The sequence below is a fragment of the Marixanthomonas ophiurae genome, from assembly GCF_003413745.1.
GTDB lineage: Bacteria > Bacteroidota > Bacteroidia > Flavobacteriales > Flavobacteriaceae > Marixanthomonas > Marixanthomonas ophiurae.
Map to the genome: position 1 here is coordinate 1,903,160 of NZ_QVID01000001.1, position 57,671 is coordinate 1,960,830.

The window sequence follows — 57,671 nt, forward strand, 5'->3', positions numbered from 1 at the left end:
TCAACTGCAGTACCATTTGATATTGATGGAGCAGATACTTCAACAGCAGATTGTGGTAACGCACCAAATGAAATTCCTATCACAGTAACAGATATAGGAACTATTGGTGACGGCGCAACATTGGAAAATATAACTATAGATATTGCCCATACTTTTTCAGGAGACCTTGATATTTCATTGGTTTCTCCTGCAGGTACCGAATTAGTGCTTGCGCAAGATTTAGGTGGTGGAACAGATGATGCCTACAATGGAACTATGTTCGAAGACGGCGGAGCTGATATTTCAGGAGCAACTGCTCCATTTGGTGTTGGTCCATATATGGCTGTAGGGGGTACATTTGCAGATACCTTTGATGGTGAAAGCGTTTCAGGTGATTGGATAATAAAGGTTTGTGATGATGCTGGCGGAGATACTGGTCAAGTATTACAGTTCTCTATGTCTATTTGTGTGCCACCAACCAACGATGAATGTGAAAATGCATACGCGCTTTCTTGTGGTGATACCTTTACAGGAGAAACAACAAGCGACACTGATTCAGGAGGTAACACTGCACCAGATGAGTTTTTCTCTTATACCGGAAGCGGCGATACTGAATTGGTAACTATTTCTCTTTGTGGAGGTGGTACTGATTTTGATACTGTACTAAGGGTATACGACTCTTGTGATCTAACTACTATTGTTGCTGAAAATGATGATTCATGTGGTTTACAATCTGAAGTTACATTTGTTTCCGATGGCTCTACTACCTATTTGATAATGGTAGAAGGTTTTGATGTTAATTCAGGTAACTTTACCTTAGATGTAACATGTGAAGAGCCTTTAGAAAACGATTTCTGTGAAGGTGCTTTACCAATTGCTTGTGGTGAAACTATTACTGGTTCTACAGATGGAGCTACACCAGATACTGGTGCTCCAGAATGTAGTGGAGTTTCTATCACTGCTCCAGGTGTTTGGTACACGTTTACAGATGATTCTGGATTAGTTACAGATTACACTGTATCACTTTGTGATTCAGATTATGACACTAAATTATCTGTATATTCAGGAGACTGTGGAACATTAGTCTGTGAAGCAGGTAATGATGACTCTTGTGGCTCAGACGGGTTGAAATCTGAAGCTTCATTCCAAGGTGATGGTAATACTACCTACTATATATTAGTACACGGATTTGGAGGAGCTACTGGAAACTATTCATTAAATGTAGATTGTCTTCCTGTACCACCACCAAACGATATGATTGCTAACTCAATCGATGTGGATGAAATAGGGATTCCTTATACAGATCCTGCTGTGCCAATGCCTGCAGCTACAACTGAAGGCGGTAACCCTACCGGATGTAATATTGATGGTGCCAACGGTGTTTGGTATAACTTTGTAGCTAATGAAGATGGAGAAGCTACAGCGAGTATTACATCTCCTGCAGGAGCAAGTGTAGTAACGTTCTTTGGGGCTCCAGATGAAAATGCTTCAGAAACAGATCTTACTTTGGTAAACCAAGGAACCAACCAATGTTTGCCAGGAACATCAACAACTATCAATACCACTGCAGGACAAACATATTATGTGTTTGTTGTTAACACTGGTGGTACTACAGATATAACAATTGATGGAATAGGGTTAGGTACGGAAGATAACGCTATTGAAGGGTTCTCTTACTATCCAAATCCTGCAGATGATATGATTTCTCTGAGAGCAATGGATACTATTGAAAATGTAGCCATTTACAGTATTTTAGGTCAAAAAGTTATGGGCCAAACTATTGGAAATGTATCTACAGAGTTGAATATTTCTGCTTTAAGTACAGGAACGTATATAATGAAAGTTTCTGTAAATGGAGAAATAGGAACTTATAAGGTGATTAAAAGGTAACTATTTTTTTCTTTAAGTTTTAAAAGCCATCCCGGTATACGGGATGGCTTTTTTATTCGTTACATTTGTGTGATGAATAGCAGTTTTTCATTTATAATCCCTGTTTACAACCGTCCAGAAGAAATTAAAGAGCTTTTGGAAAGCTTTGCATTACTTGATTATAGCAAGCCGTATGAAATTGTAATAGTCGAAGATGGGTCATCACTTTCTAGCGAAACTATTGTAAATCAATATTCAGAAAAATTAAACATTTCATATTATTATAAGAAAAATTCTGGTCCAGGCTTGTCCCGTAATTTTGGAATGGAGAAAGCAACGGGTAACTATTTTATAATACTAGATTCAGATTGTTTGCTACCTCCACATTATTTATCTACTGTGGAAAATTTTCTTGAAAACAATTATTACGATTGTTATGGAGGTGCTGATGCTGCTCACGAAAGCTTTACCAATTTACAAAAGGCAATTAACTATGTAATGACTTCTTTTCTTACTACTGGAGGCATACGCGGTAATAAAAAAAGCGTAACCAATTTTGAACCTAGGAGTTTTAATATGGGGATTTCAAAAAAGGCATTTTTAAAGACAGGAGGTTATGGAAAAATTCACCCAGGGGAAGATCCCGATCTTTCACACCGAATTGTTCAACATGGATTTAAAACCACTTTTATACCAAATGCCTATGTTTTTCATAAACGGCGTATCTCTTGGCAAAAATTCTATGTACAAGTAAAAAAGTTTGGTTTGGTACGTCCAATTCTTAACAAATGGCATCCGAAAGCTTCAAGAATCACATTTTGGTTTCCATTATTTTTTGTCTTTTTTGTCTTAATATCCATAGCTATATCTTTTATATTTAGTTGGATAATGTTAATACCTCTATTGTTTTATATTTTATTGATCTTTGTTGATTCTAGCATAAAAAATAAAAGTATTCTTATTGGTTTATTATCTGTTATCGCTTTATTTATTCAGTTTTTTGGTTACGGAATCGCTTTTTTAAAATCTACTTTTTATATTGGTTTGCTGAAAAGAGATCCCCAAAAACAATTCCCTGCATTGTTCTTTAATTAAACCACTTATTTAAATGACTCCAAAACCTAATCGAAAATATAATACCGGTAAGATTAAAAAATTTTTAGTCTTCCTTTTTTTGGCAATTTTATTTTGGGTACTCACAAAATTTTCAAGGGAATATACTGCAACTGTTGACGCTTCGATAGTTTATAAAAGCATTCCAAATGAAACCTTATTAGCAGAAAATAATCCCGAGGAACTTTCATTTGATCTTACTACAAATGGATTTGAATTTTTTTACTACAAAATAAAACAACCCGTAATTACAATAAACATTTCAGATTATTACACGAAAGGAAATAAAACAATAGCTATCACCGACATTCAATTAACAAGCCTGATTTCAAATCAGCTAGATAAAAATCTTTCGGTAAAAAACCTATCTTTAAATGACTTAAAAGTACATCTAGAACTTTTAGTTTCAAAAAAGATTCCTGTTTTTTCAAAGGCTAAGCTTAGTTATAAAAAGGGGTATATGAGTTTGGATACCTTAAAAATAAAACCAGATTCAGTACAATTGTCAGGTCCTTCAGAAATAATTAAAAAAATTGATTCCATTCCTACAAAATCAAAAAACTTTAATGACATTGATGAAGATTTTCAAGAAACGATAGAAGTTGCATTACCGGATATTCCTTCACTTTCTGTATCACCAAAAGAAGCAGAACTCTCAATAAAGGTTCAAGAGTTTACCCAAAAGCAAATAACCCTACCCATAGAAGTTATTAACCTGCCACAAGGGACCATTATTAAACTGATCCCTGAAGTTACCATAATAAGCTTTAATGTGCCTGTGAAAGATTTCAATAAAATTTCTAAAAATGACTTTCGCTTGTTTTGTGATTTTTCAAATAAAAACGAAAAAGAAAACTTTATGCTAACTCAATTTTCAAAAAAGCCGATAGACATTCGAGATGTTGAAATTAAAGATGAAAAAATTGACTTTTTAATATTTAAACAAGATTCCGAAGAATGAAAGCAGTAGGGTTAACAGGAGGAATTGGTAGTGGGAAAACTACTGTTGCAAAGATGTTCAATGAATTGGGGGTGCCCATTTATATTGCAGACATTGAAGCCAAAAAACTTACAAATACTTCAGAAGAAATAAAAACTGAACTTATTGGGATATTAGGCGATAAAGCCTACAACAAGAACGGCTTAAATCGAAAATTTGTAGCGAGTCAAATTTTTAATGATGAAGAATTGTTAGAAAGAGTAAACCAAACAATACACCCTCGCGTTGCAGAACACTTTAAGAAATGGATGGATAAACAAACGGGAGCTTATTGCATAAAAGAAGCAGCAATATTATTTGAAAATGGAAGCTATAAAAATTGCGATTACACCATTTTGGTTACCGCCCCTAAGCAGGTTAGAATAGCTCGTGTTTTAAAGAGAGACGACACTAATGAAGAGGAGGTAAAATCCCGAATGGATAACCAATGGCCTGATGAGAAAAAGAAAGAATTAGCAGACTTTATTATTGAAAATGAGCAACTTTCAACGACTCGCAAACAAGTGCAAAAAATACACGAATACCTTATAAAAACAGTAGGGTAAACGCTATAAAACATCTTTTGTTAACATTTGGTTAAATGAAAACTGTGCTAAATGTTAAAATCTTATTTTTGGGCTATGAATAAAAAGCTATTCGCTTTACTTATAGCCCTAATGAGTTTGTCGCTGCTAGGGATAATGTTTGTGCAGGGATATTGGATTGCAAATTCGTATCAGACAAAGGAAGAACAGTTTACCTTTAATGTACAGCAAACCCTTTTTTCAGTCACTAAAGAGATAAAAAATAGGGAAATAGAAGACTTTTATAATGTTTACAGTAACTATGTTGACAGTTTAGAAGTACCTGACAATGTAAATTTTAGTGAGTTGGTCTATAAGACAAAAAACGATAGAACCAACGAAGTTTTTATCTATACTGATGGTGTTTTGGAAGAAGATTACAAGCTCTCCTCCAGTTTCCTTGATATGGATTTTGATAGTATTCAGTTTAAAAGGTTGACCAATCGTAAAACTACAACAAGGATAAATCCTGGGGTAGATGGTGAAAACCCTTCTGAATCTAATGAAGTTTCTTTCAATAGACTGAAAGATTTTGAACGGAATCAGTTTGAAAACGCTTATTTCAATATTTCATCTAAAGCTCCCTTGCATAAGCGAGTAAATGGATCCGAAATTGAAAACTTGATTACCGAAGAGTTGAATGAAAGGGGAGTAGACTCAAAGTTTGAATATGCAGTTTACAGTAATAATTTAGCGACTAAAGTACGATCTAATAATTTTCAGTTAGATCCTGAAAGTACATATGTAGTGCCCTTGTTTAAAAATGATAAAGAAGAAAATGGGTATCAATTGTATGTAAACTTCTCAGAAAAAGAAAAAGTAGTGCTTAATTCTATTTTAGGAATGGCAGTTCTTTCATTAATTTTTACTGCGGTAATCATTTTGGCTTACGCTAGTGCCTTATCGCAAATTTTTAAACAAAGGCAGATTTCGCAAATAAAGTCTGACTTTATTAATAATATGACGCACGAGTTTAAAACCCCAATAGCAACGATTAATCTTGCTTTAGATTCTCTTAAAAATCCAAAGGTAAAGGACAATAAGGAGTTTTTACAGCGCTATTTAAAAATGATACGTGATGAAAATCGCCGCATGCATGCCCAAGTTGAAAATGTACTGCGTATTTCAAAATTAGAGAAAAACGAACTTGATTTACCTAAAGAACGACTTAAACTTCATGACATAATAAACGATGCACTTACCCACGTTGAACTTATTGTAGAAGATAGAGGCGGATATGTAGCCAGTCATTTGGGAGCTTTAAAATCTTCTGTTTTGGCTAATGAATCCCACTTAACAAATGTGGTGGTTAATATTTTAGACAATGCAATAAAATATTCTGAAGAAGCACCGAAAATTGATGTTTACACTGAAAACGTAAAAGATTACATTATTTTAAAGATACGCGATCAGGGAATGGGGATGAGCAAAATAACGCAAAAGAAAATATTTGAAAAATTTTACCGGGAACATACCGGCGATATACATAACGTTAAAGGTCACGGTCTTGGATTGGCTTACGTAAAACGAATACTTGATGATCATGATGCACAAGTATACGTGGAAAGTGAGAAAGGAAAAAGAAGTACCTTCATTATAAAAATACACTTAATATCTTAAATTATGGAAACTGAAAACAAAAAAATCTTATTGGTAGAGGACGATCCAAATTTCGGAACGGTTTTAAAAGACTACCTAGCTATGAATGATTATGAAGTAGTTCATGCCAAAAATGGTATGGAGGGCTTTGAAAAATTCAAAAAAGACGATTTCGATCTTTGCATATTAGATGTAATGATGCCTTATAAGGATGGTTTTACACTTGCAAAAGAAATACGTGAAAAAAACGAAGATATTCCTATCATTTTCTTGACTGCAAAAGCGATGAAAGAAGATGTGCTAAAAGGATATAAAGTAGGAGCAGACGACTACTTGAACAAACCATTTGATAGTGAAGTACTATTAATGAAGATAAAGGCTATTATACAACGTAAAGCCACTGATAGCATCGCAGATAGTAAGCAGTTTGAGTTTGAAGTTGGTAATTTCCATTTAAACTCTAAGCTTCGCTTTTTAACCTATAACGATGAAGATCCAACAAAACTTTCTCCTAAGGAAAACGAATTACTTCGTTTGTTGGCCTTACATAAAAACGATTTAATGCCACGTGAGTTAGCATTAACAAAAATATGGAGAGATGATAACTATTTCACCTCTAGAAGTATGGATGTTTATATTGCTAAATTACGTAAGTATTTAGGTAAAGACGATGGTGTTGAGATTATCAACATTCATGGTGAAGGCTTTCGTTTAGTGGTAAAAGACGAAGTTGATAACTAAATAAAAATAAGATATAAAACTTAAGTGTCTAAAAACGCCCTTCTTTAAAGGGTGTTTTTTGATTTTATTGTTTCAATTATTTTTGAAGCATTTACAGTATAATCAAACCAGATAATAGACTCATTTTTTTTAAACCAGGTGTTTTGACGTTTAGCAAATCTGCGGGTATTTTTCTTTATTTCTGAAACGGCTTCGTCCAAGGTTAACTTTCCTTCTAAATGATTAAAAAGCTCTCGGTATCCAACTGTTTGCAGAGCATTTAAACCTTTATGAGATTCTAATTTTTCTACTTCTTTCAGTAAACCTGTTTCCATCATTAGATCTACGCGTTTGTTGATGCGCTCGTAAACTTTTTCACGATCGGCAGTTAACCCTACATAAACAGTTTTAAAAGGACGCTCTTTTTTTTCTTGATTTAAAAAAGAGGAATAGGGTTTCCCTGAAGTTCGAATCACTTCTAAAGCGCGGATAACGCGGTGTGGATTTTGAATGTCTACTTTTTTGTAATAAGAAGCATCTTTTTCCTCTAATTCTTTCTGAAGTGATTCTAATCCGTTTTCTTCTAATTCAAAATTTAGTTGCTCTCGAATTTGCAGAGGTATTTTAGGAAAGTTATCCAATCCCTTGGTAACCGCATCTAGATACAATCCTGAACCGCCAACCATTATAACTGTATTCTTTCTAGCAAATAATTTGTCTAATAACTGAAGTGCTTCCGTTTCAAAATCACCTACACTATACGGTTCAAAAATTGTTTTATTCTGAATAAAATGATGTGGTGCGGCTGTTAATTCTTCAGCAGAAGGAACAGCTGTACCAATGTTCATTTCTTTAAAAAACTGCCGCGAATCTGCCGAAATTATTTCAGTATTAAAAGCATTGGCAAGCTCAATGGCTAATTTAGTTTTTCCAATGGCAGTAGGGCCCACGACACAAATAAGAGTTGGTTGATGAAAAGGCATTAACTTTCTTTTGTGTTTTCAACGTGAAGGTCTTCTCCACATTTATGACAAAACTTTGCATCGTCACGGTGTCTTTGGGCGCCACAATTTCTACAAGATTGTGTGTTTACGTGAACATAGTCCTTTTTAGCAGCATATTCGGCGCTCACAATGCCTGTAGGGACAGCGATTATTCCATACCCTAAAATCATAATTACAGTAGCTAAAAACTGCCCTAAAGGTGTAACTGGGGCAATATCGCCAAAACCAACCGTGGTAAGGGTTACTATACACCAATAGACACTTACAGGTATGCTGTTAAAACCACTTTCTTCCCCTTCAATTAAATACATAAGAGTACCAGAAATAACGGCTACAATCAATACGGCGAAAAGAAAAACCAAGATTTTTGGACGACTGTCGTTGAGTGCTTTTTTTAATTTATTGGCTTCACCTATATAACGAGTAATTTTTAATATTCTAAATACTCGCAATAATCGTAAAGCTCTTACAGTAATTAACACATTGCTCCCTACCAATATAAAGGAAAGATAGAGCGGAATAGTCGATAAAAAATCGATGATACCATAAAAACTGAAAATATAATTAGTTGGTTTTTTTACGGTTAAAATACGGGCAATGTACTCGAAAGTGAAGAAAATAGTGATGACCCACTCTCCAATATAAAGAATGTTATAAGTGGTTTCTGATAGGCCTTTTACGCTTTCTATCATCACAAAAAGCACACTGAGCAGAATTAGAATGAGTAGGATAACATCAAAAAACTTACCCATTGGGGTATCAGCCTCTGCAATAATCTCGTGCAATTTTCGGCGCCAGTAACTTCTTTTATCTGTTTTCAATAGAAATAATCTTTAATGATAAAAATAACTAAGTTTAATTGATTAATGGCATTCTTTAGTAGATTCTCGTTTTTGGTGATGGAAAACAACAATACTAGTTTAAATTATTTTATAAAGTGTTGGCAACTGGCTTTATTCTCTATAAATAAATCGAGTTTCCCTATCTATTTTTTCAAACATTATCTCAAACTCTATGTACCAATTATCATATTCTATTTGTTTTTCTGGTAAACGAATTTTTATAAATTCCCTGTATAAATCGAGTAATATATTTACAGCATTGTAAAAAACTTCTTTACAGTCTTTAAAATCTCTAATTTGAATTAAATCAGCTTTATCAAGTTCAGCTTTTGATTTTACAAAACCTGTCATAACATTTGTTACGTGAACATTTTCTGAATACTTCCGATATTGAAACTCATAGAGGATTGTGTTTTCAAGGTGGTGACATAGTGATTCGAAATTATATGGTCCATCATAAAGAGAATACCAATTTGGATTATTATTGCGTTTTTTATTTTTTGTACACGTTCTATGATATTCAAGATTTACGTCATCGTAAATTGGCTGTCTCAATAATTCTTCTTTAGCTTTAATTACGGTTTTAATTTCTATTGGATTACAATGGTTTTTCAATTTAAAACCGGGTTCTTGCTTTATGAATTTTGAAACAAAATTTTTAGAGATATCTTCATTCTCAATAAACTGTTTATAGTATCTAATATCTTTATTAACTCTGCATACAAGAAATGAATGTGCTCTTAAATCCTCATCTTTTTCAATCATATATAAAAGCCCAAACGTATTTTCCATTAATGAACGAATGAGAATTTTCGCAGGATCTATTGATGATTTTTCAATAAGAATTGAAATTGCATCTCCTAATTCAATACTATTTCTTAAAAATACTGAGGGTATATTTTTATCTTTTCCATTTCTTTTTTTCTTTAAATCCCAGTCAAGAATTTTAGTCCCAAAGTTTATAACTTCATTTAATGTAAAAGATAGTTTTGATAGAAGAGAAATTAATCCTTCTACAGGTTTTTGTGGTAATATTTCCTCTATTGGTTCTGTTTTCATTAGCTTATTGCCAACATAAATATAACCACAATAAATCAATTCCTACAATCCTAATCAAGATTCACAGTCTTCACTTTTTTATTCTTCCGAAGGTAGTTTTGAATAATATGCTGCACATCCCGGTTATTTTGCATCGGGTTGATAAGGGTTTTTAGAATTTCCGGATTGGTTATTTGGTGGTTTAAACTAAAATACCCAAAACCTTTGTATTGCCCATCTTCTATTAAAACAACCGATTTTTCTTCTACATCCCGACCTCGGTCAACGATGAGCATATGTTGGTTTTTATAACTTTTATCTTGTAAAAACTGATTTACACGCTCATTGTAAGCCTCAGGTGTTTCCTCGTTTATACAAGCTCCGTTACACTCTTTTATGCTATATTGAAAACAACTGCCTTTTGTTTTATGCAAGCCATTTAATTTTTGACAGAGGGTGTAATCTTCGGTGATTTTAAACAGTACCGCTTTTGCTTGTTGGTAATTAGTAAATGTAGTTATTGCTTTTTTTCTACCATCTGATTTTTCAATAGCTAGATTGATATATCCATTCTCATTTTTAAATGAAGTAAGCTGATTATTAAACAACGTTTTGCGTTGTGCTCGATTATAGATGGGTTTAATGCGCTTAATTTCTTCACTCTCTTTTAACTGAGCGATAAGGTCACTTCCGGTTTTTTCATATGTTACGTTGGTAACTTCTAACTGTATGCGTTTCGATTTTCTATTATCTGAAGTAAAATGTTGCGTAAGCCTCTTTTTTATATTTTTGCTTTTACCAATATAGATAATTTTACCATCCTTGCGATGCATGTAGTACACACCAGTTTCAGAGGGGGCTTCTGCAATAAAGTCTAATAACTTGGGCTCTAGCTGGCGTTTTGGATTTTTTCGTACTGCCGCTTCAATAATGTTTTTTGACGTGTCTTTGTTCAATAACATTTTAAAAAGCGTAACGGTAGCCCTAGCATCGCCTTGTGCTCGGTGTCTATCGGTAAGCGGTATTCCTAGTGATTTCACCAATTTTCCTAAGCTATACGAAGGAAGATCGGGGATAAGTTTTTTAGATAATTCTACCGTGCAAAGTGTGTTCTTTTCATATTTATAGCCCAATCGGTCAAATTCGGTAGTAAGAATTCGGTTGTCAAACTTGGCGTTGTGAGCAACCAAAATACAATCTTCAGTAATTTCAATGATGCGTTTTGCTACTTCATAAAACTTAGGGGCACTGCGTAACATTTGGTTGTTAATGCCTGTTAAATTTACCACAAATGGTTGTATACTGCGCTCCGGATTAACCAAACTGCTAAACTGATCTACAACTTCATGCCCGTTAAAACGGTAAATTGCTATTTCGGTAATACCTTCTTCATTGTATTTTCCGCCGGTTGTTTCAATATCTAAAATAGCGTACATGTCTCTCGTTCTCCTTTTTTATTGAATATAAATTATAATGTGGTTATTAATAATTTCGTTTGCCAAAAATAGCACTTCCCACGCGAACTAAATTACTTCCTTTTTCCATAGCTATAGCGTAATCACCACTCATACCCATGGAGAGTTTTGTGAAGTTATACGTTTCTTTAATATTGTCGTAGATATCTTTTAACTTCTGAAATTCATTGGCAACTTGCGTTTCGTCATCGGTAAAGGTAGCCATTCCCATTAGGCCGATTACGTTTACATTTTCATATTTCTGAAACGTTTCCGAAGCCAATAACTCTAACGCTTCTTCTTTATCCAAACCAAACTTACTATCTTCTTCGGCTATTTTAATTTGAAGCAGACAATCAATCACGCGTTCTTCCTTTTTAGCTTGTTTATTAACTTCTTTTAACAGACGTTTGCTATCAACAGAATGAATTAAACTTACAAACGGCGCCATATATTTCACCTTATTACGCTGAACATGACCAATCATATGCCATTCAATATCTTTAGGCATTTCTTGCCATTTGCTCTCCATTTCTTGCACCTTATTCTCACCAAAAATACGGTGACCAATATTGTAGGCCTCCATAATTTCTGAAACCGGTTTTGTTTTTGAAACGGCAACCAAAGTTACATCTTCGGGCAACTGCTCTTTAAATGATTTTATTTTTTCTGAAATACTCATAACGTTCTCTTTTCTTCAGTAAAATACAAATAGGAAGCTTTAGTAAAAACTAAAGTTTGTTAAACAATCTAAAACTCGTAAATAGTGACTCCGCTGCGTAATTTGGGTAATACGAAGGTGGTTTTAGGAGGCATTTTTAGCCCTTCATCTGCAATTTTTTTCATTTCAGAAACGCGTACTGGCAATAGACCAAAACCTACCGTAAACTCTCCTGTATCTACAACGGTCTGTACATACGCCATATCGCTTTTACCATCGGTGTATTTTATACGTTGGTCGTTTCGTAAGTCTTTAACGCCTAAAATTGGTTTTAAAATGGTAATAAATAAAATTTGAGCATCTAATGCATCGAGCGCATTGTTTATAGTATAGTTTTTTTTACGAAGGTAGAGCGAATAAAACTCTCCATCCAAATACATGCTAAAATTTTGTTTTTGAGTGGGTTTGTAGTACTCTAAACCTCTATTTTCAATTCGGAACATTGCATCTAGCTGAATTAAAAACTCTTCTTTGCTCAGCCCGTTAAGATCCTTTACCAAGCGGTTAAATTCATAAATTTTTAAATCACTCTCAGGAATTAAATAGCTCATAAAGTAATTATAAGGCTCGTTTCCGGTGTGATTATCATTCTCTTCTTTTAAATCTTCTGCTAATAAGGATGATGAAGCACTACGATGATGACCATCAGCAATGTAAAGGTTTTCCATTTCAGAAAACACTTCTTTTATTTTTGAAACAGTGGTTTCATCATCTACATTCCATAAATAATGTGTGTCGCGGTAGGTTGTGGTAAACTCATACTCAGCACGCGTTTTCATTACGTTGCTTACAATATTTGAAAGTTCTTCATTGTCAGGATGGGTAAGAAGTACAGCTTCAGCGTTAAATCCGACTGTCTTTAAGTATTCTTTAAAAACAACTTCTTTATACTGAAGTGTTTCCTCGTGTTTTTTTATCACGTTATTCTTGTAGTCTTCCGTGCTGGCGGCAGCGACGATTCCGTTAAATTCAAGCCCATCTCGGTTTACAATTTTATAGATGTAAAAACTAGGTTTCTCATCGTCAATGAATACACCATCTTCTTTAAATTCCTGATAGCGGTTTCTAACCAACGAATAGCGTTGCTCCCCAGAAATTTCTTTATGATATTTAAAACCAGGATTTACAATGTGCAAAAATGAAAACGGGTTATCCCGAAGCCGCGACTCCCTTTGTTCTTGGGTATAGCTGTCGTACGACCGTGCAGCAATTAGACTCACTTTATCACGGGTAGGCCGTACGGCTTTAAAAGGGATTATTTTTGCCATGGTTTATAAAAATAGGCTCTTCGACTCCGCTCTGAGACCAGTTTATACTTCAATTTTTAAGTTAGCAAGAAAAGTTACTTAGCAAACTGTTTTGATACGGTTTCCGCTTTTCTATTTTCAGAATAGTCGTAAAAACCTTCTCCGCTTTTCACACCCATTTTACCGGCCATAACCATATTTACTAATAAAGGACACGGTGCGTATTTTGGGTTTTTAAATCCGTCGTACATTACGTTTAAAATAGAAAGGCAAACGTCTAAGCCAATAAAATCTGCTAATTGTAAAGGTCCCATTGGGTGTGCCATTCCTAATTTCATTACGGTGTCTATTTCTTCAACACCTGCTACGCTATTATAAAGTGTTTCAACAGCTTCGTTAATCATGGGCATTAAAATACGGTTAGCAACAAAACCAGGGTAATCGTTAACTTCTACCGGGACTTTATTCAGCTTTTTTGAAAGCTCTTCAACTGTGTTGTAGGTTTCGGCACTTGTGCTATACCCTTTAATAATTTCAACCAATTTCATAATTGGTACAGGGTTCATAAAGTGCATTCCAATCACCATTTCAGGTCTTGATGTTACAGCAGCAATTTCAGTAATAGAAATAGAAGAGGTATTACTGGCTAAGATGGTCTCATTAGAACAAAATTTATCAAGATCTTTAAAAATTTTCAATTTTAGATCTAAGTTTTCTGTTGCTGCTTCAACTACTAAGTTGGCATATTCAACACCATCTACAAGATTGGTATATGTGGTAATATTAGCAAGCGTACGCTTTTTGTCATCTTCACTTATTTTTTCTTTAGCAACCATTCTATCTAAATTTTTAGTGATAGTAGCTATTCCTTTATTTAAAGAATCTTTTGAGACATCAATTAGCTGTACTTTATAATCGTTTTGTGCAAAGGTATGGGCAATTCCGTTTCCCATGGTTCCTGCACCAATTACTGCTATATTTTTCATAGTATTTATAATGTTTTAAAGTTTGAAATTATTTGCATTGCTACTCGCAATGCTTCAGTACCTTGTTCTAAACTAACAACGGGTGTTGTGTCATTATTAATAGAATCGGCAAAAGTTTCCAGTTCGTCTAAAATGGCGTTGTTGTTATCTACTTTCGGGTTGTCAAAATAGATTTGTTTTTTTATTCCTTCTGCATTGGTAAGTATCATCGCGAAGTCGTCTGGTGTTTTTGGTGCATCTTTCATTTTTACCACTTCACATTTCTTCTCGAGAAAATCTACTGAAATGTAGGCATCACGCTGAAAAAACCGTGCTTTTCGCATTTTTTTCATAGAAATTCTACTTGCGGTGAGGTTTGCAACGCAACCGTTTTCAAATTCTATTCGAGCGTTGGCAATATCAGGTGTTTCACTAATAACTGAAACGCCGCTAGCGTGCACTTCTTTCACTTTAGATTGTACCACACTTAAAATTGCATCGATATCATGAATCATTAAATCTAAAACAACCGAAACATCTGTACCACGCGGATTGAATTCTGCTAAGCGATGCGACTCAATAAACATAGGGTTTTTAATCTTATGGTTTACAGCCATAAAGGCGGGATTAAAGCGTTCTACTTGACCAACTTGACCTTTTACCTTATGAATTTTTGCTAACTCTAACAATGCTTCAGCTTCAGGAACTGTATGGGTAATCGGTTTTTCGATAAACAAATGTTTACCTGCCTCAATTACTTGTTTTGCAGCATCAAAATGATATAAAGTAGGCGTTACTACATCGACCATATCACAGGCTTCAATTAAAGCTTCGATAGAAGGGAAACTTTTATAGCCAAATTCAGATTCAACTTTTTCTGAAGCTTCTTTGTCTTTATCGTAAAAACCTACTAGTTCATATTTAGTAGATTGCTCCAGTAATTTTAAATGAATTTTTCCAAGGTGCCCGGCACCTAACACTCCGGCTTTTAGCATCGGCTTTTGTTTTTCACAAAGGTAACAGTTTTCGGGCGAACATACGAAGTGGGTTGCCTATTTAGGTTTTTTTTGAGAAAAGTTAAAGTTAATAAATAGCTCTTAGAGGTTTTTTCTCCTCCTAATTAATTTTTAACGCTTTAACTATCTTTTTCTTCAGAAGAACTGTTTCGATTGTTTTTTATGTTTTCTGAACGATTTGAAATATCAACACGGGTTCTAGAAAGATAGAGTCCATCTTCTAATTGGCAGATATACGCTATTAGCTTTTCGCGTAATGCACAATGCAATTGCCAAGTAGTTTTGGCATCTTTTGCACTACAGAGTGCCCGTATTTTTACAGATTCTTCGGTCATATCGACTACTTCAACCACAGCGGGATTGTCTTCATCCCAATCTTCTTCGGCTTCGAGCATTTTTTCAAACTCAGAGCGTATTTTTGAAACATCCACCCGATAGTCTGCAAATAGGTAAATAGGACGTATTTGATGCGAACTGGTCATAGACCAATTTTCAAAAACTTCTGAAATGACAAACTTTAAAGGCACAACCAAGCGTCTTAAATCCCAAGTTCTTACTACCATATAAGTAAAACCGATCTCTTCTACATATCCCCAGTCATCTTCTATAATAACCGTATCGCCAATTCGAACGGGCTTGGTAATGGCAATTTGTAGGCCGGCAATAATATTTCCTAAGGTGTTTTGCGCTGCAATACCTAAAATTACAGTGGCTACCCCGGCTGACGCCAATAACGAGATCCCTACTTTTTCTAAGGCTCTAAATTGCGAAATGATAATATACCCTCCAATAACAACTACTAAAAAGGTAACGATACGGCGAGCAACCGAAATATAGGTAAGCATTTTACGGGCTTCTTCGTTTTCCTCTTCTGAAACATCACCAATTTTATTTTCGGCAATATAAGTCATTAAATAATCTACAAAACTTGTTATAAACCAAGTAATAGAACCAATTATGAGTATAATTAAGCTGGTATAAACAATATTGGCAAACCCTCCAGAAAGTGAAATGAGATTATCGAGTAGAATGTAAAAAAACAAGGTTCCAAATAAAATACCGGCAGGTCGAGCTAGCTTATCGGCAATGGATTTAATCCAAGGGCGTTTAGATTTTCGCAGTATTTTTCTCAATAAATACGTTACAAATTTTCCAAAAAACCAAGCGATAAATAATAAAAGAAGTATTCCAAAAAATTTCCAGACTTGAAATCCTAAAAAATGTACTCGAGACCATTCAGGCATCATTTTGTCTAGCTTTCGTGGTCCATATTCTTCGTATAAAGGCTCAATGTTTTCCACTGTATTAGCTGAAATAAGCCAAAGAGCCCCATATTCTTCAAATCGAATACGCTGAACGCGCATCACAATATCACGTTCGTTTAATTGTATTTCACCAAAAACAACACTTCTTCTAGGTTTTCCGGCAATAGCCTTATTGGTGGATGTACTAATATCAATTTGTCCGTCGGGACGATCAGAAAGTCCATCCCAATCAATACTCACACGCTGGTTAATGACAAAATATAGTTTTTCAGCTAAAATTGCTGCGTCTTTTTTTGTGACGTTTTGAGGTAATAAGTTTAGATTTAGAGCATAGAGAGCTTCTTCATACTTTCCGCTTCGTGATTTTAAAATAAAATGTTCTAATGCGGCTTGTGGAGTTCTTAAATTATATTGTTTTGGAGGTAAGCCTACTTGCTCATTAAGTCTATTAACACGGTAATAGGCTTCATTATAATCAGTGTAAGGATTTGAAGAATAGTAGGCACTATCATTTATTACACGTTTTTTACTTGGTAATTTACTTTCGTTTACGGGTTGTACTGAGTCTTGCTCAGATTGCGCGTAACCGTGCGAAATTCCTAAAATAAAGAAACCTAAAAGTAGTGTGAGGAAGGGTAACAATTTTTTCATTACCCTAAAAATACTGAAAAAGAACCGCACCTAAAATCATTTAACCTTTTTTAGACTCCTGAAACGTTCTAAAAGAGTTGGATGCGAGTAATGCATAAATACATACGCCGGATGCGGAGTTAAGTTACTTAAACTGTTTTTAGACAATTTTTTTAGTGCTGAAATAAGCGGTGCAGCACTAAAAGTGTTTTTTGCATAATTATCTGCTTGGTATTCAAATTTTCGGGATAGATAATTCATTAGTAAACCGGTTACTTCTGAAACCGGCGTATATAAAACACCAAAAGCTATTAACCCAATATGAAAAGAGGGTTGCGAAACATTTAATGCCTCAGAAAGTAATGGACTACCAATAAAAAGAGATAATATCCAAAGTGTAAAACCAGTAGTTAGAATAGAAGCAAAGAGGTTAATGATAATGTGATTTTTCTTATAATGACCTACCTCGTGTGCCAAAACAGCTACAATTTCGTCGTCTTCTAAATCATTAATTAACGTATCATAGAGAGTAATCCGTTTCTCTTTTCCGAAGCCTGAAAAATAGGCGTTTGCTTTCGTGCTACGTTTAGAGCCATCAATTACAAAAATCTTGTCTAATGTAAAGCCAACCGTATTAGCATATGTCTCAATTTTTGAACGTAAGGAGCCTTCTTGTAATGGGGTTTGTTTGTTAAACAACGGAACAATTAATCGTGCGTAAAACAAGTTCATAAACAGAGCAAAAACCGTTATAATTGCCCAAGTCCATACCCAAAAATAACTGCCAGTAGATTGATAAACCCAAATAATGGCACTTAGTAAAGCCCCGCCAATAATAGCCATCATAAACCAGCCTTTTAATTTATCTAAAAAGAAAGTTGCTTTGGTCGTTTTATTGAAGCCAAACTTTTCTTCGATTACAAAGGTGTTGTAATACCCAAAAGGCGTCATAACTATATCACTCGCAAATAAAATAATTCCGAAGAAAATTAATGCCACTAAAATTTCATTGTCTGAAATAGAACGGGCAATGCCATCTACGTATGCAAAGCCATTTAAAAAGAAAAATAAAAAAGTGCCTATAATTGAAATAAACGCTGTTAAAAGGCCGAAACGGTATTTCTCTTTTTTGTACGCTTGCGATTTTTTGTATTCCGCTTCATCATACACATCATCGATTTCTGAAGGAAGGGCATCGTTAAAATGCTTCGCGTTTAACGCATCAAGTAGTTGGTCAATTATAAAATTGATAACCAAAATGGCGATAATGATGTAAAATAAAGTTTGTGGGGACATACATTTAAAGTATAAAAAAGGAGGATTAATTATTTAAACGGTCGTTGTCTTATTGCTTTATAAACCTGATTTCGGTACATTTTTTTTAGTTTCACTTCAAAAAAATACTCAATCGACGGTTTTTTTACTTTTAAATTAAATTTTGAGTGCTATACAAATTTTCGCTGTCTTTTGGCCTCAAAGATAAGGATTCCTGCTGCTACTGAAACATTCATACTATCAATCTCTCCTTGCATGGGGATGATGATATTTTGTGTGCTGTGTTGCAGCCACTCCTTCGAAAGGCCTGTGGCTTCAGTGCCTACAACTATTGCTGAAGCTTGAGTGTAATCTTGACTATAATACATTTCAGAAGCTTGAAGTTCGGCGCAATAGATTGAAATATTGTTTTCTTTTAAAAATGAAATAATTTCGGTTGTACTCCCTGTGGCAATGTTATTAGTAAATACACAGCCCACGCTACTTCTAATGATGTTTGGATTGTATAAATCTGTTTTCATATCGGCAATTATTACGCCGTCTAAGTTCGCCGCATCGGCTGTACGGAGCAATGCTCCAATATTTCCAGGTTTTTCGGTGGCTTCGGCGACTAAAATAAGTGGCTTTTTAGAAGAAAAAGTGAAACTATCCAACGTGTGTTGTTTGGCTTCGGCAATGGCAAGGATACCTTCAGTTGAATTTCGGTAGGCGAGTTTATCGTATATTTCAGTTGAAATTTCTACAAAATTTGTTTCGCTGTTGCTGAGGTCTTTGATTACATACAAATCTTCTTCAGCTATTATTTCCGAAGAAAAAAGTACGGTTTTTAACCTGCAGTTTCCTTTTATAGCCAACGTAATCTCTCGATGCCCTTCAATAGTAAATAGTCTGTTTTTTTTGCGTTCCCGTGATTTTGATTGGAGCAAAGCAAACTCTTTAATTAGAGGGTTTTGAAGGCTTGAAATGTATTTTTCCATAACACAAAGATACGATGTGAACAATTCAATTGATTTATAATATTGAAAATTTCATAAAGGTTTCTCAATTTATCTCGACTACTGGAACAGCTTTATTATATTTAATAAAATTAAAACCAATCTAATTATGAAAAAACTACTTTCAATTGCAGTGCTACTTGTTTTATTTGTTGCTTGTAAAGATGCAGTAAAGGAAACCACTGAAGAAGTTCACGGGAAAGAAAATGCTTCTGAACAATCAACTGAAGCCACCATGGATTCTTCTGAAGAAAATATGGCGATGTCCTATCCATCTGAGCTTACAAACGTTTTTAAAGCACACGGCGGAATGGGTACTTGGAATAAAATGAACAATCTTTGTTTTGAAATGAATGGAAAGAGTGGAAAAGAAGTACATACCACAACATTAAAAGACCGTCGTTCAAAAATTGAAAACGATAATTGGTCCATTGGGTATGATGGAAGTGATGTATGGTTGCAAGAAAAGGAAGAAAATGCATATGAAGGTAACGCTCGTTTTTACCATAATCTAATGTTTTACTTTTATGCAATGCCTTTTGTTTTGGGTGATGAAGGGATAAATTATGAAATAGTGCAGCCTACAGAATTGGATGGTGAGATCTATAATGCAATTAAAATTTCATATAATGCAGGAATAGGAGATTCACCAAAAGATGAATATATACTTTTTATTAACCCCGATACCGATACCATGGAATGGTTAGGATACACAGTAACGTTTAAGGAAAACCAAAGAAGCGATAATTGGAAATTTATTAAATACGATCAATGGGAGAAAGTTAATGGTTTATTGTTGCCTAAAAAATTGACTTGGTATAACGTGAAAGATGGGAAACCAACGAACGAACGTAATGACCTTCTATTTAATAAAATAATCGTAACTGAAACACAATTAGAGGATTCGGTTTTTGCAAAGCCAGAAGGTGCAAATGTGGTAAATAGGTAATTGTAAAATGTACTTAATACTAAAAAAGTAGCTTGGAAAAGCTACTTTTTTAGTATTTGCACTTTAAAAAGTTTGTCCCAATATTTTCCAGTAATATATAAAATGTCTTTTTCGCCTTTATAGGCAATACCGTTTAATACATTTAAATCTGGGTGCTGTGTTACTTTGTCTTGTAATCCGTTAAGGTCAATAACGCCTTCAACGGCTCCATTTTCTGGATTTATAATAGCTATGGAAGATTGTTCCCATACATTAGCATATATTTTACCTTCTACCCATTCCAGCTCGTTTACTTTTGGGATTCGGCTTGTATGCGTATACAACTCAATATAGTCTGTTTCGGCTAAGGTCTCAGGGTTTAATATCCATATTCTTTCAGTTCCATCACTTTTATAAATTTTAGAATCGCTGTGGCATAACCCCCAACCTTCTTTGCTATTCTCATATACAAAACTACCGGTTCGTTCTAAGGTGTTTTCATCATAAATAAACCCTTTGTTCGCTTGCCATGTAAGTTGGTAAACTTTATTGTTCAAGATGGTTAACCCCTCTCCAAAGTACTGACTGTCTAATTCTACTTGTTGTAATACTTCACCTGTTTTATAATTGGTTTTTCGTAAGGTAGATTGACCACGTTTTCCAGTGCTTTCATATAAGGTGTCGCCTTCAAACTCTAAACCTTGTGTAAAAGCGTTAACATCGTGCGGATATGTTTCCAATAATTTATAGGTGTATAATTCAGGTTTTTTTGAAGCAAGTAGCGTAAACTCGGCTTCAGTGTTATATTGCTCTCCGTCAGCATGAATAGTAGCTTTTAGCTGGTCTTTACCTAGCTTTTGGCTTTGCAGCGAGATAGTTTTTTTGGTATTCTTTTTTGAAACCGCTATTTTTTTATTTCGAAGAGTATAAACTACAGAATCTATTTCGATACCCTCTTTGTTTTGTATTGAGACCGATAGGTTATCTGATGGCTTATATGCTTTTTGGGAATTCTCTATTTTTAGAGAAAATGGGTTTTTTTCTGTTCCTGGGTTATTGCCGCAGGAAGTTATAATCAATGCTAAAAGTATAGCGACGAATAACTTAGGTGACTTCATTATGTATATTCTATTTTAATGTAGGGTAAAAGTAAAAAATCATCGTTAAAAACTATTGTTAAATATGTAAAACTACGTATCTTTGCAGCGGCAAGTCCTACACAACCAGCTCCTGTTGAATCCCCCAGGGCGGGAACGCAGCAAGGGTAAACGGTCGTAGCGGTGTGATGTAGGTAGCTTGCCATTTTTTATGCGCTAAAGTCAAGGAAAATTACCTTCCCATTTCCAACGATTAACTCCCATCAATCCTATTATCATTAAACGAAGATGGTAACAGCTTCGGGATAAACTTGATTAGTAAAGGTAATAAGATGGTACCCCCTGGTAACAAGAAGACTGTTAATGACGGGATGGTTTTGCATATATCTAGCAACTGTGTTTTTACCTTTTGTTTTTCTTCCACAGAAAGATCCCTTGTTGTAGATTTACCTAATAAAACAACTAGCTCACCACTTTCCTCCAGTTCTTGTTGTAATCTTTTTTTATTACGAAGGATAAGCAGTTTTACAGTTGCTGAAGATTGACGATACAAGTGTTTTACGGGGTGTTCATATTCAAATAGTTGTATTTTTTTGGCGTGTGCTGCTGAAAAGTTTCGTAAATCGTCCAAGCTTTTTTGTACATCTTCACCGGTAAACTGAAGTTGACTTGCTAATTGCTGTAAAAATTGAAATTCTGTAGTATCAACCTCTCCATCATCCCAAACAGCCAAGCAGCATAGATCTAGCAAATATTTTTTGGTGAGAAAATCTTTATCCAAAAAAAAACTAAAACTTTTAAAAGTCTTTTCTTCGCTATCAGTTGTCTTTTCTTCAAGATATTCAGATGAAGATTCAAAGAGTTCTAATAACAAAGAGTCGTATTTGCTTTTCTTTCTTTTAGATTTCAGCGCTAATAAACAAGAGGAAATTAAGTTTTTTTCCAAGTTTTGTGCTTCCTCCTTAATAGTGTCCGGTTCCTTTAGGTATTTTTTAAAACAAAGTACATCAATAAATAATAACGCATACGTTAATAAAGAAGCAGCATCTTTTTTGGATAGAAAAGTGTTTTCCTGTAAGCGGGAATCCATTATTTTTTCAAGGGTTGCTGTTTCAGAACTGGAAATAGAAAATCGTTTAAGCCATCCTTTTTTTTGTTTGTCAAGCTGTTTATAGAAAGAAATGATAGCGTTAACAGCTTCATTATAATTAGTGCTGCTTTTTTCTACACTATATATATGTAATAAAGAGTGAAGTAAATTTACTTTACCATATTCTTCTTTAGTCAGTGTTAAATAGGTTAATGGCTCAGGTGAAAGGCTCTTAACCGGTATTCCGTATATAAACCCTGATTTTTTCAATGTATCGTAAAATACTTCGGAAGAAGTAAAGTGCATTTTGTTTTCTTCTGAAGAGAAGATGTATATGAATTTTGATATCCAGCCTGATGCAGAGGGGTTCATTTTTTCTTTTTTTAGATTAACACAAAATTAACAGCTATGATAAAACCGTAGCAGTAATTTAAGCGTAAATGTAATAGAACATAAATTAATCGATAAAAAAACAATCATGAAAAAAACAAAGATTTTTGCAGCAATTGGTGGAGTAGGCATAGCCGTACTCGCCATATTTTTAATCGCTGCCGACCACATTGACTCACCTTCGGTGGCAGGTACAACGACGGATATTGCAGATTTGTATGCCTTTGAGGGCAGCAATGCAGACAATACAGTTTTAATTGCAACCCTTCAAGGTCCTTTAGCACCAGGTGATGTAACCAATAATGCATCTTTTGATGAAAATGTATTGTTAGAATTCAATATTGATAACACAGGTGATTTTAAAGAAGACTTGGTAATACAAGCTATAAAAAGAGGAGACTCTATGTACTTTTTTGGTCCTGTAGCTCCAGAAACACAGGGGCTTAGCAGTACTGTGGCAACTTCTGGTCCAAAACATAGTGTGAAAATTTCAACATCAAGCGAAGTTGAAGTTACAGACAGTGATGGAATGAAGTTTTTCGCAGGTCCTAGAAGAGATGGATTTTTCTTTGACTTTAACCGCTTTAATCAAGTAATTGGTGGGGAAGTAGCTCCAGAAGGATTTTTACCTCCAGGAGAAGCTAGTGACTTTTTTGAAAACGTAAATGTTTTAGCTATATCTGTAGAAGTGCCTAACTCTATGTTGGGAACAGCTCCACCACACGTAGGAGGAGCAGTAGGAATTGATGGACTTCCACCAGCCTACAATGTATGGGTATCAGCAAAAAGAAGACAATAAAATAACATAACAATAAAAACAAAACAAGATGAAAATATATAAATTAAGTATGGTATTTATTGCTATGTGTGCATCCTTACTGTTTGTACAATGTAGCGATGATGACGATAACGTTATAGATTTACAAACCTGTAACGATGGAATTCAAAATGGATCTGAAACAGGAGTTGATTGCGGTGGAACTGCTTGTGAGCCTTGTGCAGATGGTGAAATTAATTTTTCAGGAACCTTTATGCAAGAAGACATAATGGGACGCCCAGGTATAAACACAGTATTTAGTGGTACCGATGAAGTAAAAAATAACTTTAATACCACCACTGTAACAGGTAGAGCTGACTTTACACCAATTTTTGAAAATACATTGGAAACTTACCACGATGTTTACGCTGTATCATTAGGATTAGATCCTGAAGATGTAAACTATGTGCCTAATATTTTAGGTTTAGATGCGACAACTTTTGCGACAGTATTGTCTCAATTTGACGCCTTACAAGTTGCACCAAATGCACAGACCGTGTATTTTGATCCTTCAACCGGAGTAGCATTAACCGGAAGAAACATTAATGACGATGTTATTGATATATCGTTGATATTAATGTTTGGTGGAGGAGACCTAAACAACCTTAACTTTGATGGTACCGATGGCTCGCCACTTTTAATTAGTGACAGCGTAGGTTTTGGAGATCGTCAAGTAGTTGACTTCCCTTATTTGGAAACTCCAAATTAAAAAGTAACTTTAGAGTTGAAAAAAGAAAAGGGCAATTTATTGCTCTTTTCTTTTATATAACAGTTTTATCACTACTTTGAAGTATTAAATTAACAGATTAAATAAAAAACTAATGAAAAAGATACTAATTTTATTTGCGCTTTGTGCCTTTTTCTCTTGTGATGAGAAAAAAGAAAGTAAAAATGACACCGCAAAAATAACACATAAGGAAGATTATAATAAATACCTTTCCACCAATGATAATTCGGCTTATAAAGCTGCTCTTTCAGAAAAAGATTTTTGGAACAAGCGATTGGCAGCAGATAGCAGTGGAGTAGGGGATTTAGGCCCTTTAGCTGGAGGTTATTCAGCTTTATTTGCTGCTACGGGTAATGTAGAAAACTTACAAAAAGCAGAAAAATTACAAAAAAAAGCCATAGAAATATCAGCAACTAATAAAGATGGTTATACCCGTGCTTTGGCAAAGACTTATATTTCACAACATAGGTTTAAAGAGGCCAAACAAATTTTGGAAGAAAGTTATAAAGGTGTTTCGAATAAACACGAAACTGAATTCATGCTTTTTGATGTTTACATGGAACTAGCAGAATATAATAAAGCATATGAAATGCTTAATAAAGTAAAAAATAATGGTGATTATAACTACTTAATTAGGGTATCTAAGTGGAGTGATTACAAAGGTGATCTAGATGCAGCTATTAAATATATGGAGAAAGCTAAAGCAATAGCAGAATCTGGTGGAAATAAGTCATTGAAAGTTTGGAGTTATAGTAACATAGCCGATTTTTACGGCCACGCAGGCAGAATTGATGACGCGTATGCTTATTATCTAAAAACATTAGAGCTTGAACCAGATAATGCATATGTAAAAAAAGGATTGGCTTGGATAGCCTATTCGTATGAGAAAGATACCAAAGAGGCAAACCGCATTCTAGACTCAGTAATGGTAAACCATAAATCACCTAATTACTATTTGCTTAAAGCAGAAATGGCAGAATTTAATAACAATCAAGAACAAGTTGAGGCGAACCAAGAGAAATTTACCGATATGGTTTCAGACTCCTTGTATGGTGGAATGTACAATACTTATTTAATTGAACTATACGCCGATACAAACCCTGAGAAAGCACTTACTCTGGCTAAAAAAGAAATAAACAATCGCGCTACACCAGAAACTTATACACTTTTAGCATTGGCACAATTAAAAAATGAAAATAAAGAAGATGCTTTACAAACTATTGAAACATATGTAGAAGGTAAAACCTTCGAGCCAAATGCACAATATGTTTCGGCTATGGTATATAAAGCAAATGGCATGCAAGACAAGGTAAAACCCCTAAAAGAAGAGCTTTCTGGTGCTTCTTATGAGCTAGGTCCAGTTTTATCAAAAAAAATAGCACAATTATAAAACCGTAACCCGCTAATCCTCGTACATATATGTAGAAAGGTTGATCATCTATAGAGGACTATGGGATCAACAACTGGTTATGCCGGTTTTTTCAGAGTTTTTTTGTTAGTTAAGCACCTTCTATACTTTTATAGAGGGTGCTTTTAGTTTTTACAAATTATTCCGTCTTGTGAAATTTTCTTTCCTTCATTTGTAGTAATAGTGGCAGTATAAAAAAGACAATTATGCTCAATCTTTATTTTAGAAACTATAATTCCATTATTTTCATTAATCCATTTTTTCCCTTCGTCTAACTCATATTTTGAAGAATCATAAGTAAGTCTATACGTACAATCGTCTATCCACTCAATTTTTTCATATTCAGGATTTCCGCTTCCAATTTCGTTTATCCATTCAATCTGGGTATTTTCTTCTCGAATAACTATATACTTTTTTATGATAGAATCTCTTTCAGGGGTATATTCCGAAATGCTATCATTTGAAACTATTGTATACTTTGCCATTTCTTTTGTTTCAGGAATATAAAACTGCCCAATTTTAAAATCAGCACATGTTAATTCCTGTGCAGTTGTAGTGATGCTGATTAATAAAATTGAAAAAATCAATAATGCTATTTTTTTCATATAATTACCTTGAATACTACTTACTCAATAATGGTTATTCCTCCAATCATTTCTAGATTGGTTGGTTTTTCAAACCAGCTTTCCATAAAATCAAAATTTTCTCTGCTTACTTCAAATTCGAAAGTTGATCCTTTTTCTTTATTTCTTTTCATCACTCTATTTAGTCGAGTGGTTTTTGGAATATCTAGAAAATGTGTTGTCAATTCATAGCCGTTCAAATCTGCAAATTTTCTGAATTTTTCACGGTGCTCAAATTTAGAAAATCCTAAATCCAGAATAGAATCGGTTTTTGAGTTTTCCAACTGCTCAACTAAAGTCAGAATCACTTCTTCAGCTCTATCAATTCTTTCGAGAAACCATTCCAACCCGTCATCGGGTTTTTTGTCAGCGAGAAATAAAGTGTTATTCCAAGTATCAATTGAAAAAATAATTCCGTTTGTCTTTCTTTTCAATTGAGTTGCGTAGGTTGTTTTTCCAGAACCTGTATTTCCAAGTATAAGGTGAATCATTTTTGCTTGGTTCAAATTAGGGTAACGAATATAAATATTTAACAATTACTCTCATCTGGAAAACATAAAAACCTTATCCAAAGCGGATAAGGTTTTTAATGGTTTTAATAAATAGTTTTCTTGTTTAAAGTGTTACCTCACCTAATGTATACAATTGATCCATTGTAGGGGTTTCACTTCCGCCTTCAGGCTCTAAGGTAATACCAAAGGCTTCGGTTGCGGCTACTTGTCCCATATCAATCCTGAAAAGTAAAGTTTCAGACTCAGAATAGGTATCAAGCAAGCCAACACTTGTTGGGGTCAAGGGTTGCATGGTTAAAGACCATACTTGATATACTTTACCACGTGGCGGTTCTGGTAAGCCTGAGGCATCTATATATGCAATTTTATCTTTTTTGTTTACATATACCTTGGCGTAGGCCTGTGGTGCCACTGCTTGATTACCCGGTAAGGTGTAGCTATTATATTCTTTAGATCTTACAATGTCTAATACATCGTTGGCCTCTGCTAATTGGCTTTCAGCCTTTTCAGCGTTTTCTTCTAAAACTATATTTTGAGTGGTAGTGTACTGAACTCGGTCTTGAAGATCATTTTTCTCTTTAAGCATCCAAAAAATACCTGCAAGTGCCAATATGGTAGCAGCCCAACCAGTAATTGCTCCCCAATTGGTTGAAGGTTTTCTATCTGAAAGTGATCTAACTTTTCTAATATTATCAAGTATTTGTGACCAAATAAGGGCAGAGAGCGGTGGTGAAACAGCTTCAGCCAATGTAATCACGCTATCCTCTATTAATTCTACTTGCTCTTTTACTTCAGGGTGTGTTTCAATGGCATCCTCCACTTCACTGGATTCTTCAACAGAAAGTGATCCAGCGACATACAGTTCTAAATTACCTGATTCTATAAGTTCTTGTGCGTTCATATTATCCTAATACAATTGTTTTTAAATCCTGCATACATTTTCTGTTGCGGGTTTTTAAAGTTCCTAACGGAATATCTATTTCTTTCGCTGCGTCCTTTTGAGTGTATCCTTTAAAGATTAAAAAATCTATTATTTTGATACAAGCAGGTTTCAATGCGTCCAAGTATTTCTTGATCCCTATAGCATTTGTTTTTTTGTTTAGGTTATCAGACGTAGCTAATATATCTACGAAATTAGTGGTGCTTAGGTTTTTCTTTGAGTTTTTATATGCCTTAGAACGAGTTTTATCTATTGCTGTATTCCTTGCAATATTGAGTATCCACGTAAAAAACCGACCTTTTTTAATGTTGTACGATTTTGAGTTGTCCCAAATCTTGATAAATACATCTTGCATAACTTCTTCTGCATCTCCTTCATCAAGTACAATACTATAAATGATACCGAATAAAGCTTCGGAGTACATAGTATAAAGTTTAGAAAAGGCTTTTTCATTTCCATCTTGCATGGAAATAATTAGTTCGTCTGGTTGTTTCATTGTTTAGTTTTGTGTCTATGCTAAAATAAAGAAATATTTTTGATATTTTAATTATTTAAGTGGATTTTGGACTTGTGTCAACAATATAATGTATTTAAATGAAGCAATAACTTTATTGAATTATTTATTCAATATTTTTTTTAAAAGAATGAAAAAACTTCATGTAAAACCATTAAGCGTTGAAAAAGTGTTAAATTTTAAGAGGTTAAAGTAAATTATTTGAATAAAAACTAAATATTGTTAGTTTTACGGAAATTAACTATTACTTAAACTAAACGAGTCTATGAAAAATTTTACACGGAGTTTAATTTTGGTATTCTGTTGTGGGTTTTTAACCCAAATGAATGCTCAAGATTTTACTCAAAACCTACAAGCTGAATTTCAGCAAAAGCTAGAAAATAGGGAGCTTTCAAAAGAGGATATTCAATGGAAAGTAACGAGTCAACATACTAGTAGAACTAGTGGAGTTGAGCATATTTACTTTATTCAAACTAGTAATGCCATTCAGGTAAATGGCACACAATCTAGTATACATATTTTACCAAGTGGAAAAACGTTATCTTCTAATATTAGTTTCTTCAATAAAGTTTCAGAAAAAACAAATGGAATAAAGTCTCCAGCAATTTCTGCAACCAATGCTGTTCAATCTGCTGCCAGTAAACTAGGCTATAGCTTAGATGGTTCGTTAAGAGAGGTTGAGAAAAAAAATAATGCAAGCCAAAAAACAATTTTAAGCGATGGGGGTATTTCTCTTAGTAATATTCCTGCCAAGCTTACTTATCAACTAACTGAAAACAATGAATTAGTTTTAGCCTGGGATATTTCCATTGAAGAAAAAACTCGGCAAGATTGGTGGAGTATTCGGGTAGATGCTACAAGTGGAGCCATTATTGATAAAAATAACTGGATGCTTAATTGTACTGCGGACCACGAACACAATCACGATAAAGAGGTGTTAGACTATAATAAAAACCTATATGATATCCCAAACTATGAAGAGTTAATGGGAGAAGCAGAAGTTGGATGTACTGAATGTTATGAGGTTTTTGAAATTCCTTTAGAAAGTCCTTATTACGGAAACAGATCGATAACCAGTAATACTGCAGATGCCACAGCATCGCCTTTTGGATGGCATGACACCGATGGTACAGCTGGAGCAGAGTTTACAACAACAAGAGGGAATAATGTCGATGCTTACGAAGCAGGAGATAACTCTGGATATAGACCTGACGGAGGAGCCTCTTTAGAGTTTACAGGGTACGATTTTGATCAAGTTTGGTCTTTTTCAAATCAATATGAGGATGCCGCTATCACTCATCTTTTTTATATTAATAATATTTTGCACGATGTTATGTATCAATATGGTTTTGATGAAGCGAGTGGAAATTTTCAAGAAAATAATTATGGGAATAGTGGTTCAGGAAGTGATTCAGTTAATGCAAATGCCCAGATAGAACAATGGTGTAACGCTACTTTTGGAACACCTCCAGATGGAAGTAACCCATCCATGAATATGTATATATGTAATGACAAGGATGGTTGCTTTGACACCCTAGTGGTAGCACACGAGTTTTCACACGGTACATCAAATAGATTGACTGGAGGTGGTAATAATACCGAATGTTTGAATAACGCTGAGCAGATGGGTGAAGGTTGGAGTGATTTTTATGGAACAATGTTAAGTATGACAGCTACTGATACAGGAGCAGATCCTAGAGCTGTTGGAACCTATTTATTTGGGGAAGGTCAAAATGGAGACGGAATACGAACGTATCCATATAGTACCGATATGGCTGTAAATCCAGATACATATAATGCAATTCAAGGAAGTTCAAGCGTACATAGAATCGGTTCTGTTTGGGCAGAAATGATATGGGAAATGGCGTGGACTTTAATTGATGAGCACGGTTTTGATGATGATTTCTATAATTTTACAGGAGATATTAATCAAGATGCCGGTAACATTATGGCAATAGCCCTTGTTACGGAAGGAATGAAACTACAGCCTTGTAGCCCGGGATTTGTAGATGGTAGAGATGCAATTATAGCAGCTGACCAAGCAATATATGGAGGTGCTAACGAATGTTTAATTTGGGAAGCCTTTGCAAAAAGAGGTTTAGGTTTTAGTGCAAGCCAAGGATCTTCAAGTAGTGTAAATGATGGAACAGAAGCTTTTGACCTGCCACCATCGGAAGCAAGTTTTGAAGCTCCTGCCGATGTTTGTGCAAGTTCAGAAGAATTAACCGATTTAGGAGGTGGAAGTCCTGCTGGTGGTACTTATAGTGGTCCTGGTGTTACTGATGGTGGTAATGGTGTTTCTTATTCTTTTGATCCTGCAGCAGCAGGTGTGGGAGTGCATACTATTTCATATGAAGTACCAGAAGGCCAATGTACAACAGCTTCTACCGATACCGATACCATTGAAGTATTGGCAATACCAGATGGGCCTACAACCCAAGGCGTATCAGATTTCTGCGTAGATGATGAAGTTACTGTTACAGCTACACCAAGCGATCCTAATAACGTAATAGGTTGGTATGATGCTGAGTTTGGCGGAAACTTATTGTCTGAAGGAGAATCTTATACGTTTACACCTATAGGTTCCACAACGGTATATGCTCAAGAAAACCCGGATGGGCCACTTTCAAAACTGGTAATTTCTGAAATTACATTGGAAACTCCAGATAGATTCGAAATTCAAAATGTAGGAGCAGCACAGGACTATTCAGGATATACCGTCGCGGTGAGCGAAGATCCTTATAATGATATAAATGCCATGAATTCCGATACTCAAACTTTAGGTCAAATGAGCGGAAACTCAGTAGTTCAGTATAGTGATGATGGAGGGGCTAATGATTGGGGTAGTAACCTTTTCTGGGATAACGATGGTACCGGATGGATCATTATTATAGATGCAGACGGAAATGTAGTTGATTCAGTTTTCTGGAACTTTACAGCTTCGCAAATTTCTGGTCTTAATGTGAATATTAATGGATTCAACATTACAACTGCCGATTTAGATTGGGTTGGAACCGGTGCTTCATTAGTAACCGAATGTAGTGGATCTTTCAGAAGAAACGGTGATACAGATGCTGCTGCTGATTGGAATGCAAGCTGTGGATCTTCAGATTATGGGGTGCCTAATGATGATATTGGCGTTACCGCTTTTGAAGGTTGTCTTGCTGAACGTACCGCAACTGAGGTTAATGCTGATGATGTAGCACCTGAAATTACATGTCCAGATGATGTAATGGAGATGGTAAATGAAGGAGAGTTATTTACATTACCAGATTATAGTGGAGATACTACGGCAACAGATAATTGCGACACACCCGCTTTAACACAGGACCCAGCCCCGGGAACTGAAATAGGAGAAGGAGTAACGGTAGTGACCATGACCGCCTCAGACGGCGAAAATGAAACTACATGTACGTTTAATGTAACCGTTGGAGTTATTTTGGGTGTAGGTGATGCAGAATTTTACAATAATGTTGCATTGTATCCCAACCCTACAAATGGACAGGTAACTCTTTCTAACCATAGTAATAAGGAGCTAACAGCTGCTGTTATTACAGATGTTAATGGTAGGATAATAAAAACTATTGACCTTGAAAATTCAAGTGTTGAAACGGTTATTTCAATGGAGCAATTTGCATCAGGTATGTACTTTATAAAAATTGAAGCTACCGATGCCAGTATTATAAAACGAATTGTGAAACAATAAGTATATTACAAAGCTGTAATTAAGCAAGCCCCGTATGGAATTTACCATACGGGGCTTTTTTTGGCATTATATTTGGATTGTTTAGTGTAGCTGGTATTTATGAAACATAAAGTAAACGCATAATATGTGATGTGTCCCTAAAAAGAAACATATTACAGCATAAAAAAAGTCCCTTCAAAACTATTGAAAGGACTTTTTTATAGGTGTAAAGTGTATTTATTACTCAATAATTCCACCACAGCTCACACGAGCTCCAGCTGCACCTGAAGGTTGAGACGTAAAATCGTCGGCACCTTGGTGTACAATAATTCCTTTTCCTAAAATATTTTTCTTAGAATCATCACAGCCTATGCACCACTCATCGGTTTGCATTGCAATAGAACCGTCGCCGTTTTCATTGGCTTCAAAGTTACCAATATCACCTTTATGATATCCTTCTGCATCACCCCATTTTCCGTGTTGTTCAAAAGTAGGGTTCCAATGTCCTCCAGCAGATTTACCATCGGGAGCGGAGCAATCACCTTTCTCATGAATATGAATTGCGTGCATACCTGGTTCTAAACCAGTTAATTTTGCTTCCATCTTTACAACGCCGTCTTTTTCGGTAAATGAGACGGTACCAGTAGCACTGCTTTCACTTTTAGACTCTAATTGAATGGTGACGGTCTTTTCCTTCATCATCTCTTTCTTTTCTTTCATCATCTCGTCCTTTTCCATCTTATCCATTTCTTTCTCATCCTTTTTCTTGCCGTCGTTACAGCTTGTAAAAGCCATAAAGGCAAGGGCTGAAAATAATATACTTACTTTTTTCATGGGTTATAATTTTTATGTTTTTGGTTTCAGTTAGAATAAAGGTACGGGGAAAGACAACCATAACCAACATTTTAAAAAAATCTTAGCATTTGGGTTTCTGCATTAAAAGAAGTCTTAATAATGTTTTTTAACCAACTCTCGTTGATCTATAATGCCCATTTTTATGTTTTCTGAAATAAGCAATGCCTTGTTAATTCGGGTTTGTGGCATTTTAAAACGTTTTACATAATAAATTAGGGAGCGTTTTTTTCCATCGGAAAAATTTTCGAAGGTCTCTGAAGCTTCTGGATCGCTTTCAAATACCGCCTCCATTTCTTTCGGCATAACGACACCATATTTAGTAGTGTCTTCATACAATTGCATTTGAAAATAATCGGAAGGGAAAATGCCTAATTCTTTCTGATATCTTTTTCCAAAAGTTATTACATAGCGACCCAATCGTTTCCGTAAGGCAGCATGAAATTCAATTTCATTACTTTCAAAAAAAGCCTTGACCTTTACGCGAGTGTTTTTTTCTTTTAGAAAGGGCGAAACTATTTCTTCAGGAAGATAAATAGCGTGAGTGTCTTCCACTGTTACTTCAAACCGCTTAGAACTTTTTAAACTCATCGTTATTTTAAAGTGGTAATTATTTGTGTTTCGCTGTGCAGGGTTTTATGTACTGGACATTTATCGGCTATTTGCAGCAGGCGTTTTGTTTGTTTTTCATCCAACTCACCTTCAAACTTGATTTCACGGGTAAACGTATCAATTTTGGCGCTATCTTTTTCACAGTCCTCACAATCCACAGCGTGTTGTTTATCATAATTGGTATGCACTTCTACATTTTGCACATCCCACTTTTTACGTTTGGCGTACATTTGTATGGTCATAGCCGTACAAGCAGAAAGCCCAGCTGAAACCAACTCGTAAGGGGAAGGGCCAAAGTTATTACCGCCAAAACTTTCCGGTTCATCGGCAAAACTATAATGATCTCCAATTTTCATTCGGGTGGTAAATCCTTCATCATTATCTAAACTAGCCACTACATCGTGTTTTGACTTAATTTTTTCTTCTGAAGGAACTTGTACATACCGCGAAACCCATCCGGCGATTACACTTCCCACATATTCAGAATCTTCTTTTTTAGTTAATAAATGATCGGCACCATCTAATGAAATGAAACTTTTTGGGTGATGTGCAGCCTTATAAATTTCTTCGGCATTATTAATACCAACCAATTCATCTTGAGGCGAGTGCAGTACCAACAATGCTTTACGCATTTTTTTAGCAGTTTCTGGTAACGACTTGGTTTCAAGATCGTCTAAAAACTGCTTTTTAATGGTAAAGGTACGTCCGCTTAACTCAACCTCGGCTACGCCTTCTTTTTCAATCGTTTCCACATTGCTTTTCAACAGGTGTTTTACATGAACGGGATTGCTAGGTGCCGCAATAGTAGCTACTGCTTGTACGGAATCCAGCTCCGCTGCTGCAAAAATAACGGCCGCACCGCCTAAAGAATGCCCTACAAGTAGGGAAGGAGCTTGATAGTTTTCTGAAAGATAGTCAGTTGCAGCAACTAAATCTTGCACATTACCTGAAAAGTTGGTGTCCTCAAAATCACCTTCGCTTTCCCCTAAACCAGTAAAATCGAATCGGAGTACACCAAAACCTTTGGCAGTAAGTGACCGACTAATATTCCGAACGGCAGATAAATTTTTAGTACACGTAAAACAATGGGCAAAAAGCGCAAAATTATGCGGGTGCTGATTTGCGGGAAGTTCTAAGCGGCCTACTAATTCTTGGCCTTCTTTATTCTGAAAAGTTACTTTTTCTACATTCATGGTGTACTAGTTTGTTTAGTAAAGTCGGGTGTAAACGTGATTCCTATCAAAATTCTATCAAAATCTGGTCCGTCCAGATGTATTTTTTGGTAACCCACTCTTGATTTAATAAGATCACTAAACTTGTATCCTACACCAAACCCTAACCAGTTCTGGGCAAAAGTAGGTTCGTCGCCTACGTTTAACCAAATTTCATTATATACATCTGCATTCCATCTATCGAGAAAGGGATAGCTTAATTTAACCATATATCTAAACCAATGTCTAGTTTCCGTATCCTGATCCCGAACAATAAATCTATTTTCAAATCTTGCCCGATGATCAACGTTAACGTTACCTATATTGTGATCTAGATAAACATCTTCAACAATTCTATGCTCATCAAAGGAAGGTGGAGTTTCAGATAAATATGAGAAATCATTTCTGAAATAAGCATATCCAACCCCTACAGAAAGACCTTCCATAATACGGTATTTTGCACCTGTTCTTATTTTAAATTGTTGCAACTCACTTGCAAACTCATAAAATCTAAATTGAGTCTGTGCTTGAATACTTAATTTTTCTGAAACTTTACTATTGGTAGCTAAAATATACCAAATTCCTAACTCGTCTTCTGGAGCGTTTTGAGCTATTGCAGAAGTAATTGATAAAAAAATAATTGAAATTGAAATAAATCTTTTAAGCATTGCTAATCTTTTTTTGTTGAATTTTATTAAAATAATACTGGTGGCAAAACCCTTTTTAGAATTGCACCACCAGTATACTATTTATTGTTTAGAAATTGAAGGCTTTTAACTACATTCCCGTATCCATTCCTTGTTGGCCTTCGCCTTTAAGGTATTTATCTAGGAAGTCTTTAATTTTTCCATAAGCCTCAATTTGGTTTTCTTTTTTCACAAAACCGTGGCCCTCATCTTCAAAAAGTACGTACTCTACAGGTACACCATTCTTTTTAACGCCGGCAACAATCTCGTCACTCTCCACTTGTAATACACGAGGGTCTTGCGCTCCTTGTAATACCATAAGGGGTTTTGTCACTTTATCAGTATGAAATAAAGGTGAAATCTCTCTTAACCTTACAGAGTCGGCTGTATTTGGGTCGCCCATTTCAGTATAAAGTGCTTCTTTAAACGATTCCCACCATGGTGGTATACTTTTTAGCGTTCGTAACCAGTTAGTTACACCAAAAATATTCACGCCTACGTCAAATTCTTCTGGGGCGTAAGTCAAAGCAGCCATCGTCATATATCCTCCATATGAACCACCTATGATTCCAATTTTATTTCCATCAATCACGTCTTGTTCGGCTAGCCAATCTTTACCAGCGATGCAATCTTTTAAATCTTTATCCCCATGGTTTTGATCGTCCATTTTGTAGAAAGACTTACCATAACCACTACTTCCGCGGTTGTTAACCGCTAAAACAGCATAGCCGTGATTTACCAAATATTGAATGGTGGAATTAAAACCTTGTCGTGATTGTCCGCCTGGTCCACCGTGTACCCAAACTAATGCCGGCACTTTATTTTCTGCGGTAGCTTGCTTGGGTTGATAATAGATTGCAGGGATTTCCAATCCATCAAACGATTTAAAACGAATCACTTCAGCAGAGACTAAATCATCTCCGTCTATTTCATCGTTTAGCACATCGGTAAGTTGGTTTAATTCTTTAGTTTCTAAATTATAGGAATATGAATTTGTTGGCGTATGTGATCCTCCAGCTCTAAGTAAGGCTATAGTTTCGTCTCTGGAAAAACTAGCACTGTTGATACTCTGTCCCTCGATTTCTGGAAAGTCTATTACATCTCCACTAGCTACTTCTTTCACTTCCATTTTGGTTTCAGCATCCTCGTTGGTAAATAGAAGTTGATAGGTGCCGTTATGGGTAAAATAAAAACCAGTAATGTCCCAATCACGTTCAGCAACTTTTTCCGAAGTGCCTTCAGCTATGTTATATTTCATAAGTGTGCTATACTCACCATCGGCATCGGTGGTGTAATAAAGAGACGTCCCGTCTGGGGAAAAATCTTGAGGTGAATTACCGCTTAACGAATCATTGATTTTTGTTCTTTTGCCTGTTTCGGTATTCAGAATATACAAATCACTATCATTGGTATTGATTGATTTGCCTAGGGCGATGTGTTTTCGGTCTTCGCTCATCCCGCCAAAATCCATGCCGTCTTCATTTTTATAGATTATTTTAGGTGTAAAGGTTTCTATATCCATTTCATAATGATCCATGTATTTTGAATCGCGTTCATTACTTCCGTAGAAAAAGCTTTTTCCATCTTTTGCCCAACCACGGAACAATGCACGAACTTTTTCGGTAGGTGTCAAGGCTTTGGTGCCGGTGCTATCTTTCACATATAATTTAAAAATTTCATCCCCATTTCCGTCCATACGGAATAAAATACGATCGTCTTCAGGGAAATATGAAATCCCATATACCGAAGCACTATCAGACTTTGTTAGTTGTGTCATCTCACCGCCATTGGCTGGTACCGTGTACATATTGTAAATGCCCGAACGGTTGCTGGTCATTAATACCTTGGACTTGTCTGGCGAATACCCATTGGCATAGGCATTTTCATTGTCCATAAACTGTTCAATGGAATACTGCTTGATTTCTTCCATTTGTGCGGTTTCTTCTTTTTTCTCCTCCTTACAGGAATAGAACAGAAGCAAACCGAGACTGATTACTAAGAGTTTTTTCATCATATTGGTTGTTTAATTGGTTTCGAAGGTTTTTGTTTCTTTAAATGGGGACAAGTCTATATTTTCCATATTAGACTTATATTCTGGCCATTCGGTTACAAAGAAATTGTTGGTGGCTTTTAGCGCTTCGGCTAATGCATTTTTGGCGTGCTGCATTAACCGTTGTTCTGTAGCAGTCATTCCGTTAGGTCGACTGCCGCTATACCATCTTGCTTGCCCGATGCGTTGCATTACATTAGGCTCTGTACTGCGCACAATACCTTGCCTATCGTCTTCTTTGCCTAGATAGATAGCAATGACTGAGTCTATTTTCTTCACAATCTCTTTACTGGCTTTAATTTCGTCTTTGTATTTTTTATCTTCTGAGGCGTTTTCTTTTAATTTTTTTCTAAAATCTTCCGAAGCATTTTTACTCTCCACCAACTGTTTTACAGCATCGGCAGCGGTTTGGGTCATTTTTTCCAATTCTTTTGAAGCAGCATAGCTTTCATTTATTGCTTTTTCTGAAATAGTAAGCCTAGGATCACTTTTTACGGTTATTGAACTGGTTGAGGTTTCATCGTTATAAGAAAGCTCTGCTCTATAAGTTCCAGGCTTTACCGAAGTACCACTGGGTTCGTTTTTTCTATCTCTAATAGAACGAGAAGGGCGGTCAACTCCAGCTTCATTCATTCGCCATCGCCACGTGTAAATACCTGTACTGTCTGGTTTTTTCTGTTTTAAGGTTCTAATTAAACGAGAACCATCGTAAATTCTTAAATACAAGCTGTCTTTGTGTTTTCCATCCATTTTTTCTTCGGAAGCTATTTCGTCTGTTTCCTCTTCCTCTTCTTCTTCTTCTTCTTCTTCGGAATCTTCTTTATTTTCATCTTTCTCGGTAGTTTCAGTATCATCTTTTTTAAAGTAATACTTGAATAAGGCTCCGCTACTTCTATTTTCTCCATTGAACAGTGCATCTGCTCCAAAACGGCTACCGGTGGGTTGTTGATACGAAGCTTGGTAAGCAGTTGGGGCTTCAAATAGCTTACTATTTTGATCTAAGACTGATTTGTTACGAGCAATCTCGCGTAACGGACGAATATCATCTAATACCCAAGCCGCTCTTCCAAAGGTTCCTATAACTAAATCGTGTTCCCTCGGTTGAATAACTAAATCCTTCACTGAAACTGTAGGAAAACCGTGCGTCCATTTTTGCCAGTTTTTTCCAGCGTCTATTGAAACATACAAACCATCATCAGTTCCTAAAAACAATAAGTTCTTTTCTTTGGGATCTTCTACAATGCTTAACGTATAACTTATAACATCGTCTTTGTCAACGATTCGGTTCCAAGTTTTTCCGTAGTTAGTTGTTCTATAAGCATACGGTGTATAATTAAAACGTCTATAATCGTTAGCTACTAATAATGCCTCGCCTTTATTTTTATTGGAAGCTTTTATTTGTACAATCCAACTTCCTTTAGGTAAGTCGGGAATGTTGTTTGATACATCTGTCCAATTTTGACCTCCATTTTGAGTATAATGAACACGCCCGTCATCAGTTCCTACCCAAAGCATGTTTTGCTCAACAGGGGAAGGTTCAATCACTAAGATGGTAGTATGGTTTTCGGCCCCAGTAGCATCAAGTGTAAGTCCGCCACTTTCCCCTTGTTTTTGTTTTTCAGGGTCGTTGGTTGTTAGGTCTGGTGAAAGTACTTCCCAAGTAAGCCCTTTATCGGTGCTTTTGTGCACAAACTGACTTCCGAAGTACAGCGTTTTTGAATCAAAAGGATCGATATTGATTGCGGAATTCCAATTAAAGCGCAAATGCATATCAGGATCTGGATGCGTAGGTTTTACGGTATAGTTGTTTCCGGTGATATGATCATACCGACTTACATATCCTTGCTGGCTCATTGTCCAGCCATATTGACTATCGTCTGGGTCTGGGACCACATCAAATCCATCCCCAAAACTAATTTCCTGCCAGTAGCTGTTTCTAATTCCTTGAGATTTCCAAACATACGCAGGACCTCTCCAACTACCGTTATCTTGCATACCACCATACACATTATATGGAAATTCATTGTCAACAGCGATATGATAAAATTGGGCAACAGGAAGATTTCCTATAAATCGCCAACTTTCGCCGCCATCGTGAGTAATATTGAGTCCGCCGTCATTACCATCCAACATAAAACTTCCGTCTTCAGGGTGAATCCACCACGCATGATGATCTGGATGTACCCCATTATCAGCTCCATAGGCTGGCATTAATTCTTCAAAACTTTTTCCTCCGTCTTCTGAAACATTCACATAGGTAAAGACTGAAAAAACACGGTTTTCATTTTCAGGGTCCACATATATTTCAGCGTAATAAAATGGACGGTTTCCTATTTCGCTCATATCGTTATTAATCATTTTCCAGGTAAACCCTCCGTCCTCACTTTTGTAGAGCGCATTTTTTTTAGATTCTACTAGGGCATAGACTATATCAGGTTTATTAGGTGCAATGGCAATACCAATTCGTCCCAAATCACCTTTTGGTAAGCCGTCTTTATCAGTACGTTCTTCCCAAGTTTCACCTCCATCGTAGGTTACATATAAACCACTGCCTTCACCGCCAGATGTAAAAAACCACGGTTCACGTTTATGCTCCCACATAGCAACCATCAATTTATTAGGATTGGTAGGATCCATTACCATATCGGCAACGCCTGTTTTGTTGTTAACAAAAAGGATTTTATTCCAAGTTTTTCCACCATCGGTAGTTTTAAAAACACCGCGTTCAGGATGTTCACCCCAAGGCGAACCTATTGCTCCTACATAAATTGTATTTGGGTCGGTAGGGTCAATAACAATACGGTGAATATGTCTGGTTTTTTCCAACCCCATGGACTGCCAAGTTTTTCCACCATTGAGCGATTTATATACTCCATAACCGCCATTTAAACTGTTTCTAGGGTTTCCTTCACCGGTTCCTACCCAAATTACAGAGGGATTTGATTGCTGAATAGCCACCGCCCCAATAGAAGCTGTAGGTTGATTATCAAAAATGGGTTGCCATTTTATCCCTCCACTGTTACTTTTCCATAAGCCACCAGAAGCTGTTCCCACATACATCACATCGGGATTGTCGGTCACCACATCAATGGCAGTAACCCGACCAGACATACCACCTGGACCAATGTTCCGAGGTTTCATATCTTTTAGGATATCCATTGAAATTTGTTGTGAGAAAGATGAGATTGAAAGAAGTAAAAAGGTAAAAAGGAATAGTTTTTTCATTGATTGATTTTTTCAGAAATAAAAATTAGCTTATAAAGTTAAGAAAATGTGAAAGAGCAAGTCTTAAAAGGCTGTTAATACACCTTATTTTTTTGTCTTAAAATTGGTACCTTTAAGGTATGAAGAAGAAAAATAGACCTACGGGATTTGTTTTTACCAAACATGACCCAAAGGAACAATCTCCCTTTGAACGACTTTTCGAAATTTTTCAAGAATTAATTACGCATACATCAGGTGATTTTGATGAAGCCATTGATTGGTTGCGGCAGCTTGATAAAGAATATAACCTGACGACTGCAGAATACACCATAGACGATTTTATTGAAGACCTGAAGAAGAAAGGATACATCCGTGAAGAATTTCAACCTGATGGAAAAGGCGGTGGTAGGGGAGAAGGAAAAAATTCCATTACTGAAAAACTGGAACGCTCGCTTCGGAAACGGGCGTTAGAACAGATATTTGGCAAATTGAAAAAAAGCGCCGGTGGGAATCACAAAACTAAATATAGAGGCCAGGGAGATGAACAGGCTGGTGAGTTTAGAAACTACCAATTTGGTGATTCTTTAGAGCGTATTTCGATGACCGAAAGCTTTAAAAACGCTCAAATAAATCACGGGATAGATGGGTTTAACCTTACGGAAAATGATTTAGTGGTTGAAGAATCGATGCACAAATCGCAAATGAGTACGGTGTTGATGATCGATATTAGCCACAGTATGATTCTGTATGGTGAAGATAGGATCACGCCCGCCAAAAAAGTAGCCATGGCTCTTTCTGAACTGATAACTACCCGCTATCCAAAAGATACATTGGATATTCTGGTCTTCGGAAACGATGCTTGGCCTATAAAAATTAAAGATTTACCCTATTTAAATGTAGGTCCATTTCATACGAATACCGTTGCTGGATTACAATTGGCAATGGATATGTTACGTAGAAAGCGAAACACCAATAAGCAGATTTTTATGATCACCGACGGAAAACCAAGCTGTATGCAACTTCCCGACGGGACATATTATAAAAATAGCGCAGGACTCGACCCTAACATTGTAAAGAAATGCTATATGATGGCAAGACAAGCGCGTAAGTTGCACATTCCCATTACTACTTTTATGATTGCGGAAGACCCTTATTTAATGCAATTTGTAGATCAATTTACGGCAGCCAACCAAGGAAAAGCATTTTATACTGGATTAAAAGGATTAGGTGAAATGATTTTTACCGATTATGAAACGAATAGGAGAAAGCGGATTAGGTAGAATAATAAAAAAGAATATAGAAATTAGAGTATAGAATATAGAGGTTAAAATTAAAGTTGTGGAAATTTAAAATGTAGCAGTGAGTAGAAACTTAAACTTGAAGAGCAAAAAAAAGAAAATATGAAAATAGAAAATATAAAAACCTTCGGCGACTTAAAAAAAGCTGGATTTGAATACAAAACCATTAAAGAAGAATTACGAAGAAACTTACTTCAGAAATTATTAAAAAAAGAAACGGTTTTTGAAGGAATTCACGGTTATGATTATACTGTTATACCGGAATTAGAACGCGCTATCCTTTCCAAACACAACATCAATCTTCTTGGATTGCGAGGGCAAGCTAAAACACGATTGGCGCGACAAATGGTTTCGCTGTTAGATGAATACATTCCAGTAGTTGCGGGAAGTGAAATTAATGACGATCCTTTTCACCCTATTTCTAGATTTGCAAAAGAATTAGTACATGATAAAGGTGATAAAACCCCTATTGAGTGGTTACACCGAGACGAACGCTTTTCAGAAAAACTAGCAACACCCGATGTTACCGTGGCCGATATTATTGGTGACGTAGACCCGATTAAAGCTGCCAATTTAAAATTGACGTATGCTGATGATCGCGTGATTCATTTTGGGATGATTCCGCGCGCCAATCGAAGCATTTTTGTAATAAACGAATTGCCCGATCTACAACCACGTATACAAGTAGCCTTATTTAATATTTTACAAGAAGGTGATGTACAAATTCGTGGTTTTAAATTACGAATGCCATTGGATGTACAGTTTGTATTTACTGCAAACCCAGAAGATTATACCAACCGGGGAAGCATTGTAACCCCATTGAAAGATAGAATCGGTTCGCAAATATTAACGCATTATCCTGATGATATTAAAACCGCACGAACCATTACTCAGCAGGAAACGATGGAAGCCTCTGCAACCAAAGAAAAAATATACGTGCCTGAACTGGCCAAAGATATTGTAGAGCAAATAAGCTTTGAAGCCCGTGAAAGTGAGTTTATTGACGCAAAAAGTGGGGTGAGTGCTCGGTTAAGCATTACCGCTTTCGAAAATTTACTGAGTACTGCCGAAAGACGCGCTTTACAAAACGGAGAAGATAAAACATCAGTTCGATTAAGTGATTTTATGGGTATTATCCCAGCTATCACAGGTAAAGTGGAATTGGTATACGAAGGTGAACAGGAAGGTGCCAGTGAAGTAGCTGAGCAATTGATAAACAGTGCTGTTAAAAGACAGTTTGAAGGTTATTTTCCTAAGATTGAAAAACTTCAAAAAGAAAGCGATGTAGATCCGTATGCCAATGTGGTCGCGTGGTTTTTTGAAGAAAGTGGATTTGAATTGTTGGATACGCTATCAGATACTGAATATAAACGTCAGCTTAATAAAATTGAGCCATTGGAGCAATTACTGAAAAAGCATGTTCCGGATATTTCAGCTAAGGATAAACCGTTTTTTAAAGAGTTTGTGTTATGGGCGCTTTCAGAATATAAAAAATTGAGTAAGCATAATTTAGGTGATGGACTGGAATTTAAAGATGTATATGGCGGGTATATTAGTGGGTTATAATAACTCACTAATAGCCTTTATAATCAAGGCGAGTCCACTAATCACCATAATGGCAATTACCCATTTTCTAAATGCGAGTTTACTCATACGTTGTAACAACCATTTGCCAATTAGGTTCCCTACGATAGCTCCAAGTCCCATAGCAATACCATAAACCCATAGTTCATCGGTTAATAAGCCGAAAAGGGCATAGCTACCTATTTGTGCTATTCCGAGAAAAAAAGATTGCGCGGCTTTGGTGCCCACGAGCGATTCCTTGTCTATACCAGCATTTAGTAGAAATGGGTTTAAGATTGGGCCCATGCCACCGGTTAAAGTTCCTATGATGGAGATAAAGAAGCCCAAAGGGATAAAATACCAGAGCTTTACTTCAAATGAACGCTCCTTTTTTCCAAAGCGATATTGAAAAAAGGTACTTACCAGAAACAGTCCGACGATAATTTGTACCCAATAAATCTTTACTTCAGCAAAAAGCCAAGCAGCTAGAACAGCACCAATCATAGCTGAAGGAACATAAAACCAAAAAATCTTCCAGACAATGTGTTTCCAGAAGATTATAATACGTGTAGGGCGACTTATAAAGGTTCCCAAGTTTATCACAGGAGCCGTTTGCGAAGTACCAATTAAAAAGTTGAGTATGGGTATTTGCATTAAAGCGCCACCACCGCCACTAATAGTAGAAAGTGTAAAGGCGATTGCTCCTAAAAAAAAGAGACCAACAAGTAAATAAGGTGAGAGGGAATTGATTAGTTCCATTCTTCAAAATTACAGAAATAGATTTGCTTTTATATTCAAAAAAAAGCTGCCTATAAAAATAGACAGCCGGTTTTAAATTAATATAGGAGAGTTTTACTTGTTAGGTATTTCTAGTTCTTGACCAGGATGTATAACATCTGGGTTGTCTAATATATTTCTATTAGCTTCAAAAATTTTATTGTATTTCATTGGGTCACCGTAATATTTTTTTGAAATTTTACTGAGTGATTCTCCTTTTTCCACTGTATGATATGCGTAAGCATTTTTGTCTGCCACTTTAATATCAGCTTCAAGATCTTGTGGATTTTCACCGCCAGATTTTTTAATTTCGTCCCATAAACGGTCTTTGTCATATTGGGTATTTGCGGTACCCCAAATTTTTAGTTTCCCGTTTTCTTCTTTTACATCACCATTTTGGATTTTAAGTTTTTCACCTAAATCTAAAACATTTTGATATTTAGCTTTAATCATTTTTTTATTTTTTTTATTAATGCGTTTTAAATATACAACTTTTAGAAGTTTATGAAGTCATTTTAATTAAATAACTGTATGTAAATTCTACTTTAAGTAACGACATGATTAACATTTAACTTAAAATTAAGGAGGTTTAATACAACCTTATGAAACTCAGCGTTATCTTTGTTTTAAACAAAACAAAAATCAACGATATGAAATTTAAATCAATTATTATGTCACTTGCTGTAGCAACGATGTTGTTTACTGCTTGTAATGACGGAAAAAAGAAAGAAGCTGAAGCAAAAGCTGAAGCTGAAAAAATGGAAATGGAAGCCCAAAAAAAGGCTGAAGAAGAGGCTATGATGGCTAAAAAAGAATTTGAGCAAAATACAATTGCCTCAAAAGCTATGAATAACCAAAACATGTCTACTTTAGTTTCTGCACTTAAAAAAGCAGGGCTTGCACAAACTTTTATGGAAGAAGGTGAATACACAGTATTTGCTCCAACCAATGAAGCTTTTGAAGCTGTTCCAAAGAAAAATATGGATAACTTAATGATGGATGAGAATAAAACTCAACTTCAAGGATTATTAAAATATCATGTTGTTTCTGGTGAGTGGACGGGCGATGCTCTTATGAAAGCAATAAAAGATAATGACAATAAATACAGAGTAACCACTTTACAAGGTGAAAACATTGTTCTATCTACAAAAGATGGTAAAATAATGGTTAAAGATGCTAAAGGAAACACGGCAACTGTTGTAAATGGTAATATGGATGCATCTAATGGTGTTGTTCACAGTATTGATAAAGTACTTATGCCTAAGGGATAATTGCTTAGAATAAAATCAATAAAAAGACCCCATTTTTGGGGTCTTTTTTTTATACTTTTTTGAAACTACCAGAGTCTACATCTTTTATAAATTGAATCAATCCTTGAAAGAATACTTCTTGATCATCATATTGCGAAAGATGACTTCCGTTAGGGCACAGATGAAACCTACCGTTTGCTACATTATTTGCAAGCCATTTCATTTCTTCGGGATTCATCGTATCATGAGTGGCTCCAATGGAAAGTGTTGGAACAGTAATTTCGTGCAGGCGATCTTTTACATCCCAATTTTTTAAAGTGGCATCGCCTTTAACTCCAAATTCGCTCGGACCTTGCATGGTTACGTATACGTCTGGATTAAGGTGCTGAAACCCTCTTTGTATCGAATTAGGCCATTGGTCTACCGGCATACGGATTACGTGTTTTGGGTAGTAATTTTCAATAATTAAGTTGAGGTATTCTTCATTGCTGTAATCTTCGGCAGCTTCATATTGCATGATTTTTTTCAGAACCGTAGGATCAAGTTGTGGTGCTAATACCTTTTCATTATATTTCATATAATCAGGAATGGAAGGCACCATATTCGAAACGATTAATCCTTTTAAATTCTCTTGATATTTTAAAGCATATTCCATTGCTAAAATACCGCCCCACGATTGCCCAAATAAATAAAAATTATCACTGTTTAAGCCTAGTGACTTACGTACTTGCTCCACCTCTTCTACAAAACGTTCGGTTTTCCAGAGGCTTTTATCGTCTGGTTGATCGCTATAGTAACTCCCCAATTGATCGTAATAATAATATTCAACTCCTTCTTGCGGAAAGTAACCATCAAAACATTCATAAATTTCGTGTGTCATCCCAGGTCCGCCGTGTAATAACAACACTTTTATTGTAGGATTATTACCGGTTTGCTTGGTCCAAACATTGAACGTTCCTTTTGGTGTTTCTATAGGGATCATTTTAATTCCGCCAGTAAATTGGTCGTCTTTATCAGTAAAAGAAAGGTATTCAGTTTCTGAATCATCTTGGTTGCTTTTTTCCTCAGTCTGGGTTTCAGCTTCATTTTTACAACTGATTGAAATTGCTAAAATGGAAAATAATAAGATTAGTTTTTTCATTTGGTTTGGTTTTTAGAAAGGTATTCGTTTTTCTTTAAATCGTCAATGGAGTTTACTGTCAGGCTTTTTCCGTCCCTTAAAACAATATTTTTAGAGGTAATATCTAACACATCGTTATAATAATGATCGGTGATGATAATACCTTTTGTTTCTGAAATTTTCATTAAAAACTCTCTTAATGCTTTTATTTGAAGTGGTTCCAGCATAGAAAATGGTTCGTCTAACATAAGGAACGGATGCGGCAAATGGCTAATTAAAATTGTTTCAAAAAACTTACGTTCTCCGTGAGAGAGCATGCCTGCTTTTTTATGGGTAAGCTTCGCAACAAATGGATTGTAAGAAACGGCATCTTGTTCTTTTTCCCCTTGAAAATACATTGGGATAATATCACGTACTCTTTGATTGTTAGGTAAAAAAGGGTGTTGCGGTAAATAGGTTATCAATTGTTTTTTTATGACTTCGGAAGAAGAAATTTTTGTTCCATTTATTTCAAGCTGTAAACTTTCTGCGGAAAGCGTTCCGAAGAGAATTTTTAATAAGGTAGATTTTCCACTTCCATTCTTTCCAAAAATTCCAAAAATATTTCCTGTTTCTATTGTAAAAGAAACATCATTTAAAACTTGGTTTTTTCCGAAGCTTTTGGTTACATCATGTACTTGTAAAGTTGCCAAAGAATAGATAAAAGCAGGTTAATAAAATTGAAAATAGTGGGATTGCAATAAGTAAATTTATGAAAAAACTAACCTTTAATAAGTTCCACTTGGTCATTCCTAAGTTGTAGTAAAAATAATATTCATCATTTTTAAAAACTCGAAAACCTAAAAAACCAAACAACAAACCTATGGTACAAAAAAGTCCAAAACCCCAAAGAACATTGGTAGCGATACAGCATACTATTCCGAACCCCGAGATGAATGGGAATATATCTTTATAGTATTGCCAATGGGCGCGAATATTCATTCTCTATTGGTGTCCAACGTGGCAGCCACAGCCGCCTTTCATAAAACCTTCTGTTTCTTGATGCCAAGGAAAGGCTTGGTTGTATTTGTTGTGTTCCCACCAAAAAGGTGAACGCTCTTTTGCGTGGTTTCCAATTTCATTTAAAGTGTTAGCATCGTATAATCGGCCATTAACCATTACCATTTCTATACTTTGCGTGTTTTCAATATCGTCTAATGGGTTATCTGTTAACACGATTAAATCTGCCATTTTTCCTTTTTCTAAAGAGCCTACATCATTTCCGGCTCCAATATATTCAGCTGCATTAATCGTGGCAGTTTTTAGTGCCTCTAGATTGGTCATTCCACCTTGTTTAAGCATCCATGTTTCCCAATGAGCTCCCAATCCTTGTAATTGTCCGTGAGCTCCCATATTAACTTTCACACCAGCATCACTCAATTTTTTAGCGGTTTCTGAAACTAAAATATGTCCATTTTCATATTCTTTTTCAGGAACCATCGTACGATGGCGCGAACGACTATCAACAATTCTTCTTGGTGTAAATTGTAGCAGTTTTTCATTTTCCCAAACATTATCACGTTGGTAATAATAGTACTCGCCATTCAATCCGCCGTAATTTACAATTAGGGTAGGCGTATAGCCAACGTCGCTTTTACCCCAAACTTCTAAAATATCTTTATAAATAGGCGCTACAGGAATGTTGTGTTCAACACCTGTGTGACCATCTATTACCATTGAAATATTATGGAAGAAAGTAGATCCGCCCTCTGGAACTACATTAATACCTTCCTCGCGTGCGGCTTGCAATACTTGTTGGCGTTGTTCTCTTCTTGGTTGGTTATAGCTTTTTACACTCTTTGCCCCAAAAGCTTTTGTGCGTCGAATGCTACTCTTTGCGTCTTCTAAGTTATTTATAACAGCTTTAAAATCACCGTCGGCGCCATATAGTATAAAACCCGTAGAATATAATCTTGGACCTGTTAATTTCCCAGCTTTTAATAATTCAGAAATACTGAATACCGTTTCTGTATTTGCTGAAGGATCATGCGAAGTAGTGACCCCAAATGCTAAGTTAGCCATTAACTGCCAGTTTTGTTGCGTGGTTAAACCATACCTAAAAGCCCCTACGTGGGCGTGCGCATCGACCATACCAGGCATAATGGTTTTTCCTGCAACATCATACACTTTTGCATCATTTGGAACCTTGATTTTAGAAGTTTCACCGATTGCTTCAATTTTATTTTCATTAATTACAATGGTTCCGTTTTTAAAAACTTTGTCGCCATCCATAGTAATAATTCGGGCATTGGTAAAAGCAATTTTTCCTGATGGTGTATCAACTGGAGCTGTAAGACCAATTTTAGTTCCTTCAAGTGTCATTTCAGGAACTTCTTCAGAAGAACCTGGTAAGAATGTGAACCTATTTTTTAGTTCATTGCTGAAATATTCATCACCCAATGTCCACATTATTTTTTTACTGTCTGGCGACCAATGTAAATTTATACCTGCATCCCTTGCAATTTGCGAAACTGGAACCGATTTTGATTTATTGTCTAAGTCTATAGTTTGGCCATTTAAAACCAACGGTGCAACATACGCTTTATGAAGATGTGTAAAAGCAATCCATTTATTATCTGGACTAGGAACTAATCTGTTGGCGTATTTAGATTTTAGATGCTCTTTTTTGTCGTTTCCGTTTAAGTTGACGCTGATTAATTTTTTAGTAAGATTTCCGAAGTAAGTACCGCCTGTTTGCAAGAAAATTCGATTTCCATCTTTACTGAATATTGGATATTCACCATCTTTGGTCACAAATTTTTCATTGTTACCAGAAGTATCCATTGTATAGATTCCCGGTTTTTTGGTAAACGTAAATCCTTGATCTGTGTTTCCTTTTTCTTTTCTGAACACAATGTGTTTACCATTTTGAGAATAAGAAGGTGTTCGGAAAATTGCTTTTTCTTGGGTAAGTTTTACAGGAGTTCCCCCTGAAGTGGATACTTTAAAAATGGCACCTTTTTCAAGATCGTTCCAAGTGACGAAAACAATATGCTTTCCATCTGGGGAGAATGTTGGTTCAAACTCAAAATCGGTGCCGTTTGTAATTCTTTGTGGGGAGCCGTTGGGTAATTCTTTTTTGTAGAGAGAACCCAAAGCATTAAAGATAACGATTTTTCCATTAGGAGAGGTCACAGCATGACGAATTACTTGTGGGGTGAATGTCTCTTCTTCAACTTTATTGTTAAAATGAACGCGGTCTGCAATATCAATTTTTACTTCTGCGGTAAATGGAATGTTTGTTATTTGTTGTGTTTCGGTATCAATTTTATTGATTTTTCCACCGCTCCAAAATACTAGATCGGTATTATTAGGCATCCAGCTAAAGTTTGGGTACACACCAAAAATAGCCCAAGCTTCTTGTTGGTCTTTGTTGAGTTGATCATAAACAGGCCATTCTTCACCCGTTTCTAAATCGTGTAAAAACAGTACACTTTTCTCACGAACCCGTTTTACAAATGCTAATTTTTTTCCGTTAGGCGAAATTATTGGACGAGCAGCTCCACCTGGACCTCCAGTTATGGTTTCGGTTTTTCCTGTTTCAAAATTGTAGCGTTTAATTACATAAATTTGACTATTTGGGTCTTTATTATACTGAAAATTTCCACCTGGATACATATCTTCAGAATAATACAAATACTTACCATCAGGTGAAACAAACGGTTCATTAACGTCTTGTTGATCGTTTTTTCGTTCTGTTAATTGTAGTCCTTTTCCACCATTAATATGGTATTGCCACATTTCACCAGCTCCTAAACTTCTTCCCGAAGTAAAATGCTTTCTCGCGATTAAATAGTCTCCACCAGGCATCCAAACGGCATTATTTAGCAACCGAAAATCTTCATCTGTAATCTGTTTGGCATCTTTACCATCGGCATTCATTACCCAAATATTATCACCTCCACCAGCATCACTAGTAAAAGAAATTTTCTTTCCATCAGGGCTAAATCTTGGTTGTACTTCAAAAGGGATTCCGGTTCTAATAGGCGTTGCTTTGCCGCCGGAGATAGGCATCGTGTAAATATCGCCCAACATATCAAAAACGATGGTTTGCCCGTCGGGGCTTACATCGAGGTTCATCCAAGTTCCCTCGTTGGTTGTAAAAGAATGAGGTTTGTAGTTAAAATCTTTCCCAGGGTTAGAAACATCCCATTTGGTTTCTTCTTTTTTGTCTTTATCTTTTTTTTGGGCTTGAAGGGTTATCGCGCAGCTTATCAATAATAGGGAAAGCAAATATCTCATAGTTTTTCAATTTTCTGAAGCTAAAGATAGTCAATAACTGTAAATCACGAAACAAAGCTTTTGGGAACTGCTATAGTTAATTTTTTTTCGCATAGTTTTACCTTCACCTTTTTAGTGCTTTCTATAAATTCTCCATCAATTTGAAGCGGGACGGGATGATGCATTTTTATTTTTGCTGACGTTGCAGTAAATTCCTTTGCAAATCCAGAGTTTAAATCGGTTTCATTATATATTGTGTTTATTATTTCAGAAATATTCAATTCCTTAAAAACGAGGAGTTCAAACACACCATCATTTATTTTCCCATTTGGGTTTACTGTGGCTCCAGTTCCAAATTTATTGGCATTGGCAATACAGAGCATGATTCCAGTTTGTTCAATGGTTTTTGAATTTACTTCAATTTTAAAAGTAAATGGATATTCAGAAGAAAATAATGTAGGCACAGTTTGTAGTATATAACCCAGTTTACCTCGAATATTGGACGCTTCATAATTTTTAACCAATTCGGCGTTAATTCCTAAGTCAGCCATATGAAAGCAGACGTGGTTATTTACTAAAAGCTTATCGGCTTTAATGGTGTTGTCTCCCAAAGCGATATCCAATTGTTCTTTTAAAGTAGGTGGAATATTAAAGTTCACAGCTAGTCCGTTGGCAGATCCTGCAGGAATAATCCCAACAGAAACCTGAAATTCTTCAACTGCTTCGGCAACAATCTTTATAGTACCATCTCCTCCTACAACTAATATTCGCTCTACTTTATGATCTATAATTTCTTCTTTTATACTAGAAATATCATTCTCTCCTGTAGTCTCATAAATTGCTAATTGATACCTATCATTATTACAGCGTTCTATAATAGTTGTTATAATATCTTCTTTAGATGTGTTACCCGATATTGGGTTTACTACTACTAAAATATTCTTAATTGCTTTCATTAATTTTAGTTTACATTTAAAAATAAGTATTTTGAAAATATGTAAAGGTTAAGAAAATTACAATACGTGAAATTAGATTTACAATTATATCGAGGTTACCTTAATGAGCAAGAATTAGTAGTTTCTGGGCACGTTTTTAAATCTTGGGCACCGGATAAGTTTAGTGTGGATAGAAAAGGGGTGAAACATGCTTTTTCCATATTGCATATGTTTACCATTTCACCACTTGAAAATATTGATATTACTTTACAGTTTTATGGTATTACAGTAAAAACCAAAACTTTGGAAGATGGTTTTTTTAGGTTTACCATTCCTTTTTCTGAACCATTAGAAAGTGGTTGGCATCCTTATAAAATTACGTGTGCGCTAGGTAAAATAGGTATTGTAGAAACTAACGAAGTATTAAAACCTTTTGAAAGTAAGTTTGGAATCATTTCCGATATTGATGATACTTTTTTAATATCTCATAGTAATAACATTTTTAAGAAGCTCTACGTCATGCTTTCTAAAAACGTAAATAAGCGAAAAGTTTTTGAAGATGTTGTAGACCATTATCAAGCACTTAGTATTGCGGGTCAAGACAGTAAACAGGCTTCTAATTCCTTTTTTTATGTGTCGAGTAGCGAATGGAATTTATATGCATTTATTGATGAATTTGCAAGACTACATAGATTGCCCAAAGCGGTAATTAAATTGAAAAGTATTAAAACTAAACTAACCGATTTTTTGAAATCTGGGAGAGGAGACCACGACCATAAGTTTCAGAAAATAAAGGATATTATTTTATTTTATCCAAATTTGACCTATGTTTTATTAGGAGACGATTCGCAACAAGACCCGTATTTATACGAACGTATCTGTAAAATTTTTCCTGAAAATATTCGTGCTGTATATATTCGGCAAACTTCAAAAAAACAGAAAGAAAAAGTGCAGGAAGTATTATCAAATATAGAAACACTGTCGGTAAAAACACTTTACTTTAAAGATAGTCACTTAGCAATAAAGCATTCAAAAGAGATTGGGATTATTGAGTAAAACTGAAACTTTAAGAATATTTTAGTTCTTCAATAGCAGAAATAAAAAGCATTTATTCTTTACTTTTGCACTTCATTTAAAAACAGACTCATGCAAGACGGTATTTACGCTAAAATCACCACAGAAAAAGGAGAGATTTTAGGTCAACTAACGTATAAAAAAACACCGGGAACGGTAGGGAACTTTGTAGCTTTAGCTGAAGGTACATTGGAAAACGAAGCAAAAGAACAAGGAAAACCGTATTATGACGGATTGAAGTTTCATCGGGTAATTCCAGATTTTATGGTGCAAGGAGGTGACCCTTCTGGTACAGGAGCTGGCGGACCTGGTTATAAATTTGACGATGAGTTTCATCCAGATTTAAAACATAATAAACCAGGTGTATTTTCTATGGCCAATGCTGGTCCAGCTACTAACGGAAGCCAGTTTTTTATTACACACGTAGAAACTCCTTGGTTGGATAATAAACACACCGTTTTTGGGTATGTAGCAGAAGGGCAAGATGTTGTTGATAGTATTGCACAAGGCGATACCATGCAAAACGTAGAAATTGTTAGAGTAGGAGAAGAAGCTGAAAACTGGAATGCAGTAGAAGCCTTTAGACAGTTTACTGGGGCAGAAGCAGCCCGTGAAGAAAAGGCGAAGCAAGAGCAAGAATCGTTAGTAGAAGAAATTGCAGCTGGTTTTGACAAAACCGACAGCGGTCTTCGTTATAAAATGATTCAAAAAGGAGATGGGGCAAAAGCTGAAAAAGGAAAAACAGTTGCCGTACACTATAAAGGTATGTTTGCCGATGGTGGCGAGTTTGATAATTCTTATAAACGTGGAAATCCAATTGATTTTCCATTAGGAATGGGGAATGTTATCGCAGGTTGGGATGAAGGAATACAATTACTTCAAGTTGGAGACAAAGCCCGATTTGTTATTCCATCGCACTTAGCATATGGAGCACAGGGAGCTGGAGGAGTTATACCACCAAACGCAACCTTGGTATTTGATGTAGAATTGATGGATGTAAAATAAATATTATAGCAATATATAATAAAAAAACGCTTCTATTTTAGGAGCGTTTTTTATTGAATTGATTTCAATTATTTTTTTGAAACCACTAATCTTTCAACTGAAATAGAAGTACCGTTTTCAAAAGTTTCTACAAAATAAATGCCATCAGTGTATTGTAACACATCAAAATACAATACATTTTGTGGTGATTTAATTTCTCTTTGTGTAACAATTTTACCATTAACATCAGCTACAGTATAAGAAGTTATCATCGCTCCAGTGCTTTGCAGGGTTACAGTTTTATCTGCAGGGTTTGGAAATAAAGTTATGTTACTTTCTGTACTTTGAGGGTTGTTGGTGCTTAATGTGGCATCGTAGGCATCTTGTAAGGCATCAATAGGTTCAAAAACTTCGGAAGTTATCCAAACGTTGAGATCTAAAGAAAGGTTTCCGTAGCTACTATCGGTATCACTTGGATTTGCAACTCGTAAAAAAGCCGAAGCAGAACTAATACCAAAATCTAAACATCTAGAATCTGCTCCCGGGCGTTTTGCACCCTGCAGGGCAGCCATAAGTTTGTCGGCCAATGTTCCTTCGGTTTCAAGAAAAGCGGTCTCCATATCGGTCACCACTTCTTCAGAAATTAGAATATTTCCTTGTATGGAGTAATTTGGTCCCGTAATGTGAAGAAATTCTTCAAAACAGTCTTCGCCAGTAAAAGCCGCACTTCTTGGGTTGTTGTTATTTAAATCTACCACTCCATATTGCCGCTGTGAAGGGTTTCCTTGCGCATCATTTGCAATAAGCCAATCAATAATTTCTTGAGGCGAATCCCCAGCTTCCATGCGAATACGAGCATTATTTTGGTTGGCTGGTAAATAAAAAGATTGCGTGTGGATAGCTCCAACTCCCAAAACGATATCACTAATGGCAAGTGCGCCATCTTCAGCTGAGATACAAGTTGCTCCGGCACTACCAATTTCACCTGTATTTGGGTCTACGGCTACTATAGAAAAGGTATGTTGCGAAAAAACAGAAATAGATACAAAGAACATAAATAGGAAATAGAGATGCTTCATAATAAAAGGTTTGTTTTAGTAATAATATATAAGTACTTAGTTTAAAGATACTATTTCTTCCACTTAATATTACAACCCATACTTGGTTTTTGGTCTTTTCGTTGTGGGTTGTTGTTTAGTACATTATCTAGTGCTTCTCGAAGATCGCGACCATTTACCGGAATGCCATTACCGGGGCGCGAATTATCAAGCTGTCCTCGGTAAATGAGTTTCAAATTATCATCAAATACATAAAAATCTGGCGTACAGGCAGCATCATATGCTTTAGCAACTTCCTGCGTTTCATCATATAGATAGGGAAAAGGGTAGTTATGTTTTCGAGCAGTTTTCCACATTTCTTTTGGCGAATCTTGTGGATAGTTCTCCACATCATTACTGCTTATAGCCACAAATCCAAAACCAGTTACACGATAGTCATTGGATAGCCGAACAATTTCTTCATTTACATGCTTAACAAAAGGGCAGTGGTTACAGATAAACATAATCACCGTACCTTTTTCACCTTGAATTTGTTGTAACGTAACAGGGTTCATAGTAACGGTGTCCAATAGTGTAAAATCAGATGCTTTTGTGCCCAGAGGCATCATGTTAGAAGGTGTAAGAGACATAACTTTTTCTTTTCTAAATTAGTGCGATTATTTTTACTAAAGTTACAATTATTAAACATTTTATAAAGTTTTGCTAGTGTCTTTTAATGACTGTAACTTTATACAAAAGCAAAAAACATGGAAAATTCGTATAGCTCACTTTCAGTAGCAATTGAAGATTTACAAGATAAAGGATACTCTGAAGACTTTAATTTAGTTGAAGAAGGCATTAAGTCTAAATCTCTTAAAAGAGAATGGAAGGCTGGTGAACTCGATGTTGTTAAGTTTTATCGATTTGAAGGAATGACAGATCCTGGTGATAATTCAATTTTGTACGTTATCGAGACACATGATAATACAAAAGGGTTATTAGTTGATAATTACAGCGCAAAAGGCGACTATATTTCACCAGAAATGGTAAAAAAACTCAATATTACCCATGAAGAATAAATTATCGTGGAGCGACTTTGAAAAAGTTGACATGCGGGTAGGAACGGTACTTAAAGTAGAGAACTTTCCAGAAGCGCATAATCCATCTTATAAACTTCAAATTGATTTTGGTGAAGAAATAGGTGTTTTAAAAACGTCTGCACAAGTAACTACTTTATACGCCAAAGATGATATAGAGGGCAAGCAGGTAATTGCCGTAGTCAATTTTCCTAAGAAACAAATAGCCAATTTTATGAGCGAATGCCTAATAATTGGAGCGGTTGATGGAAACGACGTGACGCTTTTAGAGCCAAATAGAACAGTTAAAAACGGGTTGCGAATTTCGTAAACCGTTTTTTATATTTCGCTATCCATCACATCGGTTACCACATAGTACCGTGGATCATCAACATTATCCTCAATAATAGTTTCAAACTCAGGATTTCGCTTGATTAAAAGAGCCTTACAGTCTCTGCTCAGGTGTTTAAACTTAATTTGTTTGCCTTGTGCTACATACTTATTGGCAAGGTTCCGTAATGCTTCTACACCACTATGATCACTTACTTTAGACTCTATAAAATCGATTTCAATTTTCTCTGGGTCGTTTTTAACATCAAATTTTGCATTGAAAGCTGTTGTGGAGCCAAAGAATAAAGGACCCCAGATTTCATATACTTTCGTGCCGTCTTCCTTAAAGCGTTTCCGCGCTCTAATTTTAGTGGCATTTTTCCATGCAAATACTAAAGCGCTCATGATTACACCTGCTATTACGGCAATAGCAAGGTCTTGCCAAACAGTAATGGCTGAAACGGCTATCAAAACGATAGCATCACTTAATGGGATTTTATTCAAAATACGGAAGCTACTCCAAGCAAAGGTTCCGATAACCACCATAAACATAACGCCAACTAAAGCAGCAATAGGAATTTGCTCTATTAAAGGTGCACCAAATAATACGAAACATAATAATGCTATTGCGGCTACTGTACCTGATAAACGTCCTCTACCACCAGAGTTAACGTTAATAATAGATTGGCCAATCATTGCACATCCACCCATTCCGCCGAACAGGCCGTTTAATATATTGGCACCCCCTTGCGCCACACATTCCCGATTTCCACTTCCACGGGTTTCGGTCATTTCATCTACGAGGTTTAACGTCATTAGCGATTCGATAAGACCTACTGCAGCTAATATAACAGCGGTGGAAATAATAAGTCCCCAATGTCCTTGTAAGGTGTCAAAAACACCGAATATTTGAGCTTGAAAAGTAGGTAGTCCACCTTCTAACCCCGTACCACCACCATCACGTATAAATGATCCAACAGTACTAGCGTCTATATTTCCAAAAATGGTAACACAAGCCACTACAACAATAGCAGTAAGGGCGGCAGGTATTTTCTTTGTAAGTTTTGGAAGCCCAAACATAATAGCCATTGTTAAAAATACAAGGCCTAACATAACAAATAAGTCAATACCAGTCATCCAAGTTGGAGCACCCGATGAGCTTTCTTTAAAAAAGCCTAATTGCGATAAAAAGATTACAATAGCCAAACCATTAACAAACCCCATCATAACAGGGTGTGGTATTAATCGAACAAATTTTCCTAGCTTGAATACCCCTGCTAATATTTGTATACCGCCCATGATAAGAAGGGTGATAAAAAGCCATTG

At 35.7% G+C, this 57,671-nt stretch carries 50 protein-coding genes and 1 other RNA gene (2 of these 51 running past the window's edge); 19 read left to right on the forward strand and 32 right to left on the reverse strand.

The genetic code is table 11. The features are described 5' to 3' along the window. The 6 genes from DZ858_RS08760 to DZ858_RS08785 form a co-directional block, all read left to right on the forward strand. Window positions 1-1,869 carry the 3' portion of a T9SS-dependent choice-of-anchor J family protein gene (locus DZ858_RS08760; RefSeq protein WP_117159177.1) on the forward strand. 1,593 nt of this gene lie to the left of the window's left edge, so only the last 1,869 of its 3,462 coding nucleotides appear in the window; its start codon lies beyond the left edge, outside the window; the stop codon is at window positions 1,867-1,869. A 72-nt stretch (window positions 1,870-1,941) separates the two neighbouring features. Beyond that, window positions 1,942-2,943 carry a glycosyltransferase gene (locus tag DZ858_RS08765; RefSeq protein ID WP_117159178.1) on the forward strand — a complete coding sequence of 334 codons (1,002 nt, stop codon included), beginning with the start codon at window positions 1,942-1,944 and terminating at the stop codon, window positions 2,941-2,943. Between the two features lie 79 nt (window positions 2,944-3,022). Beyond that, window positions 3,023-3,922 (forward strand): CdaR family protein, encoded by a 900-nt coding sequence (locus DZ858_RS08770; RefSeq protein WP_158548361.1) that lies wholly within the window; start codon window positions 3,023-3,025, stop codon window positions 3,920-3,922. Beyond that, entirely contained in the window at window positions 3,919-4,506 is a 588-nt protein-coding gene (gene coaE, locus DZ858_RS08775; RefSeq protein ID WP_117159180.1) for a dephospho-CoA kinase, read from the forward strand. The genes DZ858_RS08770 and coaE overlap by 4 nt, the downstream gene beginning before the upstream one ends. 75 nt (window positions 4,507-4,581) lie before the next feature. After that, the gene (locus DZ858_RS08780) at window positions 4,582-6,144 is read left to right on the forward strand and encodes a sensor histidine kinase (protein WP_117159571.1); all 1,563 of its coding nucleotides are present in this window, start codon (window positions 4,582-4,584) and stop codon (window positions 6,142-6,144) included. A 3-nt stretch (window positions 6,145-6,147) separates the two neighbouring features. Then, window positions 6,148-6,864 carry a response regulator transcription factor gene (locus tag DZ858_RS08785; protein WP_117159181.1) on the forward strand — a complete coding sequence of 239 codons (717 nt, stop codon included), beginning with the start codon at window positions 6,148-6,150 and terminating at the stop codon, window positions 6,862-6,864. Between the two features lie 44 nt (window positions 6,865-6,908). Here the strand turns inward: DZ858_RS08785 and miaA are convergent, their stop codons facing one another. From miaA to DZ858_RS08840, 11 genes are all read right to left on the reverse strand, one after another. Further along, the gene (gene miaA, locus DZ858_RS08790) at window positions 6,909-7,826 is read right to left on the reverse strand and encodes a tRNA (adenosine(37)-N6)-dimethylallyltransferase MiaA (protein ID WP_117159182.1); all 918 of its coding nucleotides are present in this window, start codon (window positions 7,824-7,826) and stop codon (window positions 6,909-6,911) included. Then, complete coding sequence (locus DZ858_RS08795) at window positions 7,826-8,668, reverse strand: ion transporter (RefSeq protein ID WP_239990749.1); 843 nt, start codon at window positions 8,666-8,668, stop codon at window positions 7,826-7,828. The genes miaA and DZ858_RS08795 overlap by 1 nt, the downstream gene beginning before the upstream one ends. Before the next feature lie 132 nt (window positions 8,669-8,800). Then, window positions 8,801-9,748, reverse strand: a complete 948-nt coding sequence (locus tag DZ858_RS08800) for a DUF5677 domain-containing protein (RefSeq protein WP_117159183.1) — start codon at window positions 9,746-9,748, stop codon at window positions 8,801-8,803. 50 nt (window positions 9,749-9,798) lie between these two features. After that, window positions 9,799-11,163, reverse strand: a complete 1,365-nt coding sequence (locus DZ858_RS08805; RefSeq protein WP_117159184.1) for an exonuclease domain-containing protein — start codon at window positions 11,161-11,163, stop codon at window positions 9,799-9,801. A gap of 46 nt (window positions 11,164-11,209) precedes the next feature. Continuing rightward, entirely contained in the window at window positions 11,210-11,863 is a 654-nt protein-coding gene (locus DZ858_RS08810; RefSeq protein ID WP_117159185.1) for a YggS family pyridoxal phosphate-dependent enzyme, read from the reverse strand. 68 nt (window positions 11,864-11,931) lie between these two features. Then, window positions 11,932-13,170: a DUF1015 domain-containing protein gene (locus DZ858_RS08815; RefSeq protein ID WP_117159186.1), complete on the reverse strand. Its 1,239-nt coding sequence runs from the start codon at window positions 13,168-13,170 to the stop codon at window positions 11,932-11,934. A 74-nt stretch (window positions 13,171-13,244) separates the two neighbouring features. After that, entirely contained in the window at window positions 13,245-14,135 is an 891-nt protein-coding gene (locus DZ858_RS08820) for a 3-hydroxybutyryl-CoA dehydrogenase (protein WP_117159187.1), read from the reverse strand. A 5-nt stretch (window positions 14,136-14,140) separates the two neighbouring features. Further along, window positions 14,141-15,109, reverse strand: a complete 969-nt coding sequence (locus DZ858_RS08825; RefSeq protein ID WP_117159188.1) for a Gfo/Idh/MocA family protein — start codon at window positions 15,107-15,109, stop codon at window positions 14,141-14,143. Between the two features lie 140 nt (window positions 15,110-15,249). Further along, window positions 15,250-17,046 (reverse strand): mechanosensitive ion channel domain-containing protein, encoded by a 1,797-nt coding sequence (locus tag DZ858_RS08830; RefSeq protein WP_117159189.1) that lies wholly within the window; start codon window positions 17,044-17,046, stop codon window positions 15,250-15,252. Between the two features lie 36 nt (window positions 17,047-17,082). Continuing rightward, window positions 17,083-18,321 (reverse strand): M48 family metallopeptidase, encoded by a 1,239-nt coding sequence (locus DZ858_RS08835; RefSeq protein ID WP_117159190.1) that lies wholly within the window; start codon window positions 18,319-18,321, stop codon window positions 17,083-17,085. A gap of 149 nt (window positions 18,322-18,470) precedes the next feature. Next, a complete protein-coding gene (locus DZ858_RS08840; RefSeq protein ID WP_117159191.1) occupies window positions 18,471-19,277 on the reverse strand; it encodes a TrmH family RNA methyltransferase in 807 nt (268 codons plus the stop codon). 127 nt (window positions 19,278-19,404) lie between these two features. Between DZ858_RS08840 and DZ858_RS08845 the strand changes: the two genes are divergently transcribed. Next, window positions 19,405-20,244, forward strand: a complete 840-nt coding sequence (locus DZ858_RS08845; protein ID WP_117159192.1) for a DUF6503 family protein — start codon at window positions 19,405-19,407, stop codon at window positions 20,242-20,244. 41 nt (window positions 20,245-20,285) lie between these two features. Here the strand turns inward: DZ858_RS08845 and DZ858_RS08850 are convergent, their stop codons facing one another. After that, window positions 20,286-21,341, reverse strand: a complete 1,056-nt coding sequence (locus tag DZ858_RS08850) for a glutaminyl-peptide cyclotransferase (protein ID WP_117159193.1) — start codon at window positions 21,339-21,341, stop codon at window positions 20,286-20,288. Window positions 21,342-21,429: 88 nt separating this feature from the next. On the opposite strand from DZ858_RS08850, the gene ffs reads away from it, so the two are divergent. Further along, window positions 21,430-21,528, forward strand: an RNA gene (gene ffs, locus DZ858_RS08855) — signal recognition particle sRNA small type. Window positions 21,529-21,573: 45 nt separating this feature from the next. Here ffs and DZ858_RS08860 read toward each other — a convergent pair. Then, window positions 21,574-22,782 carry an LETM1-related biofilm-associated protein gene (locus DZ858_RS08860; RefSeq protein ID WP_117159194.1) on the reverse strand — a complete coding sequence of 403 codons (1,209 nt, stop codon included), beginning with the start codon at window positions 22,780-22,782 and terminating at the stop codon, window positions 21,574-21,576. A gap of 106 nt (window positions 22,783-22,888) precedes the next feature. Between DZ858_RS08860 and DZ858_RS08865 the strand changes: the two genes are divergently transcribed. From DZ858_RS08865 to DZ858_RS08875, 3 genes are all read left to right on the forward strand, one after another. Then, on the forward strand, window positions 22,889-23,599 hold the full coding sequence (locus DZ858_RS08865) for a DUF4331 family protein (RefSeq protein ID WP_117159195.1): 711 nt from the start codon (window positions 22,889-22,891) through the stop codon (window positions 23,597-23,599). 28 nt (window positions 23,600-23,627) lie between these two features. Then, complete coding sequence (locus DZ858_RS08870) at window positions 23,628-24,326, forward strand: hypothetical protein (RefSeq protein WP_117159196.1); 699 nt, start codon at window positions 23,628-23,630, stop codon at window positions 24,324-24,326. A 112-nt stretch (window positions 24,327-24,438) separates the two neighbouring features. After that, window positions 24,439-25,734 carry a tetratricopeptide repeat protein gene (locus DZ858_RS08875; RefSeq protein ID WP_117159197.1) on the forward strand — a complete coding sequence of 432 codons (1,296 nt, stop codon included), beginning with the start codon at window positions 24,439-24,441 and terminating at the stop codon, window positions 25,732-25,734. Window positions 25,735-25,877: 143 nt separating this feature from the next. Here DZ858_RS08875 and DZ858_RS08880 read toward each other — a convergent pair whose 3' ends face one another. The 4 genes from DZ858_RS08880 to DZ858_RS08895 all read right to left on the reverse strand — a co-directional run bounded on the left by DZ858_RS08880 (window position 25,878) and on the right by DZ858_RS08895 (window position 28,323). After that, on the reverse strand, window positions 25,878-26,357 hold the full coding sequence (locus DZ858_RS08880) for a hypothetical protein (protein WP_117159198.1): 480 nt from the start codon (window positions 26,355-26,357) through the stop codon (window positions 25,878-25,880). Window positions 26,358-26,377: 20 nt separating this feature from the next. After that, window positions 26,378-26,866, reverse strand: a complete 489-nt coding sequence (locus DZ858_RS08885; RefSeq protein WP_117159573.1) for an AAA family ATPase — start codon at window positions 26,864-26,866, stop codon at window positions 26,378-26,380. Window positions 26,867-26,990: 124 nt separating this feature from the next. Beyond that, entirely contained in the window at window positions 26,991-27,788 is a 798-nt protein-coding gene (locus tag DZ858_RS08890) for an anti-sigma factor (protein ID WP_117159199.1), read from the reverse strand. A 1-nt stretch (window position 27,789) separates the two neighbouring features. Next, window positions 27,790-28,323 carry an RNA polymerase sigma factor gene (locus tag DZ858_RS08895; RefSeq protein ID WP_117159200.1) on the reverse strand — a complete coding sequence of 178 codons (534 nt, stop codon included), beginning with the start codon at window positions 28,321-28,323 and terminating at the stop codon, window positions 27,790-27,792. 283 nt (window positions 28,324-28,606) lie between these two features. Here DZ858_RS08895 and DZ858_RS08900 point away from each other — a divergent pair, with 283 nt between their 5' ends. Continuing rightward, window positions 28,607-32,047: a M36 family metallopeptidase gene (locus DZ858_RS08900; protein ID WP_117159201.1), complete on the forward strand. Its 3,441-nt coding sequence runs from the start codon at window positions 28,607-28,609 to the stop codon at window positions 32,045-32,047. Window positions 32,048-32,266: 219 nt separating this feature from the next. Here DZ858_RS08900 and DZ858_RS08905 read toward each other — a convergent pair whose 3' ends face one another. From DZ858_RS08905 to DZ858_RS08930, 6 genes are all read right to left on the reverse strand, one after another. Continuing rightward, window positions 32,267-32,860: a superoxide dismutase family protein gene (locus tag DZ858_RS08905; protein ID WP_117159202.1), complete on the reverse strand. Its 594-nt coding sequence runs from the start codon at window positions 32,858-32,860 to the stop codon at window positions 32,267-32,269. Between the two features lie 114 nt (window positions 32,861-32,974). Continuing rightward, on the reverse strand, window positions 32,975-33,469 hold the full coding sequence (locus tag DZ858_RS08910) for a YdeI/OmpD-associated family protein (RefSeq protein ID WP_117159203.1): 495 nt from the start codon (window positions 33,467-33,469) through the stop codon (window positions 32,975-32,977). A 2-nt stretch (window positions 33,470-33,471) separates the two neighbouring features. Further along, entirely contained in the window at window positions 33,472-34,683 is a 1,212-nt protein-coding gene (locus tag DZ858_RS08915; protein WP_117159204.1) for a bifunctional alpha/beta hydrolase/OsmC family protein, read from the reverse strand. Continuing rightward, entirely contained in the window at window positions 34,680-35,369 is a 690-nt protein-coding gene (locus tag DZ858_RS08920) for a DUF2490 domain-containing protein (RefSeq protein ID WP_117159205.1), read from the reverse strand. The genes DZ858_RS08915 and DZ858_RS08920 overlap by 4 nt, the downstream gene beginning before the upstream one ends. Before the next feature lie 109 nt (window positions 35,370-35,478). Continuing rightward, complete coding sequence (locus tag DZ858_RS08925; RefSeq protein WP_117159206.1) at window positions 35,479-37,401, reverse strand: S9 family peptidase; 1,923 nt, start codon at window positions 37,399-37,401, stop codon at window positions 35,479-35,481. A 9-nt stretch (window positions 37,402-37,410) separates the two neighbouring features. Further along, window positions 37,411-40,662, reverse strand: coding sequence for a WD40/YVTN/BNR-like repeat-containing protein (locus DZ858_RS08930; protein WP_117159207.1), 3,252 nt, complete (start codon window positions 40,660-40,662; stop codon window positions 37,411-37,413). Window positions 40,663-40,781: 119 nt separating this feature from the next. Between DZ858_RS08930 and DZ858_RS08935 the strand changes: the two genes are divergently transcribed. Continuing rightward, on the forward strand, window positions 40,782-41,921 hold the full coding sequence (locus DZ858_RS08935) for a vWA domain-containing protein (protein WP_117159208.1): 1,140 nt from the start codon (window positions 40,782-40,784) through the stop codon (window positions 41,919-41,921). A 120-nt stretch (window positions 41,922-42,041) separates the two neighbouring features. Then, window positions 42,042-43,505: a sigma 54-interacting transcriptional regulator gene (locus tag DZ858_RS08940; protein WP_117159209.1), complete on the forward strand. Its 1,464-nt coding sequence runs from the start codon at window positions 42,042-42,044 to the stop codon at window positions 43,503-43,505. Here the strand turns inward: DZ858_RS08940 and DZ858_RS08945 are convergent. After that, window positions 43,500-44,261, reverse strand: a complete 762-nt coding sequence (locus tag DZ858_RS08945) for a sulfite exporter TauE/SafE family protein (protein WP_117159210.1) — start codon at window positions 44,259-44,261, stop codon at window positions 43,500-43,502. The two genes, DZ858_RS08940 and DZ858_RS08945, sit on opposite strands and share 6 nt — an antisense overlap. Window positions 44,262-44,354: 93 nt before the next feature. Next, window positions 44,355-44,732, reverse strand: coding sequence for a LysM peptidoglycan-binding domain-containing protein (locus tag DZ858_RS08950; RefSeq protein WP_117159211.1), 378 nt, complete (start codon window positions 44,730-44,732; stop codon window positions 44,355-44,357). Between the two features lie 197 nt (window positions 44,733-44,929). Between DZ858_RS08950 and DZ858_RS08955 the strand changes: the two genes are divergently transcribed. Continuing rightward, complete coding sequence (locus DZ858_RS08955) at window positions 44,930-45,550, forward strand: fasciclin domain-containing protein (protein ID WP_239990750.1); 621 nt, start codon at window positions 44,930-44,932, stop codon at window positions 45,548-45,550. Window positions 45,551-45,599: 49 nt separating this feature from the next. Here the strand turns inward: DZ858_RS08955 and DZ858_RS08960 are convergent, their stop codons facing one another. From DZ858_RS08960 to DZ858_RS08975, 4 genes are all read right to left on the reverse strand, one after another. Next, complete coding sequence (locus DZ858_RS08960) at window positions 45,600-46,670, reverse strand: proline iminopeptidase-family hydrolase (RefSeq protein ID WP_117159212.1); 1,071 nt, start codon at window positions 46,668-46,670, stop codon at window positions 45,600-45,602. Beyond that, the gene (locus DZ858_RS08965; protein ID WP_117159213.1) at window positions 46,667-47,341 is read right to left on the reverse strand and encodes an ATP-binding cassette domain-containing protein; all 675 of its coding nucleotides are present in this window, start codon (window positions 47,339-47,341) and stop codon (window positions 46,667-46,669) included. The genes DZ858_RS08960 and DZ858_RS08965 overlap by 4 nt, the downstream gene beginning before the upstream one ends. Before the next feature lie 292 nt (window positions 47,342-47,633). Further along, complete coding sequence (locus DZ858_RS08970; RefSeq protein WP_117159214.1) at window positions 47,634-50,930, reverse strand: amidohydrolase family protein; 3,297 nt, start codon at window positions 50,928-50,930, stop codon at window positions 47,634-47,636. 44 nt (window positions 50,931-50,974) lie between these two features. Beyond that, complete coding sequence (locus DZ858_RS08975) at window positions 50,975-51,865, reverse strand: diacylglycerol/lipid kinase family protein (RefSeq protein WP_117159215.1); 891 nt, start codon at window positions 51,863-51,865, stop codon at window positions 50,975-50,977. A 66-nt stretch (window positions 51,866-51,931) separates the two neighbouring features. On the opposite strand from DZ858_RS08975, the gene DZ858_RS08980 reads away from it, so the two are divergent. Together DZ858_RS08980 and DZ858_RS08985 are read left to right on the forward strand one after the other, a co-directional pair. After that, window positions 51,932-52,900, forward strand: coding sequence for an App1 family protein (locus DZ858_RS08980; protein WP_117159216.1), 969 nt, complete (start codon window positions 51,932-51,934; stop codon window positions 52,898-52,900). A gap of 90 nt (window positions 52,901-52,990) precedes the next feature. After that, entirely contained in the window at window positions 52,991-53,923 is a 933-nt protein-coding gene (locus DZ858_RS08985) for a peptidylprolyl isomerase (RefSeq protein WP_117159217.1), read from the forward strand. Between the two features lie 68 nt (window positions 53,924-53,991). Here the strand turns inward: DZ858_RS08985 and DZ858_RS08990 are convergent, their stop codons facing one another. Together DZ858_RS08990 and DZ858_RS08995 are read right to left on the reverse strand one after the other, a co-directional pair. Next, window positions 53,992-54,981: a DUF1028 domain-containing protein gene (locus DZ858_RS08990; RefSeq protein WP_117159218.1), complete on the reverse strand. Its 990-nt coding sequence runs from the start codon at window positions 54,979-54,981 to the stop codon at window positions 53,992-53,994. A 50-nt stretch (window positions 54,982-55,031) separates the two neighbouring features. Next, window positions 55,032-55,589, reverse strand: coding sequence for a thioredoxin family protein (locus DZ858_RS08995; protein WP_117159219.1), 558 nt, complete (start codon window positions 55,587-55,589; stop codon window positions 55,032-55,034). A 117-nt stretch (window positions 55,590-55,706) separates the two neighbouring features. On the opposite strand from DZ858_RS08995, the gene DZ858_RS09000 reads away from it, so the two are divergent. Both DZ858_RS09000 and DZ858_RS09005 read left to right on the forward strand, forming a co-directional pair. Continuing rightward, the gene (locus tag DZ858_RS09000) at window positions 55,707-56,018 is read left to right on the forward strand and encodes a phosphoribosylpyrophosphate synthetase (protein ID WP_117159220.1); all 312 of its coding nucleotides are present in this window, start codon (window positions 55,707-55,709) and stop codon (window positions 56,016-56,018) included. Further along, a complete protein-coding gene (locus DZ858_RS09005; protein WP_117159221.1) occupies window positions 56,008-56,346 on the forward strand; it encodes a tRNA-binding protein in 339 nt (112 codons plus the stop codon). The genes DZ858_RS09000 and DZ858_RS09005 overlap by 11 nt, the downstream gene beginning before the upstream one ends. 8 nt (window positions 56,347-56,354) lie before the next feature. Here DZ858_RS09005 and DZ858_RS09010 read toward each other — a convergent pair whose 3' ends face one another. Further along, window positions 56,355-57,671, reverse strand: the 3' portion of a protein-coding gene (locus tag DZ858_RS09010) for a SulP family inorganic anion transporter (RefSeq protein WP_117159222.1). It continues 300 nt past the right edge of the window; 1,317 of the gene's 1,617 nt are visible here — the last part of the coding sequence; the start codon falls outside the window, past its right edge; it ends in the stop codon at window positions 56,355-56,357.

What these genes read in the sequence shown, in the direction of transcription:
- DZ858_RS08900 (WP_117159201.1), top strand. Translation starts at nt 28,607, where the DNA reads ATGAAAAATTTTACACGGAGTTTAATTTTGGTATTCTGTTGTGGGTTT.
- DZ858_RS08815 (WP_117159186.1), bottom strand. Translation starts at nt 13,170, where the DNA reads ATGGCAAAAATAATCCCTTTTAAAGCCGTACGGCCTACCCGTGATAAA.
- DZ858_RS09000 (WP_117159220.1), top strand. Translation starts at nt 55,707, where the DNA reads ATGGAAAATTCGTATAGCTCACTTTCAGTAGCAATTGAAGATTTACAA.
- DZ858_RS08880 (WP_117159198.1), bottom strand. Translation starts at nt 26,357, where the DNA reads ATGAAAAAAATAGCATTATTGATTTTTTCAATTTTATTAATCAGCATC.
- DZ858_RS08995 (WP_117159219.1), bottom strand. Translation starts at nt 55,589, where the DNA reads ATGTCTCTTACACCTTCTAACATGATGCCTCTGGGCACAAAAGCATCT.
- DZ858_RS08810 (WP_117159185.1), bottom strand. Translation starts at nt 11,863, where the DNA reads ATGAGTATTTCAGAAAAAATAAAATCATTTAAAGAGCAGTTGCCCGAA.
- DZ858_RS08865 (WP_117159195.1), top strand. Translation starts at nt 22,889, where the DNA reads ATGAAAAAAACAAAGATTTTTGCAGCAATTGGTGGAGTAGGCATAGCC.
- DZ858_RS08885 (WP_117159573.1), bottom strand. Translation starts at nt 26,866, where the DNA reads ATGATTCACCTTATACTTGGAAATACAGGTTCTGGAAAAACAACCTAC.
- DZ858_RS08930 (WP_117159207.1), bottom strand. Translation starts at nt 40,662, where the DNA reads ATGAAAAAACTATTCCTTTTTACCTTTTTACTTCTTTCAATCTCATCT.
- DZ858_RS08820 (WP_117159187.1), bottom strand. Translation starts at nt 14,135, where the DNA reads ATGAAAAATATAGCAGTAATTGGTGCAGGAACCATGGGAAACGGAATT.
- DZ858_RS08765 (WP_117159178.1), top strand. Translation starts at nt 1,942, where the DNA reads ATGAATAGCAGTTTTTCATTTATAATCCCTGTTTACAACCGTCCAGAA.
- DZ858_RS08850 (WP_117159193.1), bottom strand. Translation starts at nt 21,341, where the DNA reads ATGAAGTCACCTAAGTTATTCGTCGCTATACTTTTAGCATTGATTATA.
- DZ858_RS08835 (WP_117159190.1), bottom strand. Translation starts at nt 18,321, where the DNA reads ATGTCCCCACAAACTTTATTTTACATCATTATCGCCATTTTGGTTATC.
- DZ858_RS09005 (WP_117159221.1), top strand. Translation starts at nt 56,008, where the DNA reads ATGAAGAATAAATTATCGTGGAGCGACTTTGAAAAAGTTGACATGCGG.
- DZ858_RS08800 (WP_117159183.1), bottom strand. Translation starts at nt 9,748, where the DNA reads ATGAAAACAGAACCAATAGAGGAAATATTACCACAAAAACCTGTAGAA.
- DZ858_RS08915 (WP_117159204.1), bottom strand. Translation starts at nt 34,683, where the DNA reads ATGAATGTAGAAAAAGTAACTTTTCAGAATAAAGAAGGCCAAGAATTA.
- DZ858_RS08910 (WP_117159203.1), bottom strand. Translation starts at nt 33,469, where the DNA reads ATGAGTTTAAAAAGTTCTAAGCGGTTTGAAGTAACAGTGGAAGACACT.
- DZ858_RS08830 (WP_117159189.1), bottom strand. Translation starts at nt 17,046, where the DNA reads ATGAAAAAATTGTTACCCTTCCTCACACTACTTTTAGGTTTCTTTATT.
- DZ858_RS08925 (WP_117159206.1), bottom strand. Translation starts at nt 37,401, where the DNA reads ATGATGAAAAAACTCTTAGTAATCAGTCTCGGTTTGCTTCTGTTCTAT.
- DZ858_RS08970 (WP_117159214.1), bottom strand. Translation starts at nt 50,930, where the DNA reads ATGAGATATTTGCTTTCCCTATTATTGATAAGCTGCGCGATAACCCTT.
- DZ858_RS08975 (WP_117159215.1), bottom strand. Translation starts at nt 51,865, where the DNA reads ATGAAAGCAATTAAGAATATTTTAGTAGTAGTAAACCCAATATCGGGT.
- coaE (WP_117159180.1), top strand. Translation starts at nt 3,919, where the DNA reads ATGAAAGCAGTAGGGTTAACAGGAGGAATTGGTAGTGGGAAAACTACT.
- DZ858_RS08840 (WP_117159191.1), bottom strand. Translation starts at nt 19,277, where the DNA reads ATGGAAAAATACATTTCAAGCCTTCAAAACCCTCTAATTAAAGAGTTT.
- DZ858_RS08990 (WP_117159218.1), bottom strand. Translation starts at nt 54,981, where the DNA reads ATGAAGCATCTCTATTTCCTATTTATGTTCTTTGTATCTATTTCTGTT.
- DZ858_RS08940 (WP_117159209.1), top strand. Translation starts at nt 42,042, where the DNA reads ATGAAAATAGAAAATATAAAAACCTTCGGCGACTTAAAAAAAGCTGGA.
- DZ858_RS08870 (WP_117159196.1), top strand. Translation starts at nt 23,628, where the DNA reads ATGAAAATATATAAATTAAGTATGGTATTTATTGCTATGTGTGCATCC.
- DZ858_RS08875 (WP_117159197.1), top strand. Translation starts at nt 24,439, where the DNA reads ATGAAAAAGATACTAATTTTATTTGCGCTTTGTGCCTTTTTCTCTTGT.
- DZ858_RS08935 (WP_117159208.1), top strand. Translation starts at nt 40,782, where the DNA reads ATGAAGAAGAAAAATAGACCTACGGGATTTGTTTTTACCAAACATGAC.
- DZ858_RS08845 (WP_117159192.1), top strand. Translation starts at nt 19,405, where the DNA reads ATGAAAAAACTACTTTCAATTGCAGTGCTACTTGTTTTATTTGTTGCT.
- DZ858_RS08825 (WP_117159188.1), bottom strand. Translation starts at nt 15,109, where the DNA reads ATGCTAAAAGCCGGAGTGTTAGGTGCCGGGCACCTTGGAAAAATTCAT.
- DZ858_RS08985 (WP_117159217.1), top strand. Translation starts at nt 52,991, where the DNA reads ATGCAAGACGGTATTTACGCTAAAATCACCACAGAAAAAGGAGAGATT.
- DZ858_RS08920 (WP_117159205.1), bottom strand. Translation starts at nt 35,369, where the DNA reads ATGCTTAAAAGATTTATTTCAATTTCAATTATTTTTTTATCAATTACT.
- DZ858_RS08860 (WP_117159194.1), bottom strand. Translation starts at nt 22,782, where the DNA reads ATGAACCCCTCTGCATCAGGCTGGATATCAAAATTCATATACATCTTC.
- DZ858_RS08955 (WP_239990750.1), top strand. Translation starts at nt 44,930, where the DNA reads ATGAAATTTAAATCAATTATTATGTCACTTGCTGTAGCAACGATGTTG.
- DZ858_RS08945 (WP_117159210.1), bottom strand. Translation starts at nt 44,261, where the DNA reads ATGGAACTAATCAATTCCCTCTCACCTTATTTACTTGTTGGTCTCTTT.
- DZ858_RS08895 (WP_117159200.1), bottom strand. Translation starts at nt 28,323, where the DNA reads ATGAAACAACCAGACGAACTAATTATTTCCATGCAAGATGGAAATGAA.
- DZ858_RS08780 (WP_117159571.1), top strand. Translation starts at nt 4,582, where the DNA reads ATGAATAAAAAGCTATTCGCTTTACTTATAGCCCTAATGAGTTTGTCG.
- DZ858_RS08805 (WP_117159184.1), bottom strand. Translation starts at nt 11,163, where the DNA reads ATGTACGCTATTTTAGATATTGAAACAACCGGCGGAAAATACAATGAA.
- DZ858_RS08950 (WP_117159211.1), bottom strand. Translation starts at nt 44,732, where the DNA reads ATGATTAAAGCTAAATATCAAAATGTTTTAGATTTAGGTGAAAAACTT.
- DZ858_RS08905 (WP_117159202.1), bottom strand. Translation starts at nt 32,860, where the DNA reads ATGAAAAAAGTAAGTATATTATTTTCAGCCCTTGCCTTTATGGCTTTT.
- miaA (WP_117159182.1), bottom strand. Translation starts at nt 7,826, where the DNA reads ATGCCTTTTCATCAACCAACTCTTATTTGTGTCGTGGGCCCTACTGCC.
- DZ858_RS08960 (WP_117159212.1), bottom strand. Translation starts at nt 46,670, where the DNA reads ATGAAAAAACTAATCTTATTATTTTCCATTTTAGCAATTTCAATCAGT.
- DZ858_RS08785 (WP_117159181.1), top strand. Translation starts at nt 6,148, where the DNA reads ATGGAAACTGAAAACAAAAAAATCTTATTGGTAGAGGACGATCCAAAT.
- DZ858_RS08890 (WP_117159199.1), bottom strand. Translation starts at nt 27,788, where the DNA reads ATGAACGCACAAGAACTTATAGAATCAGGTAATTTAGAACTGTATGTC.